Source organism: Caballeronia glathei (assembly GCF_000698595.1).
Lineage (GTDB): Bacteria > Pseudomonadota > Gammaproteobacteria > Burkholderiales > Burkholderiaceae > Caballeronia > Caballeronia glathei.
Map to the genome: position 1 here is coordinate 1 of NZ_JFHC01000058.1, position 53,748 is coordinate 53,748.

At 62.3% G+C, this 53,748-nt stretch carries 50 protein-coding genes and 2 pseudogenes; 25 read left to right on the forward strand and 27 right to left on the reverse strand.

Annotation, left to right across the window (positions count from 1 at the left end; translation table 11 throughout):
- Together BG61_RS28205 and BG61_RS28210 are read right to left on the reverse strand one after the other, a co-directional pair.
- Positions 1-443 (reverse strand): acyl-CoA dehydrogenase family protein (locus BG61_RS28205; protein WP_035942488.1); only part of this gene is annotated, 443 nt, incomplete at its 3' end.
- Between the two features lie 174 nt (positions 444-617).
- On the reverse strand, positions 618-845 hold the full coding sequence (locus BG61_RS28210) for a hypothetical protein (RefSeq protein ID WP_035939313.1): 228 nt from the start codon (positions 843-845) through the stop codon (positions 618-620).
- A gap of 317 nt (positions 846-1,162) precedes the next feature.
- Between BG61_RS28210 and gltS the strand changes: the two genes are divergently transcribed.
- The 3 genes from gltS to BG61_RS28225 all read left to right on the forward strand — a co-directional run bounded on the left by gltS (position 1,163) and on the right by BG61_RS28225 (position 4,934).
- Complete coding sequence (gene gltS, locus BG61_RS28215) at positions 1,163-2,350, forward strand: sodium/glutamate symporter (protein ID WP_035939314.1); 1,188 nt, start codon at positions 1,163-1,165, stop codon at positions 2,348-2,350.
- 20 nt (positions 2,351-2,370) lie between these two features.
- Positions 2,371-3,846, forward strand: coding sequence for a TAXI family TRAP transporter solute-binding subunit (locus tag BG61_RS28220; protein ID WP_306434265.1), 1,476 nt, complete (start codon positions 2,371-2,373; stop codon positions 3,844-3,846).
- 326 nt (positions 3,847-4,172) lie between these two features.
- Positions 4,173-4,934 carry a bestrophin-like domain gene (locus BG61_RS28225; protein ID WP_035939318.1) on the forward strand — a complete coding sequence of 254 codons (762 nt, stop codon included), beginning with the start codon at positions 4,173-4,175 and terminating at the stop codon, positions 4,932-4,934.
- A gap of 150 nt (positions 4,935-5,084) precedes the next feature.
- Here BG61_RS28225 and BG61_RS28230 read toward each other — a convergent pair whose 3' ends face one another.
- Both BG61_RS28230 and BG61_RS28235 read right to left on the reverse strand, forming a co-directional pair.
- Entirely contained in the window at positions 5,085-6,437 is a 1,353-nt protein-coding gene (locus BG61_RS28230; protein ID WP_035939321.1) for a dicarboxylate/amino acid:cation symporter, read from the reverse strand.
- Positions 6,438-6,789: 352 nt separating this feature from the next.
- Entirely contained in the window at positions 6,790-7,887 is a 1,098-nt protein-coding gene (locus tag BG61_RS28235; protein WP_035939323.1) for a tartrate dehydrogenase, read from the reverse strand.
- A 110-nt stretch (positions 7,888-7,997) separates the two neighbouring features.
- Here BG61_RS28235 and BG61_RS28240 point away from each other — a divergent pair, with 110 nt between their 5' ends.
- The 3 genes from BG61_RS28240 to BG61_RS28250 all read left to right on the forward strand — a co-directional run bounded on the left by BG61_RS28240 (position 7,998) and on the right by BG61_RS28250 (position 10,207).
- Positions 7,998-8,924 carry a LysR substrate-binding domain-containing protein gene (locus tag BG61_RS28240; protein WP_035939325.1) on the forward strand — a complete coding sequence of 309 codons (927 nt, stop codon included), beginning with the start codon at positions 7,998-8,000 and terminating at the stop codon, positions 8,922-8,924.
- Positions 8,925-9,074: 150 nt separating this feature from the next.
- Positions 9,075-9,533 (forward strand): GNAT family N-acetyltransferase, encoded by a 459-nt coding sequence (locus BG61_RS28245; RefSeq protein WP_035939544.1) that lies wholly within the window; start codon positions 9,075-9,077, stop codon positions 9,531-9,533.
- Positions 9,530-10,207 (forward strand): FMN-dependent NADH-azoreductase, encoded by a 678-nt coding sequence (locus BG61_RS28250; protein WP_035939327.1) that lies wholly within the window; start codon positions 9,530-9,532, stop codon positions 10,205-10,207. Before BG61_RS28245 ends, BG61_RS28250 begins: the two co-directional genes overlap by 4 nt.
- A gap of 34 nt (positions 10,208-10,241) precedes the next feature.
- Here the strand turns inward: BG61_RS28250 and pdxR are convergent, their stop codons facing one another.
- Both pdxR and BG61_RS28260 read right to left on the reverse strand, forming a co-directional pair.
- A complete protein-coding gene (gene pdxR, locus BG61_RS28255) occupies positions 10,242-11,732 on the reverse strand; it encodes a MocR-like pyridoxine biosynthesis transcription factor PdxR (RefSeq protein ID WP_129572321.1) in 1,491 nt (496 codons plus the stop codon).
- Positions 11,733-11,996: 264 nt separating this feature from the next.
- Entirely contained in the window at positions 11,997-12,818 is an 822-nt protein-coding gene (locus BG61_RS28260) for an alpha/beta fold hydrolase (protein WP_035939330.1), read from the reverse strand.
- Positions 12,819-13,595: 777 nt separating this feature from the next.
- Here BG61_RS28260 and BG61_RS28265 point away from each other — a divergent pair.
- Positions 13,596-14,162: a DUF4142 domain-containing protein gene (locus BG61_RS28265; protein ID WP_035939333.1), complete on the forward strand. Its 567-nt coding sequence runs from the start codon at positions 13,596-13,598 to the stop codon at positions 14,160-14,162.
- Between the two features lie 194 nt (positions 14,163-14,356).
- Positions 14,357-15,178, forward strand: a complete 822-nt coding sequence (locus tag BG61_RS39425; RefSeq protein ID WP_051672826.1) for a hypothetical protein — start codon at positions 14,357-14,359, stop codon at positions 15,176-15,178.
- A 136-nt stretch (positions 15,179-15,314) separates the two neighbouring features.
- Here BG61_RS39425 and BG61_RS28275 read toward each other — a convergent pair whose 3' ends face one another.
- Positions 15,315-15,596 carry a hypothetical protein gene (locus BG61_RS28275; protein ID WP_035939336.1) on the reverse strand — a complete coding sequence of 94 codons (282 nt, stop codon included), beginning with the start codon at positions 15,594-15,596 and terminating at the stop codon, positions 15,315-15,317.
- Between the two features lie 595 nt (positions 15,597-16,191).
- Between BG61_RS28275 and BG61_RS28280 the strand changes: the two genes are divergently transcribed.
- Positions 16,192-16,443: a hypothetical protein gene (locus BG61_RS28280; protein WP_035939337.1), complete on the forward strand. Its 252-nt coding sequence runs from the start codon at positions 16,192-16,194 to the stop codon at positions 16,441-16,443.
- Between the two features lie 113 nt (positions 16,444-16,556).
- On the opposite strand, the gene BG61_RS28285 is transcribed toward BG61_RS28280, so the two are convergent.
- The 3 genes from BG61_RS28285 to BG61_RS28295 form a co-directional block, all read right to left on the reverse strand.
- Positions 16,557-18,317: a winged helix-turn-helix domain-containing protein gene (locus BG61_RS28285; protein WP_035939339.1), complete on the reverse strand. Its 1,761-nt coding sequence runs from the start codon at positions 18,315-18,317 to the stop codon at positions 16,557-16,559.
- Positions 18,314-19,615, reverse strand: a complete 1,302-nt coding sequence (locus tag BG61_RS28290) for an MFS transporter (protein ID WP_232256423.1) — start codon at positions 19,613-19,615, stop codon at positions 18,314-18,316. The genes BG61_RS28285 and BG61_RS28290 overlap by 4 nt, the downstream gene beginning before the upstream one ends.
- 365 nt (positions 19,616-19,980) lie before the next feature.
- Positions 19,981-20,382, reverse strand: coding sequence for a hypothetical protein (locus BG61_RS28295; RefSeq protein WP_035939553.1), 402 nt, complete (start codon positions 20,380-20,382; stop codon positions 19,981-19,983).
- 621 nt (positions 20,383-21,003) lie between these two features.
- Here BG61_RS28295 and BG61_RS28300 point away from each other — a divergent pair.
- The 5 genes from BG61_RS28300 to BG61_RS28320 all read left to right on the forward strand — a co-directional run bounded on the left by BG61_RS28300 (position 21,004) and on the right by BG61_RS28320 (position 29,082).
- Positions 21,004-21,876 carry a DUF427 domain-containing protein gene (locus BG61_RS28300; protein WP_035939341.1) on the forward strand — a complete coding sequence of 291 codons (873 nt, stop codon included), beginning with the start codon at positions 21,004-21,006 and terminating at the stop codon, positions 21,874-21,876.
- A gap of 154 nt (positions 21,877-22,030) precedes the next feature.
- Positions 22,031-23,794, forward strand: a complete 1,764-nt coding sequence (locus BG61_RS28305; RefSeq protein WP_035939343.1) for an MOSC and FAD-binding oxidoreductase domain-containing protein — start codon at positions 22,031-22,033, stop codon at positions 23,792-23,794.
- Between the two features lie 586 nt (positions 23,795-24,380).
- Positions 24,381-24,800 (forward strand): hypothetical protein, encoded by a 420-nt coding sequence (locus tag BG61_RS41410; RefSeq protein WP_081868205.1) that lies wholly within the window; start codon positions 24,381-24,383, stop codon positions 24,798-24,800.
- Positions 24,801-24,854: 54 nt separating this feature from the next.
- Positions 24,855-27,593 (forward strand): MGH1-like glycoside hydrolase domain-containing protein, encoded by a 2,739-nt coding sequence (locus BG61_RS28315; RefSeq protein ID WP_035939345.1) that lies wholly within the window; start codon positions 24,855-24,857, stop codon positions 27,591-27,593.
- 55 nt (positions 27,594-27,648) lie between these two features.
- Complete coding sequence (locus BG61_RS28320; protein WP_233469183.1) at positions 27,649-29,082, forward strand: alpha-amylase family glycosyl hydrolase; 1,434 nt, start codon at positions 27,649-27,651, stop codon at positions 29,080-29,082.
- Positions 29,083-29,203: 121 nt separating this feature from the next.
- Here BG61_RS28320 and BG61_RS28325 read toward each other — a convergent pair whose 3' ends face one another.
- From BG61_RS28325 to BG61_RS28335, 3 genes are all read right to left on the reverse strand, one after another.
- On the reverse strand, positions 29,204-30,208 hold the full coding sequence (locus BG61_RS28325) for a DedA family protein/thiosulfate sulfurtransferase GlpE (protein WP_081868206.1): 1,005 nt from the start codon (positions 30,206-30,208) through the stop codon (positions 29,204-29,206).
- A 320-nt stretch (positions 30,209-30,528) separates the two neighbouring features.
- Positions 30,529-31,737 (reverse strand): NAD(P)/FAD-dependent oxidoreductase, encoded by a 1,209-nt coding sequence (locus BG61_RS28330; RefSeq protein ID WP_035939349.1) that lies wholly within the window; start codon positions 31,735-31,737, stop codon positions 30,529-30,531.
- 458 nt (positions 31,738-32,195) lie between these two features.
- On the reverse strand, positions 32,196-33,197 hold the full coding sequence (locus tag BG61_RS28335) for a LysR family transcriptional regulator (protein ID WP_035939557.1): 1,002 nt from the start codon (positions 33,195-33,197) through the stop codon (positions 32,196-32,198).
- Between the two features lie 552 nt (positions 33,198-33,749).
- Between BG61_RS28335 and BG61_RS28340 the strand changes: the two genes are divergently transcribed.
- Together BG61_RS28340 and BG61_RS40425 are read left to right on the forward strand one after the other, a co-directional pair.
- Complete coding sequence (locus BG61_RS28340; RefSeq protein ID WP_051672835.1) at positions 33,750-34,316, forward strand: Ohr family peroxiredoxin; 567 nt, start codon at positions 33,750-33,752, stop codon at positions 34,314-34,316.
- Positions 34,317-34,339: 23 nt separating this feature from the next.
- Positions 34,340-36,094 carry an FAD-dependent oxidoreductase gene (locus BG61_RS40425; RefSeq protein WP_075584242.1) on the forward strand — a complete coding sequence of 585 codons (1,755 nt, stop codon included), beginning with the start codon at positions 34,340-34,342 and terminating at the stop codon, positions 36,092-36,094.
- Positions 36,095-36,136: 42 nt separating this feature from the next.
- Here BG61_RS40425 and BG61_RS28350 read toward each other — a convergent pair whose 3' ends face one another.
- On the reverse strand, positions 36,137-36,985 hold the full coding sequence (locus tag BG61_RS28350) for a LysR substrate-binding domain-containing protein (RefSeq protein WP_035939351.1): 849 nt from the start codon (positions 36,983-36,985) through the stop codon (positions 36,137-36,139).
- Positions 36,986-37,085: 100 nt separating this feature from the next.
- On the opposite strand from BG61_RS28350, the gene BG61_RS28355 reads away from it, so the two are divergent.
- From BG61_RS28355 to BG61_RS28375, 5 genes are all read left to right on the forward strand, one after another.
- Positions 37,086-37,733 carry a LysE family translocator gene (locus BG61_RS28355; protein WP_035939353.1) on the forward strand — a complete coding sequence of 216 codons (648 nt, stop codon included), beginning with the start codon at positions 37,086-37,088 and terminating at the stop codon, positions 37,731-37,733.
- Positions 37,734-37,874: 141 nt separating this feature from the next.
- Positions 37,875-38,291, forward strand: a complete 417-nt coding sequence (locus BG61_RS28360) for a DUF1801 domain-containing protein (RefSeq protein WP_051672830.1) — start codon at positions 37,875-37,877, stop codon at positions 38,289-38,291.
- A gap of 439 nt (positions 38,292-38,730) precedes the next feature.
- Positions 38,731-39,096 carry a YkgJ family cysteine cluster protein gene (locus tag BG61_RS28365; protein WP_370818103.1) on the forward strand — a complete coding sequence of 122 codons (366 nt, stop codon included), beginning with the start codon at positions 38,731-38,733 and terminating at the stop codon, positions 39,094-39,096.
- Between the two features lie 41 nt (positions 39,097-39,137).
- On the forward strand, positions 39,138-41,108 hold the full coding sequence (locus tag BG61_RS28370; protein WP_035939360.1) for an APC family permease: 1,971 nt from the start codon (positions 39,138-39,140) through the stop codon (positions 41,106-41,108).
- A gap of 245 nt (positions 41,109-41,353) precedes the next feature.
- Positions 41,354-42,121, forward strand: a complete 768-nt coding sequence (locus BG61_RS28375; RefSeq protein WP_051672831.1) for a hypothetical protein — start codon at positions 41,354-41,356, stop codon at positions 42,119-42,121.
- A gap of 4 nt (positions 42,122-42,125) precedes the next feature.
- Here BG61_RS28375 and BG61_RS41415 read toward each other — a convergent pair.
- From BG61_RS41415 to BG61_RS28425, 10 genes and pseudogenes are all read right to left on the reverse strand, one after another.
- Positions 42,126-42,345 (reverse strand): annotated as a pseudogene (locus BG61_RS41415) (amidohydrolase family protein); the annotation flags it as partial.
- A 117-nt stretch (positions 42,346-42,462) separates the two neighbouring features.
- Complete coding sequence (locus BG61_RS28380; protein WP_051672832.1) at positions 42,463-42,933, reverse strand: hypothetical protein; 471 nt, start codon at positions 42,931-42,933, stop codon at positions 42,463-42,465.
- A gap of 250 nt (positions 42,934-43,183) precedes the next feature.
- A complete protein-coding gene (locus tag BG61_RS28385; protein WP_035939361.1) occupies positions 43,184-44,332 on the reverse strand; it encodes a branched-chain amino acid ABC transporter substrate-binding protein in 1,149 nt (382 codons plus the stop codon).
- A gap of 167 nt (positions 44,333-44,499) precedes the next feature.
- Positions 44,500-45,192 (reverse strand): annotated as a pseudogene (locus BG61_RS28390) (glycine betaine ABC transporter substrate-binding protein); the annotation flags it as partial.
- 189 nt (positions 45,193-45,381) lie between these two features.
- Positions 45,382-46,263: an ABC transporter permease gene (locus tag BG61_RS28400; RefSeq protein WP_035939362.1), complete on the reverse strand. Its 882-nt coding sequence runs from the start codon at positions 46,261-46,263 to the stop codon at positions 45,382-45,384.
- Positions 46,260-47,546 carry a quaternary amine ABC transporter ATP-binding protein gene (locus BG61_RS28405; RefSeq protein ID WP_035939363.1) on the reverse strand — a complete coding sequence of 429 codons (1,287 nt, stop codon included), beginning with the start codon at positions 47,544-47,546 and terminating at the stop codon, positions 46,260-46,262. Before BG61_RS28405 ends, BG61_RS28400 begins: the two co-directional genes overlap by 4 nt.
- 946 nt (positions 47,547-48,492) lie before the next feature.
- Positions 48,493-49,485: a tyrosine-type recombinase/integrase gene (locus tag BG61_RS28410; RefSeq protein ID WP_035939364.1), complete on the reverse strand. Its 993-nt coding sequence runs from the start codon at positions 49,483-49,485 to the stop codon at positions 48,493-48,495.
- A gap of 504 nt (positions 49,486-49,989) precedes the next feature.
- Positions 49,990-50,262: a hypothetical protein gene (locus BG61_RS28415; RefSeq protein WP_035942490.1), complete on the reverse strand. Its 273-nt coding sequence runs from the start codon at positions 50,260-50,262 to the stop codon at positions 49,990-49,992.
- Positions 50,259-50,771: an HD domain-containing protein gene (locus tag BG61_RS28420; RefSeq protein ID WP_035939365.1), complete on the reverse strand. Its 513-nt coding sequence runs from the start codon at positions 50,769-50,771 to the stop codon at positions 50,259-50,261. The genes BG61_RS28415 and BG61_RS28420 overlap by 4 nt, the downstream gene beginning before the upstream one ends.
- Positions 50,768-51,001 (reverse strand): hypothetical protein, encoded by a 234-nt coding sequence (locus BG61_RS28425; RefSeq protein WP_035939367.1) that lies wholly within the window; start codon positions 50,999-51,001, stop codon positions 50,768-50,770. Before BG61_RS28425 ends, BG61_RS28420 begins: the two co-directional genes overlap by 4 nt.
- Positions 51,002-51,081: 80 nt before the next feature.
- On the opposite strand from BG61_RS28425, the gene BG61_RS28430 reads away from it, so the two are divergent.
- The 3 genes from BG61_RS28430 to BG61_RS42190 all read left to right on the forward strand — a co-directional run bounded on the left by BG61_RS28430 (position 51,082) and on the right by BG61_RS42190 (position 52,002).
- Complete coding sequence (locus BG61_RS28430; protein ID WP_035939368.1) at positions 51,082-51,279, forward strand: hypothetical protein; 198 nt, start codon at positions 51,082-51,084, stop codon at positions 51,277-51,279.
- 113 nt (positions 51,280-51,392) lie between these two features.
- Entirely contained in the window at positions 51,393-51,668 is a 276-nt protein-coding gene (locus BG61_RS28435) for a hypothetical protein (protein ID WP_051672833.1), read from the forward strand.
- A gap of 94 nt (positions 51,669-51,762) precedes the next feature.
- The gene (locus BG61_RS42190; RefSeq protein ID WP_129572323.1) at positions 51,763-52,002 is read left to right on the forward strand and encodes a hypothetical protein; all 240 of its coding nucleotides are present in this window, start codon (positions 51,763-51,765) and stop codon (positions 52,000-52,002) included.
- Positions 52,003-52,004: 2 nt separating this feature from the next.
- Here the strand turns inward: BG61_RS42190 and BG61_RS28445 are convergent, their stop codons facing one another.
- Positions 52,005-52,508, reverse strand: coding sequence for a DUF1643 domain-containing protein (locus BG61_RS28445; RefSeq protein WP_035939372.1), 504 nt, complete (start codon positions 52,506-52,508; stop codon positions 52,005-52,007).
- A 29-nt stretch (positions 52,509-52,537) separates the two neighbouring features.
- On the opposite strand from BG61_RS28445, the gene BG61_RS42195 reads away from it, so the two are divergent.
- On the forward strand, positions 52,538-52,852 hold the full coding sequence (locus BG61_RS42195) for a hypothetical protein (protein WP_152565246.1): 315 nt from the start codon (positions 52,538-52,540) through the stop codon (positions 52,850-52,852).
- 9 nt (positions 52,853-52,861) lie between these two features.
- Here the strand turns inward: BG61_RS42195 and BG61_RS28455 are convergent, their stop codons facing one another.
- Both BG61_RS28455 and BG61_RS28460 read right to left on the reverse strand, forming a co-directional pair.
- Positions 52,862-53,221 carry a DUF4031 domain-containing protein gene (locus tag BG61_RS28455; RefSeq protein WP_035939375.1) on the reverse strand — a complete coding sequence of 120 codons (360 nt, stop codon included), beginning with the start codon at positions 53,219-53,221 and terminating at the stop codon, positions 52,862-52,864.
- Positions 53,218-53,598: a hypothetical protein gene (locus BG61_RS28460; protein ID WP_035939377.1), complete on the reverse strand. Its 381-nt coding sequence runs from the start codon at positions 53,596-53,598 to the stop codon at positions 53,218-53,220. Before BG61_RS28460 ends, BG61_RS28455 begins: the two co-directional genes overlap by 4 nt.
- Positions 53,599-53,748: the final 150 nt, after the last annotated feature.

Sequence of the window (53,748 nt, forward strand, 5' to 3'; positions counted from 1 at the left end):
ACATAGCGGTCGCCACGGCGCTCGGCGGTGGTCTTGATCCTGGTGGTGTCGGTGCCGGTGGTCGGCTCGGTCACGCCCATCGACTGCAGACGCAGTTCGCCGTTCGCGATCTTCGGCAGATAGCGGTTCTTCTGCTCGTCCGAGCCGTGGCGCAAGAGCGTGCCCATGTTGTACATCTGGCCGTGGCACGCGCCGGAGTTGCCGCCGGAACGGTTGATTTCTTCCATGATCACCGATGCCTCGGTAAGGCCGAGACCGGAGCCGCCGTAGTCCTGCGGAATCAGCGCCGCGAGCCAGCCCGCTTTGGTCAGCGCGTCGACGAAGGCTTCGGGATAGCCCCGCTCTTCGTCGATCTTGCGGAAGTATTCCGCGGGAAATTGCCGGCAAAGGTCGCGCACGGCTTCCCGGAGGTCCTGATACGGATCGGCTGAAATATTGAGCATGTCGAGTCTCTGTCTTGGCAAAGAAGTGGGAGCGTCGCGCCGAGCGCTTCGACCGGCGCGGGCACGATCCGATCCGCTGGGCTTTCCGTGCGTCCGATGGACGGCGCCGGGGTGTCGATCATCGTTGTCTCCGCCGCTGGCGGGGCCAACAAATAGTTGCCCGATGAGTGGACTCTATTTGAAGGCGCCGGACGACGGAAATACGAGTTTCATGTGCGGGACATAGGGTGAACCTATGTCCGTTGCGTTCGCTTTCCAGGCCGGACCGCGTCGCTGAACTGCGCGACGCGTGTTCGGCAGCGCCAGAACGATCTTGCGCGGGAGGATCGCGTCCGACAGCGGCGCGGCGCCCGGCCGTCCGCGCGCGACATCGTCGGCGATCGCGACGCCCGGCACAATCATGACGCCGCGCCCGCCCCGGTCGATTCCTCTCTGAACGCTCATGGCATGCCCGCCGGCACGCAATTGGACCAAAGTCCAATTGCGTTTGACCAACGCCACCCGGTACAACAGGGCCAGGCAGCGGCAGCGCGCGCGTGCGGCTTCCCGCGGAGCCACGCCCGGCGTTTGGCGGCGCGTTCTGCAGGCAGGTGGCGTAGATCTCCGGCACGTGCCGCGCGCGGACACCGGAAAAATGAACCGCTACTTGACAGTCCGTTCCCACCAGCTATGGTCAATAGTACGGGCCGTACCGGAACAGGCATCCGACGGGGTATCCGATGAACCTTGACCCTCTTAGCTCCCTGCTGGCGGCGGTTGTCGTCCTGCTCATCGGTACGCTGGTCAATCGCAGGGTCTCCCTGCTGTCGAAATACAACATTCCGGATCCCATTACCGGCGGCCTGCTGTTCGCGATGCTCGCGGCGCTCGTCATGGAGACCGCGCATTTCAAGGTCACCATCGACCAGAGCATCAAGCCGGTGCTGCTCCTGATGTTCTTCGCCGGCGTGGGGCTGGGCGCCGATCTGCGCACGCTCCGGCGGGGCGGCAAGGCGCTCGTCATCTTCCTGATCCTCCTCTTGCCCTACATCGTCGTGCAGAACGCGGTCGGCATCGCGATGGCGAAGGCCCTGGACCTGCATCCCATCTTCGGGCTGGTCAGCGGCTCGATTACCCTCGTCGGCGGCCACGGCACCGGCGCGGCCTACGCCGAGCGCTTCTCGGAAGTGAACAACCTGCAGTCCGTGATGGACCTGTCGATGACGGTGGCCACGCTCGGCCTCATCGTGGGCGGCATCATCGCCGGACCGGTCGCGCAGTTCCTGATTACGCGCTACCGGCTGCGAAGCGAGGCGAAGGAAGCCGCAACCGACACCGCGCAGGAAGCGGCGCCGCCCATCGCGACCGTTGGCGCGATCGGCGCGCTCGCCGGCATTTTCGCCGCGGTGGTCATCAGCCGGTGGCTGGCGGCGCGCTTCACAGGCGGCTCGATCACGATACCGGCGTTCCTGTGGTGCATGATGACCGGCATCGCCATTCGCAACCTGAGTCCCTTCATCGGCCTGCGCTTCGACGACCGCGCGACGGAACTCATCTCGAACGTGTGCCTGTCGCTGTTCCTCGTGATGACGATGATGGCGCTCGACCTGATCGAGGTGGCCCTGTCGGCCGGGCCGTTCCTTGTCATCATTGGCATGCAGATCGTGTTCGTCATCCTCTATGTTGTATTTGTCTGTTTTCGCTTCATGGGCCGCGACTACGAGGCGGCAGTCAGTTCCGCGGCGTTCATCGGCTTCAACATGGGCTCGACCGCGACCGCGATGGCGAACATGCAGGCAATCACCGCGAAGCACGGCCCCGCGCCGACCAGCTACCTGATCGCGCCGCTTGCCGGCGCGTTCTTTGTCGACCTGATGAACGCGTTCGTGCTGACGCTGATGCTCGCGCTGCCGTTCATGGGAGGTTAGCCATGCGCGCCCTCATTGCCGTGTTCCTCGCCGTGCTGCTGGCCGTGTCGCTGGCCGGCTGCGGCGGCGGGCCGGATGCCGAAAGCCTGCGGGCCGGGGTCAACGAGCGTCTCGCCCAGGCGCTGCCCGCCGGGACCGTGGAACTGGTCAGCCTCGTGCGCCGCGGCTCCCAGGCGGACACCAAGGCGCCCGCCGGCGAAACGCGCCGGACCGTCTATTTCGATGCGCAATTGCGGCTCACCCGCGACTTCGATTTCGGCGGGTGGGACGCGCCGGGCGTCGCCGGCCTGGTTTCCGCGCTCGGCGCGGGGCCGAAAGGCATTTCCGGCATCACCTCGGGCGGCAACAAGGCGGGCGACATCATCCGCGCCCACGGTACGGCGCTCTTCAAGCGCGAGGGGGACAAGTGGGTCGCCGTCACGTCCGGCGGCTACCGGCCTGCCGAGGCGCCGGACTACGCCACCAGCACCGCGCCAGGCGCCGCCGCCATCCTGGATGCGATGCGCAAGGTGATCGATTCGGTGCCGAAAGACGCGTCACCCGCCCAGCAGGCGGCGATACAGCAGGAGCTGTCGGCGGCCCACGCCAGCATTCGCGCACGGCTCGCGCGCGCGGCGGACGGCTACGCCATCGCCGCCGGCGCGGAGCACGGGCAGTACCTGCGCTTCGCCCGCGCGCTCGCGGATGAAACCAAGGTGCGGGTAGTGCCCCTGATCACGCGGGGCGGCGAAGAGAACCTGCGTCTGCTGCGGGAGGGCAAGGTGTCGGTTGCGCTTGCGCAGGGCGACGCCGCGCTCGATGCCTACGAGGGCAAGGGCGCCTTTGCCGCCGACGGGCCGTACACCTCGCTGCGTGCGGTGGGCAGCCTGTATCCGGAAGCCGTCCATGTGCTGGTGCGGGCCGACGATTCGCTGGCATCGGTCGCGGATCTGCGCGGCCGCAAGGTCGCCATAGGCGAGCCGGGTTCGGCGTCGCGCATTACCGCGCTGCGCATGCTGGAGGCAAATGGGCTCGGCCTGAAGGACATCGCGCCGCAGGAGTTGAGCATCGGCGCCGCGCTGGTCGCGCTGCGGCAGAAGCAGGTCGATGCCGTGATCCAGGTGATCGGCGTGCCGTCGGACAGCGTGCGCGACGCGCTCGAAGACGTGCCGATGCGCCTGTTGCCGCTCTCGGAGCGCGCCATTGCCGCGCTGACCGGGTCAAAGTCTGCGTACTTTCCCTATACGATCCCGCGGGGTGCCTATCCGAACCAGAAGCAGGACGTGCATACCATCGCGACCGCGGCGCTGCTGCTCACGGCGAGCGACCTTTCCGATTCCGAGGTGGCCGCGCTCACCCGGCTCGTTTATTCGACCGGCAACGATCTCGCGGCGCGCGGAAGCGCGCAGGGCGCGCAGGTGTCCGCAAAGACGGCCTTGCAGGGACTGTCGGTTCCCCAGCATATCGCCGCGGCAAAGGAACTCGACGCGATGACCGCCGCAGCCGCGCCGAAGTAGGCAAAAGGCTTGCAGGCCGCCCTGCGCCAAGCCGACCTGCGCAGGGCGCAAAGCGCGGAGTGAGCTGCGCGACGAAGCCGCCGGGATCGTCGGGTCCCGGCGGCCCTGACTCGTACCGGGCCTCGCCGCACCGCCGCATCCGCCAGCGGGCGGGCGCCGGTCCACCGTTGCACGTGCGCTGTCGCGACGCACCGCGCCCGCATCCGGACGCACGCGAACCCGGCGACGCCGCCGGGAAGCGCAACACGCCGCTCCGGGGCGCAGTCCGTGCCCGGCTCGGACCACCCAATGCGCGTGCGTGCGCCTCACACTCCGAGGATTCGAAAATGAACCACCTCGTTATCGCCCTGATCATATTTGTATGCATATTCGGCAGCTCGCTGCTCGGTCTCTATGTACGCGCGATGCTGCCGGCCAACCACCTCAGCGACGACTCGATCAACGTCGTCAAGATGGCGACGGGTCTCATCGCGACGATGGCGGCGCTGGTGCTAGGACTGCTCGTCTCGTCGGCGAAGGGATCGTTCGACACGATGGATCATGAGCTCGTGCAGAGTGCCGCGAGCGTCGTTCGCCTCGATCGCACACTGGCGAGATACGGGACCGAAACGCATGAGCTTCGCGCCTCGCTCAAACATATTTACGAGGGGTCGATCGAGATGATCAATTCCGACGACCCGGCGCAACTGGCGCGACTCGGTGGACCCGAGGCAGTCGGCCGGACGGAAGAGTTCCAGCGTCAGGTCGAGGCACTCGCACCTCGCAACGACGAGCAGCGTCAATTGAAAGCCCGGGCGCTGGCGATCGTCGACGACCTGTTCGCCGGACGCTGGCTGGCACTGCTGCAAATAAAGGGCAGCATCCCGGTGTCGTTGCTGATCGTTCTCGTGCTGTGGCTTTGCATCATCTTCGGCTCGTTCGGCCTGTTCGCGCCGGGCAACGCGACTGTCATCGCCGCGCTGTTCATGTGCGCGCTTTCGACTTCGGGTGCGATCTTCCTGATTCAGGAGATGAGTACGCCGCTCGGCGGCATGGTCAGGGTGTCGGTGGCGCCCATGCGTGTCGCGCTCGCCCGCTTGGGCGAGTAACGGCAACCGCGTCGCAGGTGGAACGGCAACACGCTGTCGCGCCGGGGCGCACACTTGCCGCACAAGAGCCGCGTAGTCGCGGCAGACATCGAAGGCAGACGCCGAATCGCGCAGTGCCCGGCAAGGCACTGACGCGATTTTCTCGGAGCCTCAAGCCGCGCTGCGCTGCGCTTCGCCAACCACCGGCCTCACGGCAGACGGTGCATCGTCGCCTTCGTACAGCGTTTCCAGGTCTTCGGGATCATCGCCTTTTCCGTTCAGCACCTCGGCCATGCGCTGGCGGTCCACCGATCCCACCCAGCGGGCGATCGCCACAGTGCCCACGGCATTGCCGATCGTATTGGTGATGGCCCGTGCCTCGGACATGAAGCGATCCACGCCAAGCAGCAGCACCATGCCTGCGACCGGGATCTTGCCCATCGATGCAAGCGTCGCCGCGAGCGTGATGAAGCCCGAGCCGGTGACACCCGCCGAACCCTTCGACGTGAGCAGCAGCACGCCGAGGATCACCAGCTGGTCTGTCATCGAAAGCGGCGTGTTGGTCGCCTGGGCAACGAAGATCGCGGCCATGGTGTAGTAGATGCACTGGCCGTCGGGATTGAACGTCAGGCCCGAAGGCACCACCAGTCCGACCACCGGCTTTGCGACGCCGAGGTGTTCGAGCTTTCGCATCAGTTGCGGCACCACCGACTCGGATGAACTGGTGCCGAGCACCGTGAAGAGTTCGTCCTTGATGTACTTGAGGAACTTCCAGAGGCTGAAGCCCGAGATCCGGGCGATCATGCCCAGCACGATCGTCACGAACAGGAAGCAGGTGATGTACATCGTTCCCATCAGCTTGCCGAGCGAGACGATCGAGCCGAGCCCGTACTTGCCGACAGTGAACGCCATCGCGCCGAACGCAGCCAGCGGCGCGAGACGCATGATCATGCCGACGACGCTGAACACGCCATGCGTGAAGGAGTCGAGGAAATCCACCACGGGCTTGGCGCGGGCGGCGCCGATATGCGACAGCGCGATGCCGAACAACGTCGAGAAGACGAGGATCTGGAGGATGTCGTTCTTGGCGAGCGCGTCGACGATGCTGGTCGGCACGAGATGCAGCACGAACTGAACAAACCCCTCCGGCTTCGCGGCGGCAGCCGTGTATGTCGCGATCGCCTGGGTATCGAGTTGTTTCGCGTCGATGTTCATGCCGTTGCCGGGTCCGACAACGTTGACGACGAGGAGTCCGAGTGCGAGTGCGAACGTCGACAGAACCTCGAAATAGATCAGGGCGCGAACGCCGACGCGGCCCAGCTCCTTCATGTTTTCCATGCGGGCGATGCCGAGCACCACCGTCGCGAAGATGATCGGGGCGAAGACCATCTTGATCAGCTTGATGAAGATATCGCCCATCGGCTTGAAGTCGCTGGCGATGTTGGGGGCGAAAACACCCAGAGCCACGCCGGCAAACACACCGATCAGCACCTGGACGTAAAGCTTTCCGAAGAAGCGGCGCATCTTTGTCTCCTGATAATTTATGTAGGTGCAAGCGCGGCGCGTCGAGGTCTCGCCTGGGGTTACGCTTTGCTCACCGTCGCGATCGCGTCTGCCCCTCTGAAGGGGGCCTCGGCGCAATGCGTGCCATCTCATGCCTGACATGGCGCATCGCGCAGCCGATCGCGCACCTTGTCTCCTGCCTTGTTTGCTGCGCCGCGACGCTGTCCGGGCGCCTCAAGGCGCAGCGGCTTCGTCCGATGCAGGGTGAATCTGCACAGCGGTCCGCCGGAGTCAGCCCATGATCCCGGCTTCCTCCGCCGCCCGCGTTCACGCGGGCGGTGCGGGCATGCACGACCGCCCGGCGTCTTCGTGCCTACGCCGGCACCCGCGCTTCGGGCACCTCCGCCTTGTCGAGAAGCGCGCAAACAGCCGCGGTCACTTGCGCCGTCGTGGCCGTGCCACCGAGGTCGCCGGTGTGGAGAGACGTGTCGGCGGTCACGGCTTCGACCGCCTGCATGACACGCCTCGCCGCATCGAATTCGCCAAGGTGCTCGAGCAGCATCACGACCGACCAGAAGGTGCCGACGGGATTGGCGAGACCCTTGCCCATGATGTCGAACGCCGACCCGTGGATCGGCTCGAACATCGACGGATAGCGACGCTCCGGATCGATATTGGCCGTCGGCGCGATGCCCAGGCTGCCCGCGAGCGCGGCGGCCAGATCGCTGAGAATGTCGGCGTGAAGGTTTGTCGCAACGATCGTGTCGAGCGTCGCCGGGCGATTGATCATGCGGGCGGTCGATGCGTCCACGAGCTCCTTGTCCCATTTGACGTCCGGGAACTCCTTCGAGATCTCCAGCGCGATTTCGTCCCACATCACCATGGCGTGCCGCTGCGCATTGCTCTTCGTGATCACCGTGAGCAACTTGCGGGGCCGCGACTGGGCCAGACGAAACGCGAAACGCATGATGCGCTCCACGCCGGCGCGCGTCAGGATCGACACGTCCGTCGCCGCTTCGATCGGGTGTCCCTGGTGCACACGGCCACCGACGCCCGAATATTCGCCTTCGGAATTCTCACGCACGATGACCCAGTTCAGGTCTTCCGGCCTGCAGCGCTTGAGCGGCGCGTCGATGCCGGGCAGGATGCGGGTCGGCCGGACATTGGCGTATTGATCGAACCCCTGGCAGATTTTCAGGCGCAGTCCCCAGAGCGTGATGTGATCGGGGATATCGGGGTCGCCTGCCGAGCCGAACAGAATGGCGTCCTTGTCGCGCAGCGCATCGAGACCGTCTGCGGGCATCATGACGCCCTGCTTGCGATAGTAGTCGCCGCCCCAGTCGAAGTCCTCGAAGTCAAAAGCAAACGTCTTGCTCTTTTTCGCGAGCGCTTCAAGAACTTGCTGTCCGGCGGGTACGACTTCCTTGCCGATGCCGTCACCGGGAATCGTTGCGATGCGATACGTTTTCATGTCTCCGTTCCTTCAACTGTTGTGGGTGTGAGCGGACTTTACATTTCTTTCCCGGTAGAAACCGGCGTTAGAATCAAAGCGTCCTTAACTTTCAGTCACAAGTGAAGGCCATGCGCGAAACCGTCGATCCATCCGATCTGAGCTTCTTTTCCATGCTGTCGGCAGCCGGAAGCCTCAGTGCCGCAGCGAGAGAACTGGGCCTCACCCCAGCCGCCGTCAGCAAGCATCTGACGCAGATGGAACGCCGCGCGGGCGTGCCGCTCGTCAACCGAACCACGCGGCGGATGATGCTCACCCCTGAGGGCGAGCTGTATCTGGAACATGCGCGCCGGATTCTCGATGCAATCGACGAACTGGCCGAACTGCTGGGAAGCGCGAAGAAGAGCCCGAAGGGGCTGCTGCGCGTCAACGCGACGCTCGGCTTTGGCCGCAGCCATGTTGCGCCGGCCATTTCGCGCTTTGTCGTGAAGTATCCGCAGGTATCCGTGCAGCTTCAGCTTTCGGTCACCCCGCCACCGCTGACGGACGACACGTTCGACGTGTGCATCAGATTCGGCGAACCGCCGGATACGCGTGTCATCGCGCGCCGGCTCGCCCCCAATCGAAGACTGCTGTGCGCCGCGCCCGCCTATATCGCGCGGCGAGGGATGCCCGCCACGCCGCACGATCTTGCGAAGCACAACTGCATCGGTATCAGACAGGGCGACGAGGCGTACGGCGTGTGGAAGCTGACGACCGGGAGAGGAAGCTCCCGCAAGACCGAGGCCGTCAGGATCAGCGGCAGCCTGACCACCAACGACGGGGAGATCGCCGTGAAGTGGGCGCTCGAAGGCCACGGCATCCTGATGCGGGCCGAGTGGGATATCAGGCAGTATCTGGACGATGGTCAGCTTGTCGCGGTGCTACCCGACTATGACACGCCTAACGCCGATATCTTCGCCGTCTACTCGCAGCGGCATCAGATGTCGAACCGGATACGTGCTTTCGTCGATTTCGTGGCGCTCGAGCTTCGAGCTGCGGCGGGCCGGCAGACGTAGCGACGAACATGAGGCCCGGCGCGCGCCGCCCGTTGCACCGGTTGCAGGGGTCCCACCCGTTGAATGTCCTAGTTGAATTCGCCTTTTTTGGCTCTGCCGGCTGAGCCGTTCGCGGTCTATCGTGTGTTCCATGACCTCTCGGAGAAAGGCATGAACACTTCGATTTCGATCAAGCATCTCGACACCCCCGACGAATGGCTGCGCGCATTCGACGTGATGAAGCAACTGCGTCCTCATCTGGCGGACGCTCCGTCATTTTCCGGGCAGCTTGGGCATCAGCACACCGAAGGCTACCGGCTGCTCGCCGCATGCGAATCCGGCCGCATACTCGGCCTCGCTGGCTACCGTATGCAGACCAACCTGCTATACGGGCAATTCGTGTATCTGGACGATCTGGTCGTGTCGGCGCACTTGCAGCGTAGCGGCATCGGCGAGCGGCTCCTCGATGCCGTCCGTCAGATCGCACGCGATTCGGGATGCGCGCACTTCGTGCTCGATACCGGCCTGCACATGGCGCTCGCACAACGCTTCTACTATCGCAACGGCCTGCTCGCAAAAGGCATGCACTTCGTCGAGCCCCTTTCCCGTCCCACCGGGCAGAACTCATGAAAATTCTCTTTCTGAACGCCAGCCCGCACGGCGAAACGAGTCACGGCTATCGTCTCGCGCTCGAGATGATCGGCATGTTGCAAGAGCGCGGGGCGCCCGAGGCTTCACGCATCGAAGTGATCGAACGCGACCTGGCCGCCGCGCCGTTGCCGCCCATCGCGCGCGACTACGCAAGGGCGATCACGTCTCGCACGCCGGACCCGCGCATGTTCGACCTCTCCGAGCAATTGATTGAAGAGATCGAAACGACGGACATGTTGATCGTCAACACGCCGATGCACAACTTCACCGTGCCGGCCGCGCTCAAGCTCTGGATCGATTACGTGCTGCGCATTCACCGAACGTTCGCATCGACACCTGATGGCAAGGTGGGTCTGATGCGCGACCGGCCGGGCTTCGTGATCGTGGGATCGGGCGGCTTTCATACCGGCGAACGCGCGCGCCAGCCCGATTTCCTGACGCCTTATCTGCGTTATGCGCTCGGGTCGATCGGCATACACAGTGTGCACTTTCTCGCCTTGCAGGGACTCGTGATGGGCGACGAAGCAGTGGGCAGCGCGCTGAACCTCGCGCGCGCGGAACTCGGCCGGCTCGATCCGTTCGCGGACCTCGCGAACCGGTCCGGCTTCACGGAAAGCACGAGCCTTTCAGCCGGCGAGCCGCTGATGCAGTGATGCAGTGTTTCGCCGGATCTTCGTGACGCACGCATCATCCATCCAGCGCGCGTTTGAGGATCCGCGCGAGACGCGCCGCATCGTCCGCATCGGCGACGTTGGCAAAGCCCATCACGAGACCGCGCTGCGTGTGCTTCGAGCGGCTGTTGACGTACCACGCCGATAGCGGCCGCACCGCGAGACCCGATTCCGATGCGCGGGCGGCCACGGCGTGGTCGTCGACGGGCACGCCCGCGTCATGGCTGAACGTCACGACCAGATGCATGCCGCCCGACGGCAGATCCATGGTGATCGCTTGCCCGCACGCGCGCCTCAGTGCATCGACGAGCAGCAGGCGACGCTCCGCGTAGAGCGCACGCATGCGCTTCAGATGCCGCGCAAAATGCCCTTGCGCGATGAAATCCGCAACGGCCGCCTGAAACAGATACGGCGGCCCCATGTTCAGGCTCCTGGTCAGCTGATCGAAGCGCGCCACCGCGCGCTCCGGGACGACCACGTACGACAGCCGCAGCCCCGGAAACAGCACCTTGCTGAACGTTCCGCAATAGATCACGCGGTCATTCCGGTCGAGACTTTTCAGCGCGGGCAATGGCCGCCCGAGGTAGCGGAACTCGCTGTCGTAGTCGTCCTCGACGATCCAGCTTCCCGCCCGGTTCGCCCAGTCCAGCAGCGCGATGCGCCGTGCCAGCGACAGCGTCACGCCGAGCGGGCTCTGATGCGATGGCGTGACCACAGCAAAGCGCGCGTTCGCACCGAGTGCCTTGCCGCGCTCGACATCCAGACCTTCGCCATCGACGGGCACGGGCACGATCCCCATGCCGGCCTCGCTCAGCAAGTTGCGCGCGATCAGATAGCCGGGCTCCTCGAACCACGCGCGGTCGCCGGGTCGTGCGAGACATCGCAGGATGAGTTCGAGCGTCGTGCGGTACCCGCTCGTGACGAACACCTGCTCAGGCGCGCATTCGACCCCGCGCGACAGCCCGAGATAGGTCGCGATGCGTTCGCGCAGCGGTCCGTATCCGGCGGGATCAGGGTAGATCAGCGCAGCACGGTCGCCGCTGCGTGCGCGATATGCCACGAGGCGGCTCCAGACCTTGCGCGGAAAAGCATCGAGCGCTGGCAGACCGGGGCTCAGAGGCTTTGCATCGTTGCCCAGATCGACGACGCCCGGTGCGCGACGCGGCACGCGCTGCGCGGCCCGCTGCTCCGGGCCATGTTCTCCGCGCTTTCGGACCGATCGGCGCACGACCGACGGCGGCAACGACGACGAGACGAACGTGCCCGCCGCGCCGCGCATCTCCAGGTAGCCCTCGTCGACCAGAATGCTGTAGGCCAGTTCCACCGTGCCGCGCGCGACGCTCAGCTGAGTCGCGAGTCCGCGCAACGCGGGCACGCGGTCACCGGGCCCCAGATGCCCGGCGGCGATGGCCGTCTTGAAGCGCTCGCAGACTTGCAGATAGATCGGCGACTGCAGGTGCCTGTCAATCTCGATCTCGAGTTCCTGTTCGGGTTCCGGCAGCTTCATGTCTTGCCCTATGGACTAGTTCGATCTTCAATTCCGATCCATCCTGCCAAGACATAATTTTCGCACGTCGCGCCCTGAAAAACGCGTACCCGCTGCTATCGAACGATATTCGTTGAAACCCGCTTTAGTCCGTGCCGATGCTGGCCACGGAAGCTATCCATGCGACCTCCGTGGAGTATTCCCCACGGTGGCCGGCACGTGTGACTTGCGACCCGACGCCGTATTACCTGACGGTCTTCGTCGCAGACCAGCGTGAGCGCGCTGTTACTTCTGGATAAATTCGAGCAGGTCGGCGTTGACCGTGCTCGCATGGGTCGTGCACATGCCGTGCGGCGCGCCCGGATAAATCTTCAACGCCCCGTTGGGAACGATCTTTGCCGAAAGCTTTCCCGAGTCGTCCAGCGGGACGATCTGGTCCGCGTCACCTTGCAGGACGAGCGTCGGGGCGGTCATTTTTTTCAGGTCTTCGGTGAAGTCCGTTTCCGAGAACGCCTTGATGCAATCGTAAGCGCTCTTGATCGAGCATTGCATGCCCGCATACCAGAACCAGTCGATCGTTCCCTGCGACGGTTTCGCGCCTTCCCGGTTGAACCCGAAGAACGGCACGGCAAGATCCTTGAAAAACTGCGACCGGTTGCCGACGACGCCCGCGCGGATTTCATCGAATACGGAGAGCGGCAAGCCGCCCGGGTTATTCACCGTTTTCAGCATCAACGGCGGCACCGCGGAAATCAGCACGGCCTTGGCGACGCGCTTTGTTCCGTGCCGGCCGATGTAGCGTGCAACCTCGCCCCCGCCCGTCGAGTGGCCGACGAGCACTGCGTCCTTCAGGTCGAGGAAGTCGATCAGCTCCGCGAGGTCATCCGCGTAACGGCTCATGTCGTTGCCGTCCCACGGCTGGCTCGAGCGGCCATGCCCCCGCCGGTCGTGAGCGATCACGCGGTAGCCGCGTTCAGCCAGATACAGCATCTGGGCGTCCCACGCATCCGCATTCAGAGGCCATCCGTGCGAGAAAACAACCGGTTGGCCGGTACCCCAATCCTTGTAGAACAGCTGCGTACCATCTTTCAACGTAAACATTGCCATCGCTAAAACTCCATTCATGGATGCTGATTCAGCCGGCGTCCCGGTATCACCTTGCAGGCAACATGACCGTGAGACGCCGATTCGTGCCGCTTCGCTGCCGGTTCATGACCTGGGCAGGCACATCACGCACCGGATCAGTATTCAGGTTCGTGAGAAGACTTTCTTTTGCCATTGACCCGACGCTTTCGCATCTGCACGTTGATCGCGGATCAGGAAACAGGCACATCACCGAACGCCTGCTCCGCACACGCGCGGATACGCGCGACGCGGCGCCCTCTCAAAACCCGAAGCTGCTGAGTCCCGGATGATCTTCGGGACGCGGGCCGACGGCCAGAAGAACTTGCGGTCGCGCTCCTGAATCGGCACGATCTGCCAACAAAGAGCTTTCGATATCGCATCGAGCGGCCGTTCACGGCGCAGGAGTGCCACACCCAGCTCGACGGCTGAGACGGGCGCCATCGAGCGAAGGCGCAACGCGAATGCCGACGCCTGGTTAGAAAGGCGATCGTCAGCAACACCCGGACACGCGCGCCAAGCATCTGAGCGCACGCGACGCCACATGCGTTACCGCCCGTTACAGAAGCGACATCACCGTTTCACCTCGCGCGGCACGTGCCTCCTAAAATGACTGCGCCGGGTTGCGCCGTCTGACGCCGCGGGGAACCGCAAGCTGTTTCGAACCCGGCGTGCACGGGCTCGCACCGTGCGTCAAGACCGGCCCGAGCGCCACGCTTGAACCTTCCGACTTCCTCATGATCCTCACTCCAAGGAGAACGCATGATCCGCATTTCCACTGCTTCGATCGTCTGTGCATGCACAACCGGCCTTCTCGTCTTCGCGACGGCGGCTGGCGCGCAAACCACGCAGTCAGCACCGTCGCAGGACACCACGAAGCTGCATGCCGCGGATCAGACTTTCGTCGCCGAGGCGACCAGGGCGGTGTCGACGCAGCGCGAAGCCGCGAGAATCGCCACATCGCGCTCCACTGACCGCGACGTGAAGGCGTTCGCGGAGCGCGCTGCCAGCGACAATGCGAAACTGTCCGACGCGCTGCGCGCCGCAAGCCCGCGCGGCGTGGATGTGCCAAAGAACAATCCGGATACCGCTGCGCTCGACAGCATCAGAAACCTGCGCGGCGACGCGTTCGACAAGATCTACATCGAGCAGGTCGCGCTCGGCGGCCAGCAGAAAGTGCTATCGGCATTTCAGTCGGAGATCGCTTCAGGGCGCGATGAGCAGTTGAAAGACGCGGCGACAAAGGCGCTGCCGGGCATCCAGGCGCAATATGCGCAAGCTCAGGAACTGGCGAAGCGCAAGCACCTCGCGGGCGGCTCTGCGCAGTAGTCCCCTGTGCGCGTCATGCCGATTCGCCACGTTCGCTATCCGGCGTTCGGCATGACGCGCGAATACGAGCCAGTACTCGTTCGGGTATGCGTCGCGGGCATGCGTCGCGTATGGCATCCGCCATCACGCCTGCGTGGCGGAATTCCCTTCGATTCAGGGAATAAAAGTCTCCACCGGGTGTTGTTGAAACGAGGATGATCGAGCCGCCAACCCGGCTGCTCCGGGATTCGCTCAAGTGGAAAAAGCTCCCGAATCGCAGGAACAACGCTATGGCCGAAGGAATAAACCGCTACTTCATGGCGGACACGAGGGCGTTCGTCGACGCCAACTATCTGACGACTGCCGGTATCTTCCGTCCTCCAGAGGGAACGATGGCATTCGATCTGCATCGCCAGGAAGGAATCACACCCAGCGTGGTCACGATCGAGCCGACGAACACTGCGAAGAACGACGAATCCATCCGCGGGTATTGGGTGCCGCAAGGCGGATCGTGTGACGTACCGATCATTGCAGCCGATCGCGCCTATGTCTTTACACCAGACTTCTCCGGCTGCTCGCTCATTGTCGATCAGATCAGCGACAGCATGTACCGCGTCTATCACGTGACGGGAGGCAACGGGTACGTCGAGATGGAATACCGCAAGCGTCGCGACCCTGCCTCGAAACTCGCCGGAGTCATGACACACGAGTTCTATGGAGCCCCCGGTGCTCCGAGGGCGCTCATGTTCATGAAGTTCGAGGAGGGCCGCTGGTGGATCTATTTCCAGGCTCAGACAGGCACGGGATATGGTCTGCAGGGCAACCGCGTGGTACGCGCGCAAGGATCCACGGCGGTGGACACCATCAGGATGACGGGCCGAATGCCTGTGGCACGCGTCAAGACCGAAAGCCCGGTCATCACGTCGAATCGGCTCTGCGACGGGCAACTCATCATTCGCGACACGGAGGAAGCCCCAACGTCCAGATTGCTGCGCGCCCGCAAGGTGAACCTGATGACCGAACTCTGGACCTTCTAGTCCATCGAAAATCAAAGGGTCCATGAACCGGCGCCGTTGTCTGGCGGCGTGCTCGTCAGCGGGACGTGAAATCTCCTTCGCTGCACGCCCGATACCCGGCACGTCTTCCGTTTGACAACCTCATCCGACCGACAAATCAACCGCCGCGATATGCCGGGTCGATGCTATCGGCCGGAGCGCGCCGGCCGGATTGCGACCTGACCGATTCGTCTCCGCCGACGCCGCCGTGGTTCGCGTCGCCCGCGCTGTCCTGGCCTTCTGCCGCGGCCTTCGTTTGAGCGGTCTCGCCGTGTTGCGATACTGGCGCACCGGCGTCTGCGTGATGGAGGGAAGTCTGGCCGTAGCCGCCCGCGAAGGCGGGAGCCGTCAGCGATACGGAGCTTGCGACTAGCAGAGCGGCGACAGATTTCGTTTTCATGACGACTCCAATAAGCGTGTTGAGCTTTCGAATGCAGCTCGATCGGTCCATGGCGGCGCGCGATGCACGGCACCGTGCGGCGCGCCAGCAAGAAGGCTCAGGCAAACAACACGCTCCCGGAATACGGGCATGCTGCCGACATTGCGCCGCAGCTACAAATGCACGGGTCATGCCAATCCCGGTTCGCGCATCATCCAGGCGGCTCTAAGCGCTTGAAAATAAAAACGATTGATCGAGAACACCCGTGCTGTGGAAGACGGATCGCACAGCGAAGATGTCTGGCCGCAGACAACGCTTTCATGAGCCACTGTGCGCGTTCACCCAACAGCACGACGTCCGCGCGCCCGACCGCAAAGCGAGTCGGCACCCGACGATCGATGTCACATCGAGAGATCGTCAGCGAGATGCCTGAGATACGGTGCGTGTTAACGATTTCTTCAGGTGGCGTCGATGGCGCCGGCGGCGATTGAATCGCACCATGGGTCAAGCGATGTCAGGGCGATGCCTGCTTTCGAGCGCGCCAGCCCTGCGCGATCGCCATCGCGGCCAGTCGTGCGCTGACCGTACCCGCACTTGTTTCAAGGAGCAAACTGACATGAAGACGATTCGAGTCGTGGCGACCTGCGCGTTGGTCCTCATCCTGGGGCCTGCATGGGCGCAAGACACACCGGTTCCCGCGCAGGCAACCCAGTCCGCGCGGGACGTCGGTGGCACCGGTGATGCGTCGAGGAGCGACGCGGGTGTGACGATGAGCCCGACGCGGCAGCAGGTCTATCAGGACCTCAGCACGTCGCAGCAATCGGGAGAGCAACGCCGCATCTGGAACAGCACGTACCGCCATCATTGAGCGCGCCGTGCGGTGGCTTTCGCCAGGTGTGCCTGCCGCGCGACGAGCGTCCTGCGCATGTCCCGTCGCGCGCGCATGCCGCACGCATACCGCGCGCGTCAGCCCCGCTTCGCTCAGTAGCCGATACGCTGCTCGACGTTGCGAAACCGCCCCATCGAACGATAGCGATGAAACCACGCGCTCGTGCGAAGCTCGCACAGGCGCGGCGAATGCTCGGCGAGAGCGACATCGAGCCAGTGATACATTTCGTCCGGCTGTTCGAGCCTCGCGTAGATCTCGGCGAACAGGAACGGTGACGTATAGCGTCTCTGGCGCCTCGCCATCAGGTCCTGCAAATACCATTGCAGGACTTTCTTGTAGCCTCCCGAGTCCCAGACGGTCCGGATCGTCTCGGCGCGGGCGAATTCGTTGCACCGCGTGAGCGCGTCGATGGTCGCTTCGACCGCCTCTTCGTACTGGCCCTGCACTTCGAACGCGATTGCGAGCAACTGGTAAATGAGCGGCGACCGGGTGCCGTGTCCCGTGCTCAGGTACTCCCGTATCACTTCTTCGTATCTGCCCGACTGCACGAGGCCGAATACGCGCGATCCTTCGAAGCCGAGCGGGTCGACCCTTTCGGCCCGTTCGAACTGCGCCCTTCCCTCCGCTTCTCGCCCGAGCACGAGCAGCAGCCGTGCATACAGACGGCTGGTTTCCGCATGGCTCGGATTGAGCCGCAACGCCTCGAGGAACTCCTCTTCCGCGCGGCGCCAGTCCCAGTCGTAGAAATAGTGCACGCCGGCGAGCGCCTGATGAGCTTCCGGAAGATTCGCATCGAGCTCGATTGCGTGCAGCGCCGCCGCGCGCGCCTTAGGGTAGCCGTGCGACGGTGCATAGAAGCCGTGCGTCGCGGTCGAGCCGAAGATGTTCGACAGGCCGACGTATCCCAGCGCGTAGGTTGGATCGATCTCGATGGCGGTTTCGAAATAGCTGTGGGCGCGGATGAAATCCTCCTCGCTCAATGCATGATGCGCGGCAAAGCCCGCATCGAAATGAACCCGGCGAGTCCAGTAGTAGCGGCCGCGCAGGTAGGCATCGTGCGCCGACGGATCGACGGGCAGGCGCCTCGACAACATGGTCTGCTGCTGTTGCGCGAGCGCCGGCGAAACCTCCTCGGCGAGCGCCCTGCCCACTTCCTTCTGGATATCCAGTGCGCCCCTCCCCACCGGCTCGTGCGCGCGGCTCAGGATTTGAACCTGATCGTAAGAGCGGATCAGTTGCGCGAGGATGCGGACCTGCCCGCCCTCCCGCGTCAGCGATCCCTCGAGCACGTAGTCGACGGTCAGCTCATGCGCGATCTGGGCGATGCTCTTGTTCGCCCGCTGATAGCGTGCGGCCGTCGTCCTTGCGATCACGAGAATCCGTTCCGGATTGAGCATGCCGATGTTGGCCGAGGTCTCGTCTGCAAGCGCAGTGCAGAACCCGTCGAGACTCGCGTCTTCGGTCTTGTTCTCGAACGGCAGCACCAGCACGCGAATGGCCGCCGCCGGCGCGGCCGCGGGCTCCGGCGGCGAGGTTCGTATGCCGTCGAGCCGATACCCCTTGCCCTTGACCGTGACGAGATATCTCGGATCGTCGGGGTCTTCGCCCAGTGCGATCCGGATCTTGCGGATCGCCGTGTTGATGCTGTTGTCCGTCTCACGATAGGCATTCGATCCCCACAGCGCTCTCACGATGTCCGCACGGGTCACGAGTTGCCCGTTGCGCGACGCCATCAGAATCAGCAATTCCATCGGCAGGCGCTCGAGCCTCACCTTCTCGTCTCCGCGGCGCAGTTCGTAGCGCTGGACGTCGAGTTCGACATTCGCGATCCTGATGAAGTCTTGCGTGGTCATCCGCGCTCCTTGCAGCGAGATCGCACATTCGCATCGGCGGCATCGGCATGCCGACGCTCGCGCTTCATGCCGAAGGACGCTGCGAATGCGAGCGCCGCGCACACCACGATGACGAGCGCCGGTGTTGCATGCAGGCCGGAAGCAAGGACGCTGGCCGCAAGCGGCGTGAGCCCCAGTGCCGTCGCCAGTCCGACGTTCATGGCAGTGGCGACGCCGCTGAACCTGACGTCGAGGGGAAACATCTCCGCGATCGCGCACGCATACGTGCCGTTGGCGAGCGAGGCAACGACACCGGCCATCATGAACAGCGCGGACAGGCTGAAGAAATGACGGGCAACCGCAATGAAGAAGAATGGCGCAAAGAGAGCGGACAACACGGCGCCGCATCTGAACACATGGCGGCGCGATATCAAGTCGCCGATGTGCGACGTGACGAGGATGCAGGCCGCGACGACAAGCAGGTATCGGATTTGCGCGCTCGCGATCTCCTGCGCGGCATAGTGAAGGCCTTGCAGATAACTCGGCATGTAGCCGATGAAGATGCCACTGGACGCCCCCACCAGCAAGCACGCCCCCACGCCCGTGACGACGGGCCCGAGATGGTTGCGACAGAGCACTGCGAGCGGCTCGCGGTGCCGCGCGCTGATGGTCCGCGCGTATTCGTCGGTTTCCGTGAGCGTGCGGCGCACAGCGAAACTCAACAGCCCGACCATCCCGCCGAGCAGAAAGCCGATGCGCCATCCGAACGCGTTAACCTGCTCGGGTGTGAAGGCCCATTGCACCGCGAGATTGACGCTCGTAGCCAGCAGCAACGCGAGATTGACCGCCACGAACACGATACCGCACAGAAAGCCCGGCCTGGCGCGCGCCGACTCCACCGCATACACGACGGCGCCCGGCAATTCGCCGCCCAGGCAAAGGCCCTGAACGAGCCGCAGTGCCAGCAACAGCGCCGAGGCAGTCGCGCCCCATACCGCGTATGAAGGAAGTATTCCAATGAGAAAGGTCGACACGGCGGCGATCATCGCCGACGACACGAACACGATCCTCCGGCCGTACTTGTCACCGAAGCGGCCGAGGAATATGCCTCCGATGGGCCTCGAAAGATAGCCGATAGCCAGCACCGTGAACGACAGGGTCTCCGCCGACATGCCGGTGCCTGACGAGAAGAACGCGCTGCCGATGCTTCGCGCGAAGAAACCATAGATGACGAAATCGAATACCTCCAGCGCCCCCCCGGTGCTGGCGACCAGTATCGTCCAGCGCTGTCGGGCGGTGAGGGATTCGGTTCGGGCCATGATCAGATCGTCGAGCATCGCACCCCTTGACGGCGCCGCGCCTCGCGCCCCATGTTCCAGTGAATGCTACGCCAAGACGGGGCGCCCGGTCATCGGCGACAAGCGGCTTGCACGACGACGGCAAGCCCTCTTGCAGCAGCAACACGAAGGTGTGAAACCTTCGCCGTCTTGCGCGATGACTTCGCGCGGCAAGGCAATGCTCCGGGCCCGGCCGCCGGCAATGTCATCGGCATTTCGTGGAGTGGACGGTTTCCCGATAACGAAACGTTAGCCGGCAGAGTTTCGCGTCGCAACCGCATCGCCGTTCCGTCAACGTCCGCATACCGCCGTCTGATCCGGTTCATCGCGTACAGCGTGCGCCATCACTATCCGAACACCCGCGCCCATGCCGCCCGCAGGCGTCGGGCGCGGTCTTCGAGGAGATATGAACCAGCCAGCGTCAGCAGACCCGAAATCACACCCGTCAACACGGCTTCGGCAAACGGGAAGCCGTAGTGATTCGCGTGCGAGTAGGCGTCGCCGAGCATTGTCAGGAGGCCGACGATCAGCGCGTTGCCGTATCGGCGCGTGTAGAGCCTGACCGCCGGCGTGAATGTCAGGAGCACGGCCAGGATTCCGGTGAAGAGACCCGTCTGCAGCGCAATCGTCCAGTGAGCGAGGCTCAGGATATTGCCCCAGCTCCCCGGCATGCAGGTCATGCACGCGCTGGTCGGCTGCCAGAAGCGCTGGACGAACAGGCGGACGCGGCGCTTCCAGTCGATTGACATCATCTATTCCCCATCGATGCACTGACCCATGCGTGCGGCGCCGGCGAGCCAGACAGTCACGTGCAAATCGTAGCTCGAAACACCGCATCGAGAATCGTTCGAAGCTCGCCGTTCCGCAAAAAAACCAGGGGCTCACATCCGGACGAAGAGGCAATCGATTCGGCGAAGCGTGTAACCCGTGCCGCACCTCGAACGAATGACGAAGAAGCAGGCCCGGTATGCAGCGCTCCGGTCCCGCGCAAGGTCAGAACAATCAAAGCGAAAGCATTGGACAGGCTAATGAAAGAAATGGAGAAGTCCGCGATCGCTCGGAGTCGATGGTGATGGATCGACTCAGCGGCACTGCTGCGCGGGTACCAGGATGCGATTCGGCTGCGTACGGACGCTTCTGGCTCGCGATGCCGAGGCGGCGCCCCGGCGCATCCGAAGCAGCACTTCCGGTCGATTCGGCAAACTCGTCAGCTCTGCCACGTCGTATGCCGTGTAGAGTCCGGGGATCGCCTTGACAACAGACTTGCCCGCAGTAGCATCTAACTCGGACGAATAGCCAGCGGTCGGCGAAAGCGCAGATGCTTTCAGGACGACGATCACGGCTCGTCAACCCTGTCGAAGGAGCAAGCAATGGGACTGTCCTGGCAACAAGGTCCGCTCGCACCGGGAGCAATCGGCCGGTTCCTCCTGCCTGAAGCGCTGCCCAAGCGGCTGCTGTATGCCGAACCGCTCCGCAGGCGCATGCGCGTTCGCTTCGGAGGAAGCTGGATCGCGGATAGCGAAGACGTTTTCGTGCTGTTCGAACCCGGCCGCTATCCCGTGGCCTACTTTCCGGAGACCGACGTTGCTCCGGACACCCTGGAACGCACGGAGCTCACGACGCAGCACCGCGACCTCGGGCCCACGTCCTGGTACACCGTCCGCGCGGGCGAGCAGAGCGCCAAGCGAGGTGCGTGGCAACATGTCGAACTGCCCGCTTACGCGAGCGAACTGCAGGGACGGGTTGCGTTCGCCTGGCCGGCCATGGACGCGTTCTACGAGGAAGACGAACGGATCCTGGGCCACGCAGCCGACAGCTACCACCGCATCGACATCCGCCAGACCTCGCGCAGCCTCGTGGTCCGGCATGGCGAGCGCATCATCGCCGAGACGAAGCGGCCGCTTGTCCTCTATGAATCCGGCTTCGCGCCGCGCTGGTACATCGCTCGCGCCGATGTGGACGAGTCCGCATTGACCCCGGTCGAACACCAGACGTTCTGTCCGTACAAGGGGCTGTGCAGCTACTACGATATCGGTGACGCGCGGTGGGCCGTATGGTCCTATCGCGAGGCCTATCCCGAGGTCGGCCGCATCTCCGGTATGGTGTCGTTCGAGCCGGACCTCGTCTGCCTGCACCTCGATGGCACTCAGCTTCATCTCGAGCCCGGTCAGAGCGTGATTTCCCACGGCGCCGACCGTGACCTCACCGCCGCCGAGGGGGCGCCTCCGCGCGCACAGCCATGAGGGAGCACCTCACGGCGCGCTCACACGAGCGGCGAATGCATCGCGATCATCGGCGCGCGGGAAGTCCCCGGTCAGGCCGTGTCCGGTGGAATGTGCATGCGGGCAGAGACATCCGGCGCGGAACAGATTCCGGCCACCAGAGGAGCGGAACGACATGGCTCGACTGCTATCGGTAAATGTCGGACTTCCACGCGACATCGAGTGGAAGGGGCGCACTGTGCACACCGCCATCTGGAAGGATCCGGTGCGTGGCCGCTGCCGGGTCCGCCGGCTGAATCTGGACGGAGACGGTCAAGGCGACCTCGGCGGGCACGGCGGTGAGCAGCGCGCGGTCTTCGTCTACCAGATCGATTCGTATCGCCATTGGCAGGAGCAGTTGAAGAGGACCGACTTCGTCCACGGACAGTTCGGCGAGAACTTCACGATCGAAGGATTGCCCGACGATGACGTGTGCATCGGCGACCAGTATCAGATCGGCAGCGCGCTGTTCGAGGTCACTCAACCTCGCGTTACCTGCTATCGCGTCGGCATTCGCATGAACGAGCCGCGAATGCCCGCATTGCTGACATCCAGCGGACGGCCCGGGTTCTACTTGCGCGTCCTGCGGGAAGGCGAAGTGGGCGCCGGTGACGACATCGTGAAAGTGAACGAGGCCAAGGAGCGAATGACCGTCGCGGAGATCAACGCGCTCCTTTATTCGTCCGATCATGCACGCGAACGGCTGGAGCGCGCATTGCGGATCGAGGCGCTTTCGCCCGGATGGCACGCTTCGTTCAAGGCGTTGGTGCAGAGCCAGACGACCGGCGCGGGAACCGGCAACGCGGGCCTCGCGCCGGCAGCCGCTGCGCATGCGGCCGAACCAGGATTCCTTCCGCTCACGGTGACGGCGATCGATCAGGAATCCGTGGACGTCCTCTCGCTGACGATGCGCAGCACGGACGGACAGCCGCTGCGAAAGGCGCTGCCCGGCCAGTATGTGGTTCTGCGTCTGCAACGGACCGCCGGCCGCCCGCCGCTTTTTCGCAGCTATTCGCTTTCGGGTCCCCTCTCGACGGAGAGTTATCGGATCAGCGTAAAGATCGAGCCCGACGGAGCGGCTGGACCTTACCTGCGGGAGCATGTGCGCGTGAACGACGTTCTCGACGTCAGCTCGCCGCGCGGCAGCTTCATGCTCCAGCCCGCAGAGCGGCCGGTGGTGCTGCTCAGCGCGGGAATCGGGGCGACACCCGTCCTCGCCATGCTGCACGCGCTGGCGGCTGCCCGGTCGACGCGGCGCGTCTTGTGGCTGCACGCTGCTCGCGATCGGCAGCATCATCCGTTTGCCGCCGAGGTCCGCCAGCTCATGCTCGCCCTCCCGCACGGCCGCAGCCATGTCTGTTACAGCAGGCCGGAGCCGGGCGACACGATGGGCAAGGATTTCGACGCTGCCGGGCACCTGTCGCGAACGGTCTTCGACGAGGTCGGTGTCCCGCGAGACGCGGAGGTCTACCTTTGCGGGCCGACTCGCTTCATGGCGCAGATGAAAGAGGCGCTCGCAGGCTTCGGCGTGAAGCCGGAGCGGATCCACGCCGAAATCTTCAACGGCGGCGAGCCGTTGAACCCTGGTGTGGTAGGTGCGGTGACGCGAGCCCCGCATCTGCCCAAGGACGATTCCGACACCGGGCCGCTGGTCTCGTTCGCGCGCAGTGGCATCGCCGCGCACTGGAAAGACTCGGCCTACCAGAGCATTCTGGAGTTGGCCGAGGCGTGTGACGTGCCGGTCCGGTGGTCGTGCCGCACCGGCGTCTGTCACAACTGCGAGAGCGGACTGGTCTCCGGGTCCGTCACCTACCAGCCTGATCCGCTCGATCCGCCTGCGGGGGGAAATGTCCTGATCTGCTGCGCCCGGCCGCAGGATGGCGTGGTGATCGACATCTGAGCGGCGTCGCAGTTTCCGCTTCGTCGGATGCCGACGCCGGTCGATTCCGTGCGGCGTGGCGGGTTCACGGGGCGCGGCAACCGCGCTCCTGAAGCGTCCAGGTGTTGCCGTGCGGGCCGGCAAAGCCGGTGAAGCTCGCATCGTCGCGGCCGCCCATTCACTGGACACTACCTTACAACCGCGATTCAAATGTCCGAGCTAGCCCTTTCGATAATTTCCGCCTATTCGTTCCCGCACGGGATAGAACGCTGAACGAACCGGACAGCCTGCTGTGCTGCGCTGAAACATCCGGAGCGGATCACCGCGAAAGTATCGCCATGACTTCGACTTGCGAATAAAAGCAGGCGCGCGGTCAATGGAATTCGTATTAGCCTTTGCCCCCTTGTCAGTCACGGCGTTTCCGGCCTTGCCGGCACCTCGCGCAGCCACGTCCATTGGACGAAAGTCCAATGGCGGCTGCGCTTCGCCGATGCTAGCCTGAGTAGATGAGCCAATGGGTACGTTGCCTGCGCGCCGGCGCGCGGAGCGTCAGCCATGTACCCAGTCGGGGATCGCAGGTCCAGGCACCTGGCAAATTGACAGAGTGATGAACAAGACCTTCATCAAGACGCTCGTCGCCATGGCGGCCGCCCCCGTCGTGGCTCCGGGGTTTGCCGATGCAGCCTGCGACTATTCGCGGAACCGGGCGGTATCGGCTTGCGAGCGCGTGACGCGCGTTGCCCATGACGGCACCTGGGACCTGTACCTGACCGGCTATGGCTGGCACATCGACGGCTATGACAATACGAGCCACCTCAACGCGAATTCGTGGCGTGGCGGAGCAGGCAAGCACTGGACCGATGAGAACGGCAACGACGACATCCTGTTCGCGATGGCTTTCTCCGATTCCCACAATCACATCGAGCCGATCGCCGGATACGCGCGTCAATGGTTCACTCGGCGCGTTGACACGATCCGCACCGACGCACCGTCGTTACCCGATTCGCTCACGATGGACGCGGCATGAGACGCGCGTGCGTGGTATCGAGTGTTGTTCATTACACCCCTCACGGAGGAAAGCATGGCCCCCGCAATCGTGGACGTAACGGAACAAAAGCGCCTGAACGACGCGCGTGATTCCCGGATCCCATGGAAGAAGTGGGGGCCCTACCTCAGCGAGCGACAATGGGGGACGGTGCGCGAAGACTATAGCGACAACGGCGATGCCTGGAACTATTTCACGCATGATCATTCGCGCTCGCGCACCTACAAGTGGGGCGAAGACGGGATCGGTGGCGTGTGCGACGACCAGCAGCGGCTGTGCTTCGCACTCGCACTATGGAACGAGCGCGACGCGATATTGAAGGAGCGCCTCTTCGGCCTGACCAACAGCGAGGGCAATCATGGCGAGGACGTGAAGGAGTATTACTTCTATGTCGACAGCACGCCCACGCACTCGTACATGAAGTACCTCTACAAGTATCCGCAGAGGGAATATCCGTATCCGGATCTGGTCGAGACCAACCGGAAACGCTCGCGCGGGGAGATGGAGTACGAGCTGCTCGACACGGGTGTCTTCGACGAAGACCGCTATTTCGATGTGTTCGTGGAATACGCGAAAGCGGAGCCGGAAGACATCCTCGTGCGCATTTCCGTGCACAACCGCGGACCGGAGGCGGCACGGCTGAGGGTATTGCCCACACTATGGTTCCGCAACACCTGGTCGTGGGGCGAGGATAACCGCAAGCCCTCGCTGCAGGATGCCGGCCCCGGCGTCATCCGGGCCACGCATCATGATCTGGGTGAGTACTGGCTCCATTGCGAAGGCTCGCCTGAAACGCTCTTCACCGATAACGAGAGCAACGCGCAGCGCTTGTGGAATCAGCCCAACGCGTCGCCCTATGTCAAGGATGCATTTCACGCGTACGTCATCTCGGGAAAGCGTGATGCGGTGAATCCCGCCAGGACGGGAACCAAGGCCGCGGCCCATTACGTGTGCAACATACCCGGCGGCGGCAGCGCGACCATCCGCTTGCGCCTCGCGCCGACGAAACTGGACGATGCGTTCGGCAGCTTCGAGCAGACGTTCGATAGCCGCGTTGCCGATGCGAACGAGTTCTACGAACGCATTGCGCCCAAGTCGCTGACCGACGATCAGCGCCGGGTACATCGCCAGGCGCTGGCGGGCATGCTGTGGGGCAAGCAGTATTACTACTTCGATCTCGAGCTCTGGCTGCGCGAGCACCGGAGTCATCCGTTGCTCGATGCCGCCCGGCGGGACGTGCGCAACACCGAGTGGTTCCACATGCTGAACGCCGACGTGATCTCCATGCCGGACAAGTGGGAGTATCCGTGGTACGCGGCCTGGGACCTTGCCTTCCATACGATCGCGCTGGCGCAGGTCGATTTCGATTTTGCCAAGGAGCAACTGCTGCTCATGCTGCGCAGCCTGTACGTTCACCCGAGCGGCCAGATTCCGGCCTACGAGTGGAACTTCAGCGACGTCAATCCTCCGGTGCATGCCGCGGCGACGCTCTGGCTGTACAAGTACGAGAAGGAGCTTGGACGCGCCGACCCGCGCTTCCTTGAACGCTCGTTTCAGGGGTTGATGCTCAACTTCAACTGGTGGGTGAATCGCAAGGACCCTTCGGGTCGCAACGTCTTCGCCGGTGGCTTCCTCGGCCTCGACAACATCGGCGTATTCGACCGCAGCGCGCAGCTTCCGACCGGCGGGTCGCTCGAGCAGGCGGACGGGACGGCGTGGATGGCGTTCTACTGTCAGACCATGCTGGAGATGGCGATCAACCTGACCGAGTACGACCCGATCTACGAGGAAGTGGCCTTCAAGTTCGTCCAGCATTTCATGTGGATCGCCTATGCGATGGACCGGCGCGGCGAACATTCGGACGAGATGTGGGACGAGGAGGACGGCTTCTTCTATGATCTGCTGCGGCTCCCCGACGGTCAGACGATGCGCCTGAAGATAAGGTCGCTGGTGGGGCTGCTGCCGCTGTGCGCGTCGACCGTGTTCGAAGCGCAGTCCCTCACGCGCAATCCGAAGCTGGTGGAACTGATCGCGCAGTTTCGAAAGCGCTACCCGGAATTGATCAAGCATGTGGCCCCGACCGACACCGGGTTCATCGGCCACAAGGACCGGAGGCTCCTGTCGATCCTGAACAGGCGCAAGCTCGAACGCGTGCTCGGCTACATGCTCGACGAGAACGAGTTCCTGGGGCCGCACGGCATCCGCTCGCTATCCCGGTATCACCTGGAACATCCGTACGTGCTTCACGTCGCCGGACAGGAATACAAGGTGCAGTATCTGCCGGCCGAATCGAATACGGGCATGTTCGGTGGCAACTCCAACTGGCGCGGACCCGTGTGGATGCCGGTCAATTTGCTGATCGTCCGCGCGCTGGTCAACCTGTACAGCTTTTTCGGCAACGACTTCAAGGTCGAATGCCCGACCGGGTCCGGGCAGCACATGACGCTCTTCGAAGTCGCCCAGGAGATCGTCCGCCGCCTGACCAGCACGTTCCTGCGCGATGCCGAAGGCAAACGGCCGGTCTATGGCGGAACGGGCAAGTTCCAGAACGATCCGCACTGGCGCGACCTGATCCTGTTTTACGAGTACTTCCACGGTGACAACGGTGCCGGCCTCGGGGCCAGTCACCAGACGGGCTGGACGGGTCTCGTCGCCCCGCTCATCGACCTGTTCGGGCGTGTCGACGCAGCAACCGTTCTGGAGACTGAGCGCGGACTCGTGATGTCCCGGCTCGTCAGGGGACAGGTGGGCGGGGAAGCGGCAGGCGAGAAGTGAGGAGCGGAAAATGCCCGACGTACGTTACCCGGCGCTGTACCAGATCAACACGCGCGTGTGGCTGACCGAACTGTCTCGCGCGCTCGGCAGGCGCGCGACGCTCGACGACATCCCCGACGCCGAACTCGATCGTCTGGCCGAGCGGGGCTTCGACTGGGTGTGGATGCTGAGCGTCTGGCAGACCGGCCCGGCGGCGCAGGCGATCTCGCGTGCGCACGCCGGGTGGCGCGCCGAATTCGCCGCCACGCTGCCCGACCTCGGGGACGACGACATCGCCGGCTCGGGGTTCGCCATTCAAGGCTACACCGTCCATCGTGATCTGGGCGGCACCGAGGCGCTCGCGCGATTGCGGCAGCGCCTGCAGCAACGCGGGCTGAAGCTGATGCTCGACTTCGTGCCGAATCACATGGCGCCGGATCACGAGTGGATCGATGAGCATCCGGATTACTTCGTCCATGGAAGCGACGCGGACCTCGCCCGCTCGCCACGCAACTATTGCCGGGTGCAGACGAGAAGCGGGCCGCTGGTGATCGCACACGGCCGGGACCCGTACTTCGACGGATGGCCCGATACGTTGCAGCTCGACTACGGCAATCCTGAGTTGCAGCAGGCGATGATCGGCGAGCTGCAGCGAATCGCCGGTCAATGCGACGGCGTGCGTTGCGACATGGCGATGCTGGTCCTGCCCGACGTGTTCGAACGCACCTGGGGCATTCGCGCCGAACCGTTCTGGCCGAAGGCGACCGCGGCCGTACGGCGTGCGCATCCACACTTCCGGTTCATGGCGGAGGTCTATTGGGACCTGGAATGGACGATGCAGCAACAGGGCTTCGACTACGCCTACGACAAGCAACTCTACGACCGCTTGCGCGACGCGCACGCCCGGCCGGTGCGCGAGCATCTGCATGCCGGGCTCGATTACCAGGACAAGCTGGCCCGCTTTCTGGAAAACCACGACGAGCCCCGGACCGCGGCAACCTTCGATCCCGACAGGCACGAGGCCGCGGCCATCATCACCTTTCTCTCGCCCGGTCTGCGCTTCTTTCACCAGGGGCAGTTCGAGGGGCGCACGAAACGCATTTCGCCGCACCTCGTCCGGGCGCCACAGGAGCCCGTCGACGCAAGGACGCGGGAGTTCTACGAGAACCTGATGGCCGTGCTGCGTCAGCCGGTCTTCAGAGACGGCGCATGGACCTTGCTTGACCGGGAACCGGCGTGGGACGGAAACTGGACCTCGGACTGTTTCATTGCCTGGTGCTGGCAGCGGGCCGATGGCGAACGACGCATGGTTGTCGTCAACTATGCGGGCAACCAGAGCCAGTCTTACGTCCGAATCCCGTTTGCCGAACTGTCCGGCCGGACGGTACGGCTCAAGGACATGATGGGGCCGGCCAGTTTCGATCGCGACGGGAGCGACCTCGTGGCACGCGGTCTTTACCTGGATCTGCCGCCCTGGGGCTACCACGTCTTCGAAATGACTGCGTTGTGAAGGCTTCCGGGAAATTACTCACAACTGCGTCGGTGGAATCGTCGCGCTCAGGCCATGGATATCGGAGAGCTTGTGATTGGCGACTGGCGGCAACAGAACAGAGCGCGTGACATCCTGACACTCACTGAGCCACGAGTCCCCTCTCTTCTCCACTTGTTGCATCGTCGTCCATCGCTGCCACCGGATCAACCTCGAAGCCCGCAAGCCGCCATGCGTCGATCCCGCCGGTAAGCGGCAACGCGAGCTTGACGCCGGCTCCTCGCAAGCGCTTGGCCATCCATGCGGCAGAGACCTCGCCCGGACACGAACAGTAGATGACGAGCGCCCGGTTCGCCCCGTAGCGTTCAACGATCTCCTGCAGTTTCCGTTCATCGGCAATCACAGCGCCTGGAATAACGAATGGATCTAACATTCTCCGCTCGGCGGAGCGGATATCGAAGACGGCCGGCCGCGGGTCGTTCGCGAGCAATGCATGCAGTTCATGTGCACTGATCCGCGCCGTTTCGAGCGCCTTTGCCAGCATCAACCGCCGGCAGTAGCGATACAGGACATAGAGCGCCAGTGCGATGCCGATCACGAACAGCGTTTGCCAGCCAAGATGAGAGACAAGCACAAAAATCACGTCGATCTGCGACGCGAATATTCCACCGACGGCCAGTCCAGCCGATGCCCAAAGCGCTACACCCGTGCAATCGTGCGCGATGAAGGAACGCAACCTGACCGCCATCGCGCCGCACAGCGGCACCGCCACGAGCGACAAGCCAGGTACGAACCGCGCAACGATCAGGACACGGACGCCCCAGCGCCCGAAGAAGCGCTCCGTTTTCCTGACGCACGTCTCGCGTGACAGCGACAGTTTGCAAACGGTCTGAAGCGTGCGCTCACCATAGCGCTTGCCGCCCTGAAACCAGATCAGGTCGCCAAGCACACCTCCAAGAACAGCGGCGCCCAGCATCATCGCGAAATGCGACAACGCAGACGGTAAAGCATGCGTCGCGATCGTGATGCTCGCCCCAACCGCGATCAATGTCGGTATGGCAGGCAATGGCAGGCCGATTGAAGAGCCGAGCACATTCAGGAATACGACCAGCACACCATACCGCGCGATCAACTCATGCGACAGCATGTCGCCCTCCTCCAGGCTTGCACGTACCGCTGCGCAGGGTCTTTTCACGAACAGACAAGTGTGTCTCCGCTAACGAGCGCGACCCTGTCATTCAATGCCATACGTCCCCCGTGAGAGGTTACTGGTTGACCGCAAGCAGGACACATCGCAGGAGCGGATCTTGTCGAGACTCGTGACGTGCCCTGGCGCGCAGCAGTGCAGACTGCTGCGCGCTTTCGCACCATTCGTGCGGCGTCGTGTGCGGCCTGGCCTCCAACCCCATCAATCGGAGGCCGGCCGACTCACTGTGCCGATGGCTGCGCCTTAGGCGGTATGACGCCCTATACGAAGGACGCTTGCGGATTGCCCGCCGCCAGAGCTTCGGCACGATTCGGCGCCGGCGGATAGATCCACTGCGTGTTGATCACCTGTTTGCGCGCCTTGCCTTCGGCGTGCGTCAACTTGATCTGTCGATCCCAACCTTCCGAGTAGACGGCACCCCATTCGCCAAGGTCGAGGCAAGTGGCATAGAACGGCTGTCGATACGGCAGCGTCGGGATCCCGAGCAGATCCGCGGCCACGTTGTGCCCGCCGAATTGCCCCATCACGATGGCGTGCTGGCAGGACATCAACGCGTAGCGTCCGTTATCGTCAGTCAGAGCTCGCGCCACATCACCCGCCACGAACACACCGGGTGCTTCGGCCACGCGAAGATCCGGTTCCACTTCGACGCGTCCCAGCGGATCGAGACGCGAAGAGACTTGCGCGGTCAGCGAGCTGGCACGCATGCCACCCGCCCAGATCACGGTCCCGGCTTCGATACGGGTGCCCGATGCAGTGCGCACCCCGTCCGCATCGACCGCCACCACGCCGGAGCCCAGTACCGCCTCGACGCCCAGCGAGTCAAACGCTTCGGATACGAAAGGACGGGGGTTGGGTCCGAGATCGGGGCCAATCTCGTCCTGAGAGCCGATCACGACGACACGAACCGCCGCGTCGGCGCCAAACAGCTCGCGCATGCGCCTGGGCAATTCAGTTGCGAGCTCGATACCCGTAAAGCCACATCCCACCACTGCGACCGTGTTGCGCGCAGGCGATTCCGGCAGCTTTGCCAGCTCTTTCAGGTGCTTGTCGAGTTCGACGGCATCCTCAACGCAATCGGCAGAGAAAGCGTGCTCCACCAGACCCGGAATGGGCGGCCTGTGCAACTTGCTACCGCTCGTCAGCAACAGCCGGTCATACGCGAGCGAACGCTCTTGCCCGTTCTCCGACACGACACTCACGGTCCTGTCATGAACGGAGATCTCTTCGGCACGGCCCTCGACAAACTTCACGCCAATGGCGTCGAAGAGCGGCAGAAGCGGGGCAGCCATCCGCTGCGGCTCGCTTTCGTACAGCCGCGGGCGGATCTGCAATTCCGGTTTCGGCGAGATCAGGGTAATTTCAACGTCACTGCTCCTTACGCCCGCGCCATCGAGCACGCGAGCGGCGCCTAGCGCGCCCCACACCCCGGCAAAGCCGGCACCCACTATCAGGATTTTCTGCGACATGATTATTGCCTTCCGTTAGAAAATTGCGAAGTCGATTGCGGGCACCGAACCCCATGGCGACCGGTGCCCTGCTTCGTCGTGCGGCGATCAGTTCACGATCGCCGCACGATGGCCCATCTCCGGGATACCGCCCGTTCCGTGGCGATCTGGATGAACCCTTTATTGCGGGAGCGCCTGATATCGCCATGTCCTGGCGACGGGTCATTTGCAGTGAATGCGCGCGAATCAAAATGGCATCGCGAGTCGCGGCGTTGCACGATAGTCATTCATGACAAGGCGGCACCGTCGAGCAGCGGCTCCGCGAGAGGTTCAGACTCTCCCGGAGAGCGACAACGGACACGCCGGATTGGCACTGGAAACGTTGCCTGCGCGGCCACCGTCAGGAAGAATCGTAGACGGGGGCGCCGAGCGGCAGTAGCCCCGCGAAGGCGCTCACCGTGTTGTCTCGATGACAACAATCAGCGACAGAGCGACAGCGGAACGACTTGAGTGGGACAGTGCAGGTCGAGCGCCCTGATCTGCTCGGTCATGTGGTCGATGAACACGCGGATGCGCGCCGGCAAATGCTTGCGGCTCAGATAGCACGCGTAGTGGCCGCGATCATCGGGCGCGTGCTGTGCAAGGCACGCCTGCAGACGGTTCTCGCGCAAGAGCCCGCTCACCTGGTAGGCCGCAAGTTGTGCGACGCCATGGCCATCGAGCACCGCTTGCAGGACGAGATCGGAATCGTTGAAAGTATGAAGCGCCTTGGGGACGGCCTTGCAGCTCACGCCACTCACCTTGAACTCCCAATCGGCAACACGGCCCGAAGCCGTCCGGAAGTTGATGCAGCGATGGTCATCGAGTTCCTCGACCGTGCGCGGCAAGCCGTGCGCGCTCGCATAAGCGGGCGACGCGCACACAATCATCTGCATCGGGATGATCTGCTTCGCGACGACCTGGCTGTCGTCCATCCTGCCGTCGCGGAATGCGACGTCGACACGATCCGAGGTAAAGTCGGCGGGACTGTCCTTGAGCACGAAATCGATCGCGATGTCCGGATACGCTGCGTGAAATCCGTTGAGCAGCGGCGCCACGATCCTGCGGCCAAAGCCGATCGTCGAGCAGATACGCAATTGACCGCGCGGCGGACCGTGACGAAGTTCGCGCATGTCTTCCAGCGCCTGGACGATCCGCTCTACACCCGGGTGGCAATTCTCATAGAAGAGTTCGCCTTCCCGCGTCAGAGACGTGCTTCGCGTGGTGCGCAAAAAGAGCCGGGCATCGAGTTGCGCTTCGAGCTTCTGGACATTGCGGCTGACTGCGGACCGGCCGATGCCGAGACGGTCCCCCGCCTTCGCGAAGCTGCCCTCGCTCACCACGGCGAGAAATGCGATCACGCCAGCGTAGCTGGTGGAAAAGCTGCACGCGAGCGAGTCTTCGCTGGCGGCGTGTTGTGGATGCGTTTCACTGGTCGACATGAGCATGCGCTATATAGCGTTCAGTTCACTAGCCAATGCGAAGATTCTCTACGGCGGCCCCCGTCATGCGAGAGTCGATAGCCTGCGCGATGGGGCACCGGCAGATGAAATGGCGGCTTGAAGTTCCCATGCCGAACACGGCGTTTCGTCGCCCGGATTGGTGACGGCTACGGGCGATTTTTTACCGATTCTCCTGCCCCGATGAACCGTAACTTATACGCTCACTGCACGGGAATAACAACCGGCGCGCTCAGACTCAATTCCGTCAGGAACAGGCAGCGCATCCGCATCCCGCTTCATGCCGCCAGATGTATTCTGGTAATTGCTTAATCCATTTCATGATTTCCTGACTGGTTCAGCCGACCGTTCTTTTCCGCGGCAAAAGAACGGTCGATCAGCAGCGCCCCGCCGCAGTCCGATGACTGTTTCGCGTTGATTGTCGTCTTGACGGCAACACCATGCGTTCCTCCCCAACGCTTCTGCCTCCGACGTGACCGGCCTACGATGTATTCAAACGCTCGAATGACTTTGACAAGTAAGCAGATTCACACCATGACCAAATTGACGCCCCCCCCTTTGACAGTGCTCGACAAATACTACGGGCCGGAATTTCAGGGGCTCTATACCGCAAACGTACGCGTGACGGGTGGCGAGGCCGAACACGGAAGAGCCTCCGGGATCGTTCGTTCAGACGACGGCAATCTCGAACTGAACCTGCGGATGCCAGAGGCCCTGGGCGGCCCGGGTGGCGGCACCAATCCCGAGCAGCTGTTCGCAGCAGGCTATGCGGCCTGCTTTCACGGCGCGCTGACCTTGATTGCCGCCAAGAACGACATCTCGCTTGTCGACGCCGCAGTCCATGTGTCCGTTACGTTCGGACGCGACCCGGTGGACGGCCTGTACACGCTGACAGCCGACATCAGGATTCATTTGCCGGGTGTGGACCGCGCCATTGCCGAGCAACTCGTTCGCGCCTCCGAGCGCGTTTGCCCCTACGCCAAGATGGCGCGGCAAGGGATCGTCAATGTCGTCGCGCTGCACGACGATTCACCCGCACCTGCGCATGACGTCGACCCGGCGTTCAACGCTTTTCTGCATGGACCCGACGTGTCGACCTAGCACCATTTCTGGACGGTACCATCATGAAAGACGATCTCGACCTGATATTGCAAAGTCACGCTTCGGATAGCGTCGAACAGCGGGTCAGGCATCCGCCGCTGCATCATGACGAGCACGCGCGGGGCGACATGCACGCGCAATTGTCTGCCCGGGAGATCGAGCGAGCCAGGCGCCTTGGCGTACCCAGGAAGTACCCGGCCGGTGAATTCCTGCTTGAAGCAGGACAGGCATGCGCGGGCATGCTCATCGTCCTGAAAGGAGCCGTCCGGATTATCTACCGCGACGGGCTGGGTCGCTCGCTCAATGAACTGGTCCTGCGGCCAGGGCAGTTCGTCGCAGAGGTGGGCCAGCTGTCCGGCAAGCCTGCAATGGTCGACGCGTGCGCGATAGAAGACGTGGAGGCCCTGTTGCTCGCTCCGCGTCAATTGCGTCAGTTGATAGTCGGTGAAGCCGAGCTCGGCGAGCGCGTCATGCGTTCCCTCATCCTTCGCCGATCGCGACTGGTGGAAGCAGGGGCCGGTCCTGTCATCATCGGCGATGCCGGCGATCCGGACGTCGTTGCGCTGCAAAATTTCTTTGCACGCAATGACTACCCGCACCACAAGACGGATCCTCAATGCGACCCTCAGGCGAGGCGCCTCCTCAAGCAAGTCGGCATCTCATCCACCGATCTTCCCGTTGTGCTGTGCCTTGACGGCACAGTGCTCCGGCGTCCCACCGAGGCCGCGATTTCGTCGCAGTTGGGTTGGCTTCCGTCATTCGAATCTCACCATATCTACGATGTAACGATCGTCGGGGCCGGGCCCGCCGGGCTCGCGACAGCGGTCTACGCGGCATCGGAAGGGCTTTCCGTCCTTGTGCTGGACGGTCGGGCGCCAGGAGGGCAGGCCGGCGAAAGCTCACGCATTGAAAACTACCTCGGCTTTGCAACCGGAGTCTCGGGCGGAGCGCTGGCTCGTGGAGCCTTCCTGCAGGCTCAGAAGTTTGGCGCGCAAATCGCCATCCCGATGAAGGTCAGGTGCCTTCAAACCGTCGGCTCGCCGATCAGGCTCGAACTGATCGACGGCCGGCGCATCCGAACCCATACGCTGGTCATCGCGACAGGCGCATCGTATCGCCGCGCCGAATCGAACGGGCTCGATGAATTGAATGGACGTGGCGCTCACTATTGGGTATCTCCCGCGAGCGCGAAGCTTTCCGAAGGGATGGAAGTAGCGGTGATTGGAGGCGGCAATTCGGCAGGACAAGGGGCTGCTCATCTCGCGATGCATGCTTCACACGTTCATGTGCTGTTTCGCAGGGACAGTCTTGAATCGACCATGTCGCAGTACTTGATCAGCCGGCTTTCCGACGCGGCGAATGTGACGTTGCACGCTCACACGGAGGTCGAGTCGGTGCGCGTCGAGGACGGGACACTGTCGGGACTGCGGTGCTCGACCCCGGACGGCGCGATGACGCTGGACGTCCGTCACGCGTTCATCTTCACAGGCGCTGCGCCCAATACGGCATGGCTGAAAGACTCCGGCGTGCGTACCGACGACAAGGGATTCATACTGACGGGCTCGGCCGCGGGACACACAGGACAGTTGCCGGGATCGCTCGAAACCAGTATTCCGGGCGTATTCGCCATCGGAGACGTCCGGTCGGGATCCGTCAAGCGCGTGGCTGCGGCGGTAGGCGAAGGTGCAGGCGTCGTCGCTCAAATACATCCTGTGATCGCCAAGCGCCGTGAACATGCGCAACCGGGCGCGCGCGAAATGATGCTGACGACAGCGTGACGACATGCGGCTTCTTTACCTCGTGCTGTTGTCGCACCTCGTTCACGTTCTCAACTCAGTCAGAATCTGCTCGGCAAGAAAATCACAGGGAGCTCGCGCGGATCGCGAACTGCGTGCAAGGACTATCTCGAGTTCGGCAAGCGGTGGCAACCCTTCGTTCTGCGATAGCTGAACAAGATGTCCGGGTACGCTGCACTTTGCCAGTGACGCGACCGCAAGCCCCGCTTCGACCATGCTGATCAGGCCCAGCAGACTCGGGCTTTCGTAGGACATTCGATATTTGATGCTCGCCCGTTGAAGCGCGCTGATGGCAGCGACACGCGCGGCACTGCCCTGTGCGAAAACCGCGATCGGAAGCGGACGCTCCTTCCACACTTTCCTCACGGCCGACCCGACCCAGACCATCGGCTCGAATCGGATGAATTCTCCCGCCATGCCCCTGGTTTTCGTGATGCAGGCGAGATCAAGCGTATTGTCCTTGAGCAATGGAACGAGTGCCGTGCTGGGCATGCCGATTACCCTTATTTCCACGCGTGGGTGAGCAACGGCGAACTTTCCCAGGACCGGCGGCAGCAGGGATGAAGCGTAGTCGTCCGGAACGCCGATGCTTATGCGGCCCTTCATCTCCGGGCGAACGACCGATGCCCATGCCTCGTCCCGCATTGCAAGCATACGACGGCCATAGTCGAGAAGCGTCTTGCCCTCTGCGGTAATCGCTACGCTACGGGTGCTTCGGATGAAGAGCGGTCTTCCAAGTGATTCTTCCAGCGCCTTTATCTGCATGCTCACCGCAGACGCAGACCGGTGCACGGAATCCGCACCCCGGACAAACGATCCGGTGTCGGCGACCGCCACCACCATTTCAAGCACGTCCAGATCGAGCTTTTTCATTTCGTCAGAAAATCTGAATAAAAAATTCAGTTTAATGCGTTTTACGTGGCTATGCGTCAGGTCGATACTGCAACCCATGACTACAGGAGAGCCTAGGGCAATGCACGGTACGGTATCGATCTACGGATTTCTGGCGGTCGGCGGGATGCTCGCTGTGACACCCGGCCCGAACATGGTCTACGTGATGTCGCGCTCCATTGCGCAAGGACGCGCAGCCGGTCTCATTTCCCTTGCCGGCGTCATGCTCGGATACCTTTGCTATATGTTTGGCGCGGCGTTCGGCATCACGACGCTTTTCCTGAGCGTGCCCTATGCCGGCAGTTTTTTGGGGGCCGGGGGCGCTTTCTATCTGATCTATCTGGCGTGGCTGGCCGTGGAGCCCGGCGGCCGCTCCCCCCTGGAGGTTCGCGATCTGCCTCAGCAACGGCCTCTCCGGCTCTTCGCGATGGGAGCAACGACCAGCCTGTTGAATCCGAAGCTGGCGATGATCTTTCTTTCACTCCTGCCTCAATTCATCGACTATCGGGAGGGCGACGTGCTCAGGCAATCACTCGTGCTCGGTTCATCGTTGATCATCGCGTTTGCATCGGTGAATTGCGTTGTGGCAGTCTGCTCTGGCAGCATGGCGACGTTCCTGTCCCGCCGGCCGCGACTCCTGCTGGTCCAACGCTGGGTGATGGGGGCGGTGCTGTTCGTACTCGGCACGAGCATGGTTGTCGACGCATGGAGGCTCGGAGGAACCATTTGACATCCCTCTTCTGGTGCTTCTGACTGCGCTGTTTGACGCATGAACAGAGGGCGGAAGTCGAGCCCCTATAAATCAACGCCGGGCGCAGTAAATGGCTTGGCCCGAAAACCAGAACGAGTCTGAAAGCTCCTGGAGGAGAAGATGAAGAAGTCGGTTACGACAGACGGCCAGCCGGCATCCGGGCTGATCGACAATAAGATCGCCGAACTCGGGGACTGGCGCGGGGATACCTTGAGCCTGATGCGCAAGCTCATCAGGGAGGCAGACCCGGACGTCGTGGAGGAATGGAAGTGGATGGGCACTCCCGTGTGGTCACACGACGGAATCATCTGCACCGGCGAGTCCTACAAGGCGATAGTGAAGCTGACCTTCGCCAAGGGGGCTTCGCTGAAGGACCCGGCCAGGCTCTTCAACTCGAGCCTCGACGGGAACGTAAGGCGCGCGATCGACATTCATCAGGGGGAGCAGGTCGACCCGGACGCGTTCAAGACGCTCATCCGCGCCGCGGTCGAATTCAATCAATCCGGTGCAAAGGCAAAGCCGCGGCGAGCGAAGTAGGCTGGTGCTTGGAGCAATGGACGAACGCACTGCACGTGCTCAACCTGCTGTAGATGGCAAGGTTGAGCATTGCGGGATCGCGTGTTTTCGTCGCCAATTTCAGACCATTCCGGACGCCGCGGATCTTCCATCCGATGGCACGTTTCAGAGCGCGCACAGATACGGCCTTTTGATTCTATTCGGCGAAATTTTATAAGGAATATATCTCGCCGGAAATATCCTGTGCACTGCCGCCGATCATGGAACATCCCTTTATACGGTTCAGGCGGAATCAACTTTATGCCGCCGTTCCAGGCTGCGTTTCTCGAACATCGTTATCTTCGCCCGGCATCGATGCGCGTTTTCTAACGTCCGAAAAATGCATTGATATCCAAAAATGACTAAAAGCAACGTCGTTCAAATAGTCCACTTTCAAGATGACAATCGTGTTTTCGTGGACATGGCCGATGACGTGGACAACCCGTGCCTGTCGTGCGGTGCATGCTGCCAGCACTTCCGCGTGTCGATGTACATGGGCGAGATGGCAAGCTCGCCTTGCGGAACGGTGCCCGACGAGATGGTCAGCGCGATCAATCCCCTGATGGTGTGCATGAAGGGTACTGAGGCTGGCCATGGGCGTTGCATCGCCTTGCGCGGCACCGTGGGCGAACCCGGTATCCGGTGCGAAATTTATTCGCAGCGTCCGTCTCCGTGTCGCGAATATCGCGTGTGGTCCGAGGATGGAACACCCAATCCGGACTGTCAGCGGCTGCGCAAGGCTATCGGACTGCAGCCGTTGAGGCGCGGTGTGGCGACCGCCGCGTGACGCGGTTTGTTCCCGCACGCTCGTGACGTAATCCGTGCGCCGTGACCGCTTTCCGGAAAATAAGGAAGCTGATTGCCGGCGACCCGCTCGACCCGCTCGACCGGCGCACGCGCCAGGCCATCGCGATTACGCCGCTGTTCGCGTTAATCGGTCTAGGCGCCGATGGGCTGTCCTCGGCCTGCTATGGTCCCGAAGAGGCGTTTCTCGCGCTCGGGCAGCACACGCCACTGGCCCTGTTTATCGCATCAGCGACGGCGGCCACCGTCTTCATCATCTCGTTCGGTTACAGCCAGATCATCGAATTGTTCCCTGCCGGTGGCGGCGGCTATCGCGTCGCGACCGCATTGCTCGGCCCGCGCTGTGGCGCAGTCTCGGGGGCGGCGCTGCTGGTCGACTATGTGCTGACCGTCGCGACGTCCATCGCGAGCGGTGTCGAAGCCTTGTTCAGTCTGTTGCCGGCGAACGCCCAGGCGTTCAGGCTCGTCACCGAGCTGAGCCTGATCGTGTTGATGAGCTGCCTGAATTTCCGTGGCATGAAGCAATCGATCCTCGTGCTGCTGCCGGTCTTCCTTGGCTTCGTCGCGCTTCATGCGGTGCTGATCGTGTACGGCGTCGCAGTCCACGGCGATCATCTGGCGGCGGTCCTGCCGGCCGCCGTGGGCGAGGCGCGCGGCATGTCGCATGCATTCGGCCCGCTCGTGGTCGCGGCGTTGCTGATGCGCGCGTTCTCGCTCGGCGGCGGCACCTATACCGGCCTCGAGGCCGTGTCGAACAATGTGAACATGCTCGTCGAGCCGCGCGTGCGCAATGGCAAGTGGACCATGTTCTGCATGGCGGCGGCGCTCGCGTTCACGGCGGGCGGCATCATCGTCCTCTACATGCTCTGGGGCACGAAGCCGGTCGAGGGTAAGACGCTCAATGCCGTAGTATTCGGCAGCGTGATCGACCACCTCGGGCTCGGCTCATCGCTTGCACGCCACGCCCTGCTCGCTGTGGTGCTCGCGTTCGAGGCGGGGCTCCTGCTCGTCGGTGCGCAGGCGGGTTTCCTCGACGGGCCGGTCGTCTTGTCGAACATGGCAGCGGATGCATGGATGCCACGCCATTTCCGCCACCTGTCGACGCGGCTGGTACGACGCAACGGCATTGCAGTAATCGGCATTGCGAATCTGGCCATCCTGTTGTGGACGCACGGCGACGTGACAACGCTCGTGGTGCTGTACAGCATCAACGTGTTCCTGACCTTCAGCCTGTCGTTCCTCGGCTTGTGCATCTACCGGTGGCGCAGCCGCCACGGCGGCCGTGGCTGGCTTCGGCCCTTTGCGCTGGCGGCGCTCGGCTTGTCGACGACGGTCACGGTGCTGGCCGTGACGCTCGTCGAAAAGTTCATGATGGGCGGCTGGCTGACCGTGCTGGTGACGGGCGCCGTGATCGCGCTGTGTTTTCTCGTCAGGCGTCACTACAGTGAAATCCGCACGCAGCTGGCGAACGAAGATGCGCCGTTCGCCGGTGCGGCGCCCCAGGTCGATGGCGGGATTCCGGTGAGGCCGGACCCGTCGCGGCCAACCGCGATCGTGCTTGTCGGCAGGCACCGTGGTGCAAGCATGCATGCGTTGCTTTGGGTGGAACGCATGTTTCCCGGCAGGTTCGACAACATGATATTCCTCGCAGTCGGCGAAGTGGACGCGCAAAGCTGGGAAGGCGCGAAGCAGATCGACGATTTGCGGGAAACGATGTCGTCATCGCTTGCGTACTATGTCGCTCAGAGCCGCTATCAGGGGTTTGCCGCCGATTGCCGGATCGAGTTCGCCACGCATCCGGCGGCCGGACTCATGCGGCTTGCCGAGAGCACCATGGAAGAGTTCCCGGACAGCGTGTGCTTCGCCAGCAAACTGATCTTCAGGCGGGTCAACTTCCTGTCGGCGTGGCTGCACAATCGAACGCCGGCCGAGATCCAGAAGCGGCTCCAATCGCAAGGCAGGAGGATGGTGCTCCTGCCGATGAAGGTCGGTTGACGGCGGCGTGGCGCGACGACCCGAACGTGTCTGAAAGGTGAACGAGGCTGCAATCAGGTACCGAACCCTGACCTGAAGACAGCCTGGCGTGTCGATTAGGCCCGGCCGCGCAATACAGCACGTTCCGGAATGGGATTGACTGCATGAGGCACCGGCAGTATCTTTTCTGGCGGGGTGTCACGTCCCCTGCGCCGCCTCACAGTCCCTTCCGATTCCGCGTCGGCACAGCAACCCGGACCGAAGCCATGCGTATCCACTTCCAGAACGCGTCAATTCCGACGCGGGCCGCCAATCGGCTCAAATACCGCCTGTCGCTGAAGGAATCCCAGGCGCGACAGGTGACTTCCGAAGTCTTCGGCTACAGGGACTGGACCGACCTTCACAGCGAGCTGGGCAGCACGGCGGCTTCCGCGCTCGACGAAGGATGTGACAGCGCGACACTGAGCGAGCGACGCGCCTATCAGGCGTCGCAATTGGCCGCATCGTCAGTTGATCTTCACGGTGCATCCGCGGACGACTTTGTCCAATGGTGGCAACCATCGGCCGCGCATCCGCACGAAGAGGACGCGCGCCCGGCAGAAACGCCGTTTGCCGGTTCAAAGGAAGATCTGAGTTTTCAGGAGGCGCTAAGCACATTGGCTCACGCCGTGCACCATCCCGTTGGCCACTTTGAACAAGCGCTCGTGACCGGCATACGCAGAACGGAAAACGAAACGTCGCTGAGCCTTGCAGAAGCGATCACCGATGAGTTGCTAAGCGGCAACCGGAACCGGGAACCCGAGGTGGCTCGTCACCTCCTTGAGGCCTTGGCCTCGCGAGGGCTACCCCGGTCGATACTGAACCTGTCGACGAGTTTGGCGCTTGGCGATGGCGGGCCCAAGGACGAAAAAAGAGCCGCTGGCTTGCTCGCGCAGTTGGCCGACTCTGCTTCAACTCCCGATGATCTCAAGCGGATTGCCAAATCGCGCCTCGGCACCGCCCAGGCGCATGGCAATCCGCAGCCGGCTTCCTGAACCGTCAGCCAAGGCGATGCACGTTGCTCACCGTGCCCTGGCATAGCGCATCGCGCTCGTCGGGACTTGCCTGCGTGGTCAGCCGCCTGAACGCATTCCAGCTCCAGCCGTTGCTGTGTGGATAGGAGCCCTTGTCCACAGGGAAATTCCCTCGCGCCGACCATCTCCATGCAGGTGTGCATCCACGGCTTCCACGCTTCGGCCAGATTAATCGACGACGGCGGCGACATGTGCATCGTCCCGTTCAGCGACCCCTCTTGCAGTGGAGCGTGGCGTATGTGCAGCGTCGCGGACACGTCCTCGCGCACCAGCTCACCGCATTCGTCCTTTCAAAAGGAATTTCAACGTCGCTGCGACGCAGAAGCTGGATAAGCCTCCTTGAACGCGGCAATCATCGCATCCGAGACGTACGACTCCAGAATCGAAGTCGAAGCCGCTTGCATTTCACGACCCACATCGTTCCGGACCGAACGCAGTTTCCCGACCGCGGACGAGGCGCTTCCGTATCTCACAAGCGAGTGCAACTCGTCTGCGGTCATGAAGTCCGCGTAGGCCGAGGCAAGATTGGCGTCCCAGCGCGCTTGATATTTCTCGCGAAATTCATCCAGCTTCGCGTGGACGAGGAGCGAGGTTGCAGGTTCCCCGAGCTTCTTGCTCAGAACCCCGAAGGTGGTCGTCCTGATCGCGACGATCCAGCCCATGGACGCCAGATTGTTGCCGATGTGCCGTTGCTCGACGAAGGCTAGCGCGGCATCACGGGCGTCGCTGGACGCGGCGGATACGGGCAATGGCTGAAGCCAGATCACCAGCAAGACTACGCAGCAACGAATGTATAAGCTCATGACGATGTACACGGCCGGAACAACGGTGTTATCGGCACGTCGGGGCCGGTACTTTAGGTCTGATTCCAGGCAACAGGGCCGGACAAGTCTTCCAGACGCCCAGGTCATGGATGAAGTTGCCGGTTTCATCTCGACCCTGTAACTGGAAGTAGCCGGTGATGGGTCCGATATCTCCGCCAAAAGACATGTGATGCGGCTTCGACGCGGCCCGCTCGGCAGGTCACTCAGCGCTGATCGTCGTCACGGGCACCCACTTGGCGCCCTTTACCTGATAGAGCGTCGAGGTCGGGTGTTTCAGGTCACCGTATGAATCGAACGCAATCTCCCCCGTGATGCCCTCGTACTGGGTCGTTCGCAGCGCAGGCATGAACACCTCGGGTTTTGCCGAATTCGCCTGCTTCATTGCGTTGATCGCCACCCAGGCACAGTCATACGCAAATGGCGCATAAGTCAGCGTGTCGGCGCCGAATCGCTTCTTGAATTTTTCCGCGAATACTTTGCCCTTGGGAAGCGACTCGACGGGTCGTCCGTACTCCCACGCCATTGCGCCTTCAGCAGCACTGCCCGCAACGCCGATAAAAATGCTGTCGGCGATGCCGCCGCTTCCCACGAACTGTGTTCGCATGCCGAGCTGCCTCATCCGCCTGGTCAATAGCGCGGCCTGGTTGTCAAGGCCGGCAAAGAAGAGGAGGTCGGCATTCGCCGCCTTGATGTTCGTGAGTTGCGCGTTGAATTCGACAGCCTTGTCGTTGGTGTACTCCGACGCAACGATGTGGCCGCCCGCCGCGACCACGGCCTTCTTGAATTCATCTGCGGCGCCCTGGCCAAACGCTGTGCGGTCGTCCATGACTGCAATGCGCTGCGCCTTGGTGACCGTTACCGCGTACTTTCCTGCATTCCCGGAGTTCTGTGCGTCGGTGGCGATGATGCGGAACACGTTCTTCAGGCCTTGCCGGGTGATAGCCGGATTCGTGGCAGCGGGGTCTATCAATGGGATACCGGCCTTGGCGAATATTGGCGAAGCGGGTAGCGCAACTCCGGAGTTGTAGTAGCCCACCACCGCCACCACCCCCTCGTCGACCAGCTTCTGCGCCACCTGCACGCCAATGCGAGGATCGCCCTGGTCGTTGACGGAATTCAACTCGAAGCGCACCTCCTCTCCGCCCAACTTGATGCGCTGGGCATTCGCTTCTTCAATGGCAAGTCGAACACCATTCTCGATGTCCTTCCCGTTAGCGGCTCCGGCGCCGGTCAGCGGAGCCGACACGCCAATCTTCACGACCTGCTGTGCAACGGACGGGTTGCTCGCAAGTGACATCGCGACGGCAGCCAGCCCGACGGCGAGAAATTTTCTTGAAGTGTTAAGCATCGGCTCACTCGAGGTTGAGACCAGAATCGGCGTGGAAGGGCGAACACGCGCTGACTACCGTGATTTCGCTGACGATGTTTCGTGCATCCGTAACCCTTGCGCGGCATGCCCGGATGCCTAGGCATACCTCAGGAAACTCAGGCCGGCGTACCTTGTGATCGAGGTACGTGAATCTGCTCTTCGCCACCCAAAGTACCCTTGGGGTCCTTGAGGTAACGCATCTGCCACTTCTGAAACAGCCAGTGAGGGCTCCAGACCGTGGCCACCACCCATTGTTTCGCCTGATAGGCCCGGGTGACCCCGGCCAACATGCCGGCCTCGCTCGACGCCTGCAACTTGTACCCGGACAGGTCATAGGCCTTGATCGTCTTTTCTGAAGCCTGCATCAGTCCGCCGCCGGGCTCGATGCCCTGAATGGTCGCGTTCAGCTTGCTTTTGACTTCCGGCTTGTTGAGGTCGGATATCGACGACAACTCCGACTCGGGAATGTAGATCGGCACCGCCCAGCCGTTCCTGCCGCCGGTGTAGATGACGCCGACGTCTTCCATGTCGTTCTTGTACTTCGTGTAGTACATGCCGTGAGTAACGGGCAGCCAGCCACCGACCATGATGTCGAGGTCGCCACGCGCGACGCCTTGATACTGGATGCCGATGTCGGCCTGCACGAACTGGACCGGTTGTTTCAGGCTTGTTTCGAGCGCGTATTTGGCGACGTTCGCCACGGCCAGGACGTCCGCCCAGTTGGTCACTGCCATCTTGATGGGCTCGGCCGCGACCGCAGGTCCGCCTCCGACGCCAAGAGCAACGACCGTCGATACTGTCAGCTTCGCCAGAAGCGCCTTAAAAACATTGATCTTCACGTGGTACTCCAAGTCGTTTGAGAAAGGCTCTGGAATGCGGCGGCGGCGGCCGCTGCCACGCAGCGTGTCTGTTGCCAGATCGCTGCGGCCTCCAGGGATAGCGCCATACTGTGTTCCGAACCGCTTGCCAATCCCGGTTCGATCGGGAGCATTTCAATGCGGCCGCTTCCGGCCATGGCCGCTCGTGCGTCAAGTGCGGGCCACTCCGTTTGCACCGGCCTTTGCTGCCCGTGATACCCGTTTGGTCTTCCTTGCCTTCACGCCAAAACTTTCCGTGAGGCGGTCGAGTACGATGGCAAGCAACACGACTCCGAGACCACCCTCAAAGCCAATTCCGATGTCCAGGCGTTGAATGCCACTCAGCACGTACTCGCCGAGTCCACCGGCGCCAATCATCGATGCAACGACAACCATCGAGAGCGCCATCATGATGGTCTGATTCACGCCGGCCATGATTGAAGGCAGTGCGTTCGGCAACTGGATCTTCCAGAGGAGCTGTGCATCGGTGCTGCCGAATGCGCGCCCGGCTTCCAGCAGTTCCTCGCGGACCTGTCGGATGCCCAGGGTCGTGAGGCGTACGACTGGCGGCATGGCAAACACAATGGTCGCGATCACGGCCGGGACTCTGCCTAACCCGAACAGAATGACTGCGGGAATCAGATAAACAAACGCGGGCATCGTCTGCATGAAGTCGAGCAGTGAGCGCAGGATCATTTCCACTCGTTTGTTCCGGGCTCCCCAGATGCCCAGAGGTACGCCGATTACCAGGCTGAAGACCGTGGCCGCGATGACGAGAGCCAGCGTGGAGACCGTTTGCGCCCACAGTCCCATGTATTGGATTACCAGGAGCGCCAGGCCGACGAAGACGGAAAAGAAGACTCCGCGCCGCCAGAATGCGAGAGCCATGAGAATGACGAGCATGGCAACGAACGGGACCGCGGCCAGCCCGTCCTCCAGTAGCTTGACCACGGCTCCGAGCGCGGCAGAGAAGGCATCGAACCCGCCCCGGAAATGCTGAAAGAGAAAATTGACCGCATCTTCTGCGAACTTCCCGATGACTGATGAGTTCATGCTGCTCTCCGTTCCATGACTTGCTTGAGAATCGTCCGGCAGGACACTACGCCCGCGAGTTGCCCCGCCGCGTCAGTGACGGGTACGTCGTGTTCCTGGCTCAATGCAATGGCAGCGAGCTGATGCAGGTCCGCATCCAGCGGAACGGCATTCACGTCACCCAGCAACGCTTCCCGGACGGGACGCTTGCCAGTCTTGTGCAGCGATGCCGGCGTGACACAACCCTGGTACCGGCCCGATTCGTCGCAGACATAGCCGCACTCGACGCCGCTGTCGATGAGTTGATTCAGGTAACGCTCGGAGGGCGTAGCGACGTCACAAGAGATCCGTCCCCGGTCGACGCCGGTCATGAGGCTGGAAGCCTTGAGAAACCGGGAAACGTCCACGTTGCGGAAGAAGTCGCGTACGTACGCGTCCGCGGGCGACTGGATAAGCTCTGCCGGCGTGCCGACCTGAATCAGGCAGCCATCCTTCATGATGCCGATTCGCCCACCAATCTTGATGGCTTCTTCAATGTCATGCGAAATGAAGACGATCGTCCGCTGCTCTTCCTTCTGAAGCCGCAGAAGCTCGTTCTGCATTTCGAACCTGATCAGGGGATCGAGCGCGGAGAACGCCTCGTCCATCAAGAGCACCGAAGGATTCACTGCGAGCGCGCGTGCGAGGCCGACCCGCTGCTGCATGCCGCCGGACAGTTCGCTCGGAAGCAGCTTTTCGTAGGAGCCGAGGCCAACTCGCGTCAGCGCAGCACGCGCGACTTCGTACCGCTCGGCCTTCTTCAGGCCGGCCACTTCCAGTCCATACGCGATGTTGTCGAGCACCGTGCGGTTGGGCAGAAGCGCGAACGACTGGAACACCATCGCCATCTTCTTGCGACGCACACCCCGCAGCTCGGGCGTGGACATCGGCGCAATGTCGCGCCCCTCGAGAATGACCTGGCCGGAGGTCGGTTCAATCAGCCGATTGAGCAGACGAACGAGCGTCGACTTACCGGAGCCGGAAAGGCCCATCACGACGAAAATCTCGCCCGCCTTGACGCTGAGACTGACGTCATTGACTGCCACCATGTTGCCGGTCTGCTCGAAGATTTCGTTCCGGCCAAGACCCTGCTTCATCAGCTCGGCGGCACGCTCGGGCTTGGGCCCGAAGATTTTCGACAGATTCCTGACCGTTAGAATATCGGTCCCGGTAGCTGCCACGGGTTTCGCTGCCGACGCAACAGCTTCCGCGATTGCGCCCGGGTGTACCACGTCTTCCGGCGCGAACGTCAGGTTTGGGGTCATTCTGTCATCCAAGCTGGCAAGTTCAAGAAATTGAAGCCCGCGACCTACTGGCCTTCACACGGACCCTGCGCACCACGGTCTCGTTTGCGTCGGGCCCGGCTCGCTTCCAGCTTCATCACTGAATCGGAGTACGGGAGTCGAGGCGCTGTGCTACGAGACGTTCAAGTCGCACAAGTCACCGATTCTGGCGCGATATGTAGAACATTCGTGTCCAGAATTTGAGGATCGTCGGTGCTTAATGCATGGATTGCAGCGTATCAAGCCAAATCGACCTCTCCAGCTACATTTTGTGCGCCCTTTCCCATACTTCTGGTAATGCAAGGCGCCGGTGCAGCGTTCGCCGAAAAGGAGCGTGAAAAGGAAGATGCTCGCGGCGCCAGCATTGGCGCGGGTTCGCGGCGGAACGAGCGCGATATCGAGGCGTTGCAAAGCGTTCGCCGCGATTTCCCAAGGCATGCCGCATAGGGAATGTCCCAAGTCAGGCGCGTTACGCATGACTTTTTCGGCAAGCGGCCTCATCGCATGCGGGCATTTCACGACGTCGTTGAATGCTGAAGTTCGCGTGAGCAGCATCAACTCCGGTGGGGTTCGCGACTATTCGCGCGCAGCCCCGCGAGACATTTCACAACGATAGGGATTGGAAAGCAGGCAGGCGCATTGATACCCGCGAGCCCGCGTGAAAGCTGGCGCGCAGAAGGTTCGCGAGATGGTGACGATGGTGATGATGAACCGAGCGTTGCCGGGAACCACGGCTTGGCGGAAGGCAGCAGGAGTCGAACCTACCTGGGAGCGGCTGACGCCCCCAACTGGGTTTGAAGCCCGAAGACGCTGTACGTATACACACTTGACCGGCTTGAAACCCGCTACGGCAAGCGGCTTCTTTGCTTCGTCAATGCTGTTGATGCGTACAGTTCTTAACCGTGCGAAGGCAGAAAAACACACACCTCTATTTCCCCTTTCCGATCTTACTGACCGCCTCTGCCAAACGATCCGTAACCAGATGGGCGTAACGCTTGGTCGACGCTGGCGTTTTGTGCCCGAGGACGCCTCCCACAGTGTACAGATCGATGCCGGCGTTAATCATTTCCGACGCTGCGCTGTGCCGCAGATCATGAAACCTTAGATCGGGATAACCGGCCTTGGCTCGCGCCTTGTTCCACTCGTCCTTCAGTTTGCTTGGCCTGATCGTGAACCTGATGCGCCGCGCGATGACCGCAATCCTTGGGTGAATTGGCACAAGCCGGGGGCGCCCGTTTTTTGTCGTGCTGAGCGAGTAACCTTCTCGCGTCACGGCTGCCCTTAAAATCTCGCTAAGGCGCATGCCGGAATAGAAGGCAACGCGGATTGCCGCCCTAGTTTCGCGATGCGTGCATGCCCTGGCGATCTGCAACATTTCGCGCCGTCCCTTATAAATGTGACGCTCGTTGCTGAATTTCGGAATTACCAACTTGCCGGTCTCGTCGTGGGCGACCTTTCCTTTCTTGTGAGCATATTTGATCGCGGCGCGGATGTAGCCAAGCGTGTTGCTGATCGTCTTGTCATTCATGGGCTTTTTGGGGTTGCCGCTTCGATCAACACTTGCCCGCATATATCCCGTGAATCGGACTGACCACTCGTACAAATCTAGTGCGTCTTGATCCTCATACTCGGCCGCGTATTTTTCCATTACCTGAGACCGAGTGGTGAAATCCTTCCAGCCGGACCCTTCGTCCTGAAAGTGAAGCCTGACGCATTCGCCGATTGTGACGACCGGCTTTTTGATGCCGGTCTCTACGGCGTAGACTTCTGCGTCCCACTGGCGGCCAAGCTTATCCGCTTCTGCCGCAGAAAGTCCCGCAGGGATGACCTTGGTTTTTCGGACACGCTTGCCTTCGATGACACGCTCGAACGTCCACCTGTAGCGCCTGCGGCCATTTTTGGTAATGGTTTCGATTGGCATGATGCGAGGAACCTATAAAGCGAGTCAAGATCGTAGACGTAAGTTTTGTGACCGAGCCTGAAGCGCTGAATTATCGAGCACGTCCGGTCGATGCGGCTGATGTTTGCGTACGGTACGCCAAGGATTGCGGCGGCCTCTTTCGCGCTTACGCGCTTTCCCGCGGCGATGCTCATCTCTCCTTCTCCCAATGTCTGCATGCTGGCGACCGAAACAATATGTCGCTGCCTGGACCCCCCGTCCAAACTGATCTCATGAGCGCACACTTCCGATACGTGCCTGCAGTATTGCCACTCACCCTGACGGCATGCTCGCAACTCTTGCATGTCTCGCCCGCGGGGCCAGTTCCGGGCGGCGCCGCATACCCGTTCGGCCTTGTCGGCTTGCGCACACCCTTCGCCTCGCTAACTTCTATCACGACCGTCTCGCCGAACAGATCGATAACCTCTCGTCGCTCCATGTCGAACTCCCTCGCGGTCACCCGCAATATTCGTTCAAGTGCTGCGGTCATGCGTGGCGTCTGTCCGGAAACGGAATCTTCGCCCGGTGCGCCACGCTGGGACGATCCTGGCCGACGTCTGCAAACTTGCAAATCGGGTATGTCCGACGAACTTCGGCAAGGTTGAATTCCACGTGCGGACACCCGACCCACTCGAACACCGCCTTTCGCAGCCGGTTCCGATAAACCCTGACAATCCCTGTGTGGATCCAGTCGATCACTTGCTCACCCCAAACTGGTTCCTCGTACGCTTGGCAGAAAACAACGTAGCTGGTGCTCACGACTGCACTCCCGCCTGAGCGCTCGCAATTTCCACGAGCCTCGGATCAGCCCTCGTCAGCACGTCCAGAAGCAGACGCTTTTCCTCGAGGTACGTCACGGCGAACTTCGGATCGTGTTTCACGATGCTCGACGTGTTGCTGATCAGGTCGGCGCATTTGATCGTCTGCACCCATGCCGGCGCCGCTGCGAGCCGGGCCCGAGAGGCGGCCTTGCGCTCGGCACGGTTTCCAAATTCCAGATCGGAAAGCATCACGACGCCAGCAGCGACGATCTCGCCAAACTCGCTCCGCAAGTGCGCCGACGAAACACCCTGATCTTCGATGCAGTCGTGCAACCAGGCGACGGCTACCATCGTGCTTGGGTGGGTCTCTTCGTGGGGCCATCCAAGTGCCGCCACGATCCCGGCGACCTCTGCCAGATGGTCGACGTACGGATTGCCGGTATATTTTCGGACCTGATTCTTATGCGCCTCCCGTGCGAACTGCATTGCCTTGAATGCGATGCTCACAGTTTCACCTCCTCGTATTCGCTTTTCACCGAGCATTCGGTCGAGTGGTGCCGCTGCATAATGATCCGCACGCCGTGGCCTATGTCGATCGGTCGCCCGTTGGCTTCGATAAGCCGGCTGGAATAATGGGTTCCGCCGAGCTGGGCGACCAAGTTCTCCCAGAACTCGACATCCCACTTCAGAGCGTGCAGTTGATCGTGATTGATCTCTACCAATGTGCGGATACTCATAAAAAATCCTGTTTTCATTTCGGATTAAATTTTTCCCGTTGCGCCCCTAAAGTTTAGGTTCGCGCCGCCGATACAGCGGCATGGACAAATTCGAAGCTAGAGCCCTCTTCGATTCGGCGAGTGAAATGGCCGATGCGATAGTTACGGCGAAATATGGTTACTGCGATCCCACCGATAAAGTGCACGGCGCCGCGTACGACAAAGCCTTTTATGGGCTACTGTCGGAGCACTTCAGTGATATGACGATTCCAGATCTGATGGCGTGGATTGGGTATTAAGTAGATAAATTCCGGCGGGGCCAATGGAATGCGCGCGAACGTCTCTTACTGAACTGACTTCCGTGTCAGGCGGGGGTAAAGATCGATTTCACGACCATCAATACCTGGCGCTCATGCACCGCGACCTCACCATTGGCGATTACGTCGTAGCGATCCGCGCGGAGCTTAAGTGCCTCGTGAGTCCCGACGTAGTCACTGGCTATACCGTCAGCTTCTCGATCAGACGAATAGACGGCAATTTCCTGCCGGACAACGTTCTCGCCGAGACGTCGGAAGAAATCGCGCCCAAAAACCACTACTTCTCCTCCGTCAAGACCGCCCTCGATGCTGGCGAACAGGAGGCGCGAGTTCGCATCGGTGATATTGAAGCGCGCCGAGGGATTAGCTAGGGCTCAACCGGGTGCGCTCGCGCCGTCACGACCACGAATTCGGTTATGTGTTGCGTCATGCTAGGATTCCTCATACAAAAACAAGGAGCCCGTCATGGAATTTGAGTACAAGCGCGACAAGGGTGAGCGGCATACTTATCGAGTGTCGCTTCAGATAACGCGCGATCCCGATGATGGCAGCCTGGGCTATGTCGCCAAAGTGCATCGAGGAGAGGACTACCTTGGTGAATTGAAGCCCATTCGCCTTCGAGAAACGGACGTGGACGAGGCCTTCGCGGAGGCGCGCGCATTTGTGGTGCGCGACATTGACGACCTCGTCGGTATCCGTGAGTAGCATTACGCACCTTCCTTATCCGTAGATGCTGCTTTGAATTCCATGAGCGGCTGATCGCCGCGCACATACAGCGGGTGCCGCGGCGCGCCGCTTTTCGTCGTGCCAAGGCAAGTCAATTGCGCGCCTGCGTGGCGCAACAGGTGGACAACGGCTGCGACGCGATCGGCGCGCGCATTCGCGCCCCAGGCACAGACGACGCGCCCATGCGTTACCGCGAGCTCATACAAGTGGTCGTCATTCTCCGGGCCGATAGGGTCGGCGTGCAGCCAAAGCCCCGCGGGGTCTGTTGAGCGTAGGGCATAGAGGTTCGCGACCGTGATTCCGTCCATACCCCACGCGGCGGCAAACGATCGGCAACGGCGTATCGTCGGGTCGTCGAGCGTCGCATCGGCTGTGCTGGGGTTCAGCATCAAGAACATGGCGTGCGGCTCGCCGGCAGTCATCAGGCAGCCTGGCCGAGACAGCGAGTATCGGTATTGACCACAGGGGCTGATGATTGCGCTCATGCTAGGATTTCCCCAACCAGGGAGAAAACATGGCTGTGCACGCAATTACCGCAGTTAGGCTTGACGCCCATTCGCGAACGATCACACACGTGCTTTGGGGTCAGGTTTCCGTGAGAGGGGAGCAGTTTGAAGTCGCACCGCATGAGGCGCCTGTAGCTGCAGTCGTAGACGCGCTGGTCGACGGCGACACTGTCGTCACGGTCTTTCAGGTTGATGGACAGCGCGTTGCAGGGCCGGAGGTTAGGCCCGTCGTGCTCGAGAGTTTGAAAATGGGCATTGAAACCGTACCGGATCCGCATCCGCGGCGGACGCTCGCCAATCTTCCTCGGCTTGATCACGAATAGAGCACCCATCTACGCACCTTCCTTGTTAGCCAGCAAGTCCACGAGTTCTAGCCGGCGTTTGACTTTATATGCGGCGACCCATGCGCTCGCCGTCCATGGGTTCCCGAGCTCGCCAGTGATCTTGCGCCGCGTGCTCATCGCGCCGGCCTGTCGCCATGTGATTTCGACGGCGCCGGCGGCAATCGCGAGAGCTTTCTTGGTCAGCGCGATGTCGTAGTGGCTCGAGTGCTTCGGCGGCGCCTGGTGCCACTTGCGCGCGACACCGATCTTGTCGGCCATCGCGTGCAATTCCTCGTCGGTGTCGGCCAGCATGTGACACATCTTCATGCGGCCGTACGCGGCGTTCATGTCGTCGACGTAGACCGTCATTCCGCCACCCCCTTAGCCTGCAATGCCGCGTCAATAGCGGCGTGCTCGTTGATCTGGATTGCGTCAAGGGTCGCGTCGGCCTGTTGCTTCGTGTATCCGCTGTAGCTGACCCATTTCAGATACCGCTCCGCATCCAGCCGCATCGCATCTATGTCGGCGCTGTGCTGGGGGGCGGCGGCGGGCGCACGACTCTCGACAATCGATTCGACGAATTCGATAAGACCGGCGCGGTTCTCGTCTAGGTTGCTTCCCAATCCGCCGAACCGATGGCCCGGCGTGCTATCGATGTGATACGCGGACTGGCACGCGCTAACCCAATCAAGGATTTCCGTCTTTTCTTCTTCTGTCAGCGCTACCGGCTTCAGTTCTGTGCTCATCGCTGTGTCTCCTTTGCGTCACGCTTGGCGCGCATCTTTCCTTCCTCGATGCCTTCGAGGTACGCTGCTTTCTCGCCCGGCGTGCGCGGCGTAAGTTCGTCGCTGTACTGGATGTGCGCCACCGCCTCCCCGCTGCTCTTGCCGCACTCG

What these genes read in the sequence shown, in the direction of transcription:
- BG61_RS28210 (WP_035939313.1), bottom strand. Translation starts at nt 845, where the DNA reads ATGATTGTGCCGGGCGTCGCGATCGCCGACGATGTCGCGCGCGGACGG.
- gltS (WP_035939314.1), top strand. Translation starts at nt 1,163, where the DNA reads ATGAACCTTGACCCTCTTAGCTCCCTGCTGGCGGCGGTTGTCGTCCTG.
- BG61_RS28225 (WP_035939318.1), top strand. Translation starts at nt 4,173, where the DNA reads ATGAACCACCTCGTTATCGCCCTGATCATATTTGTATGCATATTCGGC.
- BG61_RS28230 (WP_035939321.1), bottom strand. Translation starts at nt 6,437, where the DNA reads ATGCGCCGCTTCTTCGGAAAGCTTTACGTCCAGGTGCTGATCGGTGTG.
- BG61_RS28235 (WP_035939323.1), bottom strand. Translation starts at nt 7,887, where the DNA reads ATGAAAACGTATCGCATCGCAACGATTCCCGGTGACGGCATCGGCAAG.
- BG61_RS28240 (WP_035939325.1), top strand. Translation starts at nt 7,998, where the DNA reads ATGCGCGAAACCGTCGATCCATCCGATCTGAGCTTCTTTTCCATGCTG.
- BG61_RS28245 (WP_035939544.1), top strand. Translation starts at nt 9,075, where the DNA reads ATGAACACTTCGATTTCGATCAAGCATCTCGACACCCCCGACGAATGG.
- BG61_RS28250 (WP_035939327.1), top strand. Translation starts at nt 9,530, where the DNA reads ATGAAAATTCTCTTTCTGAACGCCAGCCCGCACGGCGAAACGAGTCAC.
- pdxR (WP_129572321.1), bottom strand. Translation starts at nt 11,732, where the DNA reads ATGAAGCTGCCGGAACCCGAACAGGAACTCGAGATCGAGATTGACAGG.
- BG61_RS28260 (WP_035939330.1), bottom strand. Translation starts at nt 12,818, where the DNA reads ATGGCAATGTTTACGTTGAAAGATGGTACGCAGCTGTTCTACAAGGAT.
- BG61_RS28265 (WP_035939333.1), top strand. Translation starts at nt 13,596, where the DNA reads ATGATCCGCATTTCCACTGCTTCGATCGTCTGTGCATGCACAACCGGC.
- BG61_RS39425 (WP_051672826.1), top strand. Translation starts at nt 14,357, where the DNA reads ATGATCGAGCCGCCAACCCGGCTGCTCCGGGATTCGCTCAAGTGGAAA.
- BG61_RS28275 (WP_035939336.1), bottom strand. Translation starts at nt 15,596, where the DNA reads ATGAAAACGAAATCTGTCGCCGCTCTGCTAGTCGCAAGCTCCGTATCG.
- BG61_RS28280 (WP_035939337.1), top strand. Translation starts at nt 16,192, where the DNA reads ATGAAGACGATTCGAGTCGTGGCGACCTGCGCGTTGGTCCTCATCCTG.
- BG61_RS28285 (WP_035939339.1), bottom strand. Translation starts at nt 18,317, where the DNA reads ATGACCACGCAAGACTTCATCAGGATCGCGAATGTCGAACTCGACGTC.
- BG61_RS28290 (WP_232256423.1), bottom strand. Translation starts at nt 19,615, where the DNA reads ATGGCCCGAACCGAATCCCTCACCGCCCGACAGCGCTGGACGATACTG.
- BG61_RS28295 (WP_035939553.1), bottom strand. Translation starts at nt 20,382, where the DNA reads ATGTCAATCGACTGGAAGCGCCGCGTCCGCCTGTTCGTCCAGCGCTTC.
- BG61_RS28300 (WP_035939341.1), top strand. Translation starts at nt 21,004, where the DNA reads ATGGGACTGTCCTGGCAACAAGGTCCGCTCGCACCGGGAGCAATCGGC.
- BG61_RS28305 (WP_035939343.1), top strand. Translation starts at nt 22,031, where the DNA reads ATGGCTCGACTGCTATCGGTAAATGTCGGACTTCCACGCGACATCGAG.
- BG61_RS41410 (WP_081868205.1), top strand. Translation starts at nt 24,381, where the DNA reads ATGAACAAGACCTTCATCAAGACGCTCGTCGCCATGGCGGCCGCCCCC.
- BG61_RS28315 (WP_035939345.1), top strand. Translation starts at nt 24,855, where the DNA reads ATGGCCCCCGCAATCGTGGACGTAACGGAACAAAAGCGCCTGAACGAC.
- BG61_RS28325 (WP_081868206.1), bottom strand. Translation starts at nt 30,208, where the DNA reads ATGCTGTCGCATGAGTTGATCGCGCGGTATGGTGTGCTGGTCGTATTC.
- BG61_RS28330 (WP_035939349.1), bottom strand. Translation starts at nt 31,737, where the DNA reads ATGTCGCAGAAAATCCTGATAGTGGGTGCCGGCTTTGCCGGGGTGTGG.
- BG61_RS28335 (WP_035939557.1), bottom strand. Translation starts at nt 33,197, where the DNA reads ATGTCGACCAGTGAAACGCATCCACAACACGCCGCCAGCGAAGACTCG.
- BG61_RS28340 (WP_051672835.1), top strand. Translation starts at nt 33,750, where the DNA reads ATGACCAAATTGACGCCCCCCCCTTTGACAGTGCTCGACAAATACTAC.
- BG61_RS40425 (WP_075584242.1), top strand. Translation starts at nt 34,340, where the DNA reads ATGAAAGACGATCTCGACCTGATATTGCAAAGTCACGCTTCGGATAGC.
- BG61_RS28350 (WP_035939351.1), bottom strand. Translation starts at nt 36,985, where the DNA reads ATGAAAAAGCTCGATCTGGACGTGCTTGAAATGGTGGTGGCGGTCGCC.
- BG61_RS28355 (WP_035939353.1), top strand. Translation starts at nt 37,086, where the DNA reads ATGCACGGTACGGTATCGATCTACGGATTTCTGGCGGTCGGCGGGATG.
- BG61_RS28360 (WP_051672830.1), top strand. Translation starts at nt 37,875, where the DNA reads ATGAAGAAGTCGGTTACGACAGACGGCCAGCCGGCATCCGGGCTGATC.
- BG61_RS28365 (WP_370818103.1), top strand. Translation starts at nt 38,731, where the DNA reads ATGGCCGATGACGTGGACAACCCGTGCCTGTCGTGCGGTGCATGCTGC.
- BG61_RS28375 (WP_051672831.1), top strand. Translation starts at nt 41,354, where the DNA reads ATGCGTATCCACTTCCAGAACGCGTCAATTCCGACGCGGGCCGCCAAT.
- BG61_RS28385 (WP_035939361.1), bottom strand. Translation starts at nt 44,332, where the DNA reads ATGCTTAACACTTCAAGAAAATTTCTCGCCGTCGGGCTGGCTGCCGTC.
- BG61_RS28400 (WP_035939362.1), bottom strand. Translation starts at nt 46,263, where the DNA reads ATGAACTCATCAGTCATCGGGAAGTTCGCAGAAGATGCGGTCAATTTT.
- BG61_RS28405 (WP_035939363.1), bottom strand. Translation starts at nt 47,546, where the DNA reads ATGACCCCAAACCTGACGTTCGCGCCGGAAGACGTGGTACACCCGGGC.
- BG61_RS28410 (WP_035939364.1), bottom strand. Translation starts at nt 49,485, where the DNA reads ATGCCAATCGAAACCATTACCAAAAATGGCCGCAGGCGCTACAGGTGG.
- BG61_RS28425 (WP_035939367.1), bottom strand. Translation starts at nt 51,001, where the DNA reads ATGAGTATCCGCACATTGGTAGAGATCAATCACGATCAACTGCACGCT.
- BG61_RS28430 (WP_035939368.1), top strand. Translation starts at nt 51,082, where the DNA reads ATGGACAAATTCGAAGCTAGAGCCCTCTTCGATTCGGCGAGTGAAATG.
- BG61_RS28435 (WP_051672833.1), top strand. Translation starts at nt 51,393, where the DNA reads ATGCACCGCGACCTCACCATTGGCGATTACGTCGTAGCGATCCGCGCG.
- BG61_RS42190 (WP_129572323.1), top strand. Translation starts at nt 51,763, where the DNA reads ATGGAATTTGAGTACAAGCGCGACAAGGGTGAGCGGCATACTTATCGA.
- BG61_RS28445 (WP_035939372.1), bottom strand. Translation starts at nt 52,508, where the DNA reads ATGAGCGCAATCATCAGCCCCTGTGGTCAATACCGATACTCGCTGTCT.
- BG61_RS42195 (WP_152565246.1), top strand. Translation starts at nt 52,538, where the DNA reads ATGGCTGTGCACGCAATTACCGCAGTTAGGCTTGACGCCCATTCGCGA.
- BG61_RS28455 (WP_035939375.1), bottom strand. Translation starts at nt 53,221, where the DNA reads ATGACGGTCTACGTCGACGACATGAACGCCGCGTACGGCCGCATGAAG.
- BG61_RS28460 (WP_035939377.1), bottom strand. Translation starts at nt 53,598, where the DNA reads ATGAGCACAGAACTGAAGCCGGTAGCGCTGACAGAAGAAGAAAAGACG.